This is a genomic window from Photorhabdus africana (assembly GCF_035181445.1).
GTDB lineage: Bacteria > Pseudomonadota > Gammaproteobacteria > Enterobacterales > Enterobacteriaceae > Photorhabdus > Photorhabdus laumondii.
The window spans coordinates 1-42924 of sequence record NZ_JAXBVE010000038.1 but is presented as its reverse complement, the minus strand read 5'-3'; the positions used below and the strand labels follow the sequence as shown (position 1 = coordinate 42924).

The following is a 42924-nucleotide window of genomic DNA, read 5'->3' as shown; positions in this document are numbered from 1 at the left end:
ACGATAAACTTGAACGGAATTATACCAGTATGGTGGCACTCGCATTCATCATTGTCTGGTTGCCGATGTGGGTTGATTGAATAATGACTTTAAAACATCAACAGCCCCTAGTGTGTTTTTATCCAGGCAATGGTTTTATGAAAAAATCTCTGTCGCCATTTTGTCGCCACTGACTACCAGAAACAAAAAAGCCACTCTTGTTTGAGTGGCCTAATGTACTGATTTAACAGCTAAAATCTGGTGGCCCCTACTGGACTTGAACCAGTGACCAAGCGATTATGAGTCGCCTGCTCTGACCAACTGAGCTAAGGGGCCGTTGAATGTGAGGGATTATACGTACAGTTTTGCTCGCGGTCTAGCTTTGTAAATTCGTATGATCATTTTATGTTCAAAATTGTGTTTTTAGTAAGTAGTGAAAATAGGGAGTGATATAGATTAGTTGTTTTTATGGTCTATTTAACGTTTTTATCCGTTACTGGATTAATTTTTCAGAAACGATTTTGCACCATCTGGTCATATGTTATTCCGATAAAAATCTATTTTATACCCGTCATCTTTCAAGTTGCCTCTTTGTTGGCTGCACTCACTCACCCCGGTCACATAGTTTGCTATGCTCCCGGGGATTCGCTCCCTTGCCGTCGCGATGCATCTTGAAATCCATAGGGTATATACATGATTATTTGAATGATAATCATATTTCTTTCATTCTTCTTTAATCACCAGATGGAAAACGACTTTTTTATCTATCGGCTAAAGAGAATGTTAATTGAGTTATATCAGAGGAACCTGTGATGATATTTCTGCATAAATACCATATTGTCAGAGGATTTAGAGTATCGCCGATATAAAAAACAAAAGCGTCTGCCGGAGCAGACGCTTTTTAGTCAGAATGAATAAAATTGATTATTCATCAAGGAAGCTACGCAGAACCTCAGAACGGCTTGGATGACGTAGTTTACGTAGTGCTTTCGCCTCGATCTGGCGGATACGTTCACGGGTAACGTCAAACTGTTTACCGACTTCTTCCAATGTATGGTCAGTATTCATGTCAATACCGAAACGCATACGCAGTACTTTTGCTTCACGGGCGGTCAAACCTGCCAAGACATCGTGGGTTGCTGAGCGCAGGCTTTCTGAGGTTGCAGAATCCAGCGGCAGTTCCAGCGTTGTATCTTCAATGAAATCACCTAAATGTGAATCTTCATCATCACCGATTGGCGTTTCCATTGAGATAGGTTCTTTGGCAATTTTTAGTACCTTACGGATCTTGTCTTCCGGCATCAACATACGTTCTGCCAGCTCTTCCGGCGTTGGTTCACGCCCCATTTCCTGCAACATTTGGCGGGAAATACGATTGAGTTTGTTGATTGTCTCAATCATATGAACGGGTATACGAATGGTACGAGCTTGGTCGGCAATTGATCGTGTAATTGCCTGACGGATCCACCATGTGGCGTAAGTTGAGAACTTGTAACCACGACGATATTCAAATTTATCAACCGCTTTCATCAGGCCAATGTTGCCTTCTTGGATCAGATCCAAGAATTGCAGGCCACGGTTGGTATATTTTTTTGCAATTGAAATAACCAAACGTAAGTTGGCTTCAACCATCTCTTTTTTCGCTCGGCGGGCTTTTGCTTCACCGATGGACATACGACGGTTGATATCTTTCACCTGTTCAATGGTTAAACCGGTTTCTTCCTCAATTTGACGAAGTTTTTGCAGGCTACGCTGTACTTCTTCTTCCACCTCAAGGAGTTTTTCAGACCACGGTTTGTTCATTGCTTTTGCAGCAGTAAACCAAATGTCACTGGTTTCATTACCGGAGAACAAAGTGATGAAGTTCTTCTTCGGCATTTTGCACTGCTCAACACACATTTTCATGATCCGGCGTTCTTGAAGGCGAACGCGATCCATCATAGAACGCATGTTGTTGACCAGATAGTCAAACTGCTTTGGCACCAGACGGAACTGTTTGAAAACTTCTGAAAGTTTTAAGATTTCGGCCGCAGTATTTGGATGATTGCGACCGTTTTCCTTAATTTCCTGACGGGTGATGTCATACTGTTGTCGCAGTTCTTGGAATTTCTGGCGCGCTAATTCTGGATCGATGCTGTTGTCATCATCACTATCGTCATCACTGTCTTCATCATCGTCGTCTTCATCATCATCGAGCTCTTCCTGTGGAAGTTCAGAACCAACGTGGGTGGCAGTAGGTGCAAGTTCTTCTTCTGCGTTCGGGTCAACGAAACCAGTGATGAGATCTGACAGGCGAGCCTCACCGGCTTCCACACGGTCATATTGTTCCAGTAAGTAGGTGATTGCTTCAGGGTATTCAGCAACAGAGCACTGAACCTGATTGATGCCATCTTCAATGCGTTTAGCAATGTCAATTTCACCTTCCCGGGTCAATAACTCAACGGTACCCATTTCACGCATGTACATACGTACCGGGTCGGTGGTGCGACCGATTTCAGATTCAACACTAGACAGTACTTGTGCAGCAGCTTCCACAGCGTCTTCATCTGTGTCGTTAGCGGTTTCTGCTAGCATCAGATCATCGGCATCAGGTGCTTCTTCCATTACCTGAATGCCCATGTCATTGATCATCTGGATGATATCTTCGATCTGATCGGAATCGACGATATCTTCCGGCAGATGGTCATTGACCTCAGCATAGGTCAGATAGCCTTGCTCCTTACCACGGGTGACAAGTAGCTTTAGCTGTGACTGCGGGTTTTGCTCCATAAGACGGTATCCACACTTCAGAGTATTTGGGTTGGTGTCGGTCGGCGAAACTAATCTGCCAACAATAACTTTTAAGGGCGTTTTCGTTATATTGCCGCTGCCCACTTATAGCGGCAAAATGTAGGGTTATTTCCCTACCTAATGCGGCAGTTAAGCCGTGAATTCAGTGTTTATTTTCTGGCACGGGATTCATTAATCAAGCGAACTTCTTCGCGCTCTTCCGGTGTCAGGCCTTCAGTTCTTGCCCTGGCGATAAGAATGTCTAAACGTTCTTCTAACGCTGAATCAACAAGATGATCCAATGCATCACGAAATGTATTTTCTGCTATTTCTTCTACTTGTATATCGTTCCATGTAGCTAATTTTTCAAGTTGTTTACTAAATTTATTATCACGATATTGTTCTAGCAGTTGTCCAGTTGTCAGCCCTGGCTGAGTAAGACAAACCTCCACAAGCTCCATAAATAATGGTAAGCCTGCAATTTTGGCCTGCATAATTCCCTGTAGGGGGGGAACTAAAGCGGCTAAGTGTGGGTTTTGTACCAATAGTCCTATAAGTATACGCATAGTTGTCGGTTTTAGCTGCGGCATCTGATAATTATTCCCACTTTCCAGATGCTGCGGCAATAAACGTTCCAACTGCACTGCATCAGGGATGCCCATCATATTGCCAAGTTCTTGTCTCATATAGAGACGCAGAACTTCCCCCGGAATCTGGTTGATCAATGGTACGGAAAGTGAACTGAGTTTTGTTTTCCCTTCAGGATTACTCAAATCAACTCGTGGCAATAATGATTCGAACAGAAATTCAGACAATGTATGAGATTGTTCCATTCTTTGTTCAAATGCTTTCCGGCCTTCCTTACGGATTAGTGAATCAGGATCTTCACCATCAGGCAAAAACATAAAACGTAACTGCCTACCATCATTCAGATAAGGGAGCGCTGTTTCCAATGCCCGCCATGCTGCATCACGCCCGGCTCTGTCACCATCGTAACAACAGATGACGTTATCAGTAGCGCGGAAAAGTAATTGAATATGTTCCGATGTAGTCGAAGTACCTAGTGAGGCAACTGCATAATCGATACCAAACTGCGCCAGTGCTACCACATCCATATAACCTTCAACTACTAATAATCGTGAAAGGTCACTGTGATTTTGTTGTGCTTCATAGAGGCCATATAGCTGGCGGCCTTTATGGAAAATTTCAGTCTCTGGTGAGTTGAGATATTTTGGGAGTGCATCTCCCAGAACACGTCCACCAAATGCAATTACGCGCCCTCTACGGTCACGGATTGGAAACATTATTCGTTCGCGGAAGCGGTCATAGGTACGGCCATTATCATTTGCGACCAGCATTCCAGCGTCGTTTAACTGTCGACGATCTTCCGCATTATGAGCAAACCGCTTCAAGGTGTTGTCCCAACCAGCGGGAGCGAAACCAATCGAGAAACGGTGGATAATTTCTTCACTAAGCCCCCGCTGAGCCAGATATTGCCGGGCTTGTTGTGCAGCGGGAGTGTTTAATACATTTTGATAGAAGCTGTTAAGCTTATCCATCAGTTGATAAAGGTTTTGTCTTTGGTGACGTTCTATCTGACTGCTACTGGAACCTGCTTCATAAGGGACTTCCAGACCATGCATAGCAGCTAATTCTTCGATGGATTCGACAAACTCAAGTCTATCGTAATTCATCAGAAAATCGATGGCGTTGCCGTGAGCTCCGCAACCAAAGCAATGATAAAACTGTTTATCGCCATTAACAGTAAACGAAGGTGTCTTTTCGTTATGAAATGGACAGCACGCGTGGTGATTTTTACCCTGTTTTTTAAGTGGCACACGAACATCGATTAGATCGATGATATCGGTACGAGCTAATAAATCATTGATAAATGCGCGCGGAATTCGTCCAGCCATAAGCCCTTTTTACGCCTGTTGATGAACGACAATAAGCCGCGCTCCCTTTCGGAAAGCACGGCCTTTATCTGCAACTACTATTGTCTGCAAATTCAATCACTATGCGGATCAACCGCAAGGATTAGTACAGACGAGTGCGGCGTGCGTTTTCACGAGCCAGCTTCTTAGCGTGACGTTTTACAGCAGAAGCTTTAGCGCGTTTACGTTCAGTCGTTGGTTTTTCATAGAATTCACGACGGCGAACTTCTGCTAATACACCTGCTTTTTCGCAGGAACGCTTAAAGCGACGCAATGCTACGTCGAATGGCTCGTTTTCACGTACTTTAATTACCGGCATGTGCCTCTCACCTCAATAGAAATCGGTCTTGCTGGCGTGGGATGCCAGCCATCTTAAAATGGTGCGGAATTTTACTTCAATGAACACGGCTTTGTAAAGCGCCGCAGCAAATTGAAACAACAACACTACGACGGTGATCTGCAAATCAGTTCCGTAGTATTGATGATAACCACACAGGGATTTTATGTAGAGGGGTGATTATAGACTAAGCAGCAAAAATAGTCAGCATGTAAGCCGCGCAAATTAGCTTATTAATGATAAACTGGTTCTCTTCTGTGGAATATAGGTAGTGTAATGCGAGTTTTAGGTATAGAAACGTCCTGCGATGAAACCGGAATCGCAATTTATGACGACGAAGCTGGTTTATTGGCAAATCAATTATACAGTCAGATTAAACTGCATGCTGATTACGGTGGTGTCGTGCCTGAATTGGCTTCACGTGACCATATCCGCAAAACAGTGCCCTTAATTCAAGCTGCTTTGCAAGAGGCAGGATTAACTTGTAAAGACATTGATGCGGTGGCTTATACAGCAGGTCCTGGTCTGGTTGGTGCGTTGTTGGTGGGGGCGACGATTGGCCGTTCCCTAGCGTTTGCTTGGGATGTTCCTGCGATTCCTGTTCATCATATGGAAGGGCATTTACTCGCTCCAATGCTGGAAGATAACAGTCCTGAATTCCCGTTTGTGGCTTTGCTGGTGTCTGGTGGTCATACACAGCTTATTAGTGTGACGGGCATCGGTAAATATGAGCTGCTTGGTGAATCAATAGATGATGCCGCTGGTGAAGCATTTGATAAAACAGCTAAGTTACTGGGATTGGATTATCCAGGGGGTCCGGTACTCTCTAGAATGGCTCAGAAGGGAGAAGCTGGGCGTTTTGTATTTCCTCGCCCGATGACAGATCGTCCTGGGCTGGATTTCAGTTTTTCAGGATTGAAAACTTTTGCGTCTAATACTATTCATAGCAACAGCGATGATGAGCAGACCAGAGCGGATATTGCCCGCGCTTTTGAAGACGCGGTAGTTGATACATTAGCGATTAAATGTAAAAGAGCGCTTGAGCAGACCGGATTCAAGCGACTAGTGATGGCTGGTGGTGTCAGCGCCAACCGAACATTGCGTATTAAAATGGAAGAAGTCATGGCAAAATTGGGTGGCGAAGTATTTTATGCGCGTCCTGAATTCTGTACAGATAACGGCGCCATGATTGCGCTTGCTGGCATGATCCGCCTAAAAGGAGAGGTGAATGATTCACTTGGCGTGACAGTCAAAGCCCGCTGGCCATTGTCGGAATTACCTCCATTATAAATTTTCTTGATATAATGAAAATAAAAGACCAGTAACTCAATGAGTTGCGGGTCTTTATCCAGCCTTGTTGTTAATCTTCTTTTCTTTGCTCTTTTTCTGTTCGGTTTTTTTCTTTTTCGGGCATCTCTTTTTTCTTTTTTAGCTTGTTCCAGAGACGATTTTCTTGGCCGCGCCACAGGCGCTGGATATTATCATGGTGACGTAGTAACACCAGACAGCAGAGCATGGCTACGGGAAAAGTAAATTCGGGTTTAAACCACCAGACATAAAATGGTGCTATCAAGGCACTGACAATGGCTCCTAAAGAAGAATAGCCACTCAGTAATATGGTCAGCAGCCAGGTGCCCATCATCAAACCTGTCAGATCCCAACCAATTGCCGCAATAGCACCAAAAGCAGTTGCGACACCTTTACCGCCTTTAAATTGGAAAAAGATCGGGTAAATATGGCCGAGACAAGCAGCGATTGCTGTAATTCCTAAATAGAAAGGGGGAACATAGAGTTGATAAGCCAACCAGACGGGGATCATCCCTTTTAGGACATCACAAATTAGTACTATTGCCGCAGTACTGCGGCCACCAATTCGCAATACATTTGTCGCGCCTGGGTTGCCTGAGCCATGTTGACGAGGATCAGGTAGCCCAGCCAGACGACAAATAAGTATTGCGCTGGAAATTGAACCGCAAAGATACGCGAAGATGATCATACCAAGCGCGATAGCACTCATAATGTCTCCCCATAATAATGGTCGTTTTCTTAGTCTAGTCATGGATAATACGCATATTTAGTCGGAAGTGGTATCCGACAAGTTGAAAAACAGGAAAATGACGTGATAGATATCGTATTTATTGAGGAGTTAGTCGTTGTTACCACAATTGGTGTTTACGACTGGGAACAGACCATTAAACAGAAGTTAGTGTTCGATATCGAAATGGGATGGGATAATAAACGCGCATCCTCCAGTGATAATGTCGAATATTGTCTGGATTATGCTAAAGTTAGCGAAGCGATTATCAGTCATGTAGAAAATCAGAATTTTGCTCTGGTTGAAAGAGTGGCGGAAGAGGTAGCGGATCTGCTGTTAAAACGCTTTAATTCGCCGTGGGTACGGATAAAAGTGAGTAAACCGGGTGCTGTCGCGCAGGCTCGCCAAGTGGGTGTTATTATTGAAAGAAAAAAATAATCTGATCAGTAGTGAATTCAGCTGCCATATTATTGTCATTGTTCTTACATAGACTGGTGTGCAGTAGTGCCAGGCTTGATAATCATGTTAATTGATTAATGACAATGGGAATAATGGTAGCTGGGGTTATTCCATGCTACTTGTTTCGGGTATTTATTAATGGGCGACCTCTCTATATGACTGACCTTTCTACCTTGTTTCATGCAGCGGTTCTTGGTGTTGTTGAAGGGCTAACTGAATTTCTTCCTGTTTCCTCTACCGGCCATATGATCATTGTTGGCCATATGTTGGGATTTACTGGCGATAAAGCTGAAACATTTGAAGTTATTATCCAGCTTGGGTCTATCCTTGCTGTGGTAGTGGTGTTTTGGCGTCGCTTGTTTGGGCTCATTGGCATCCACTTTGGTGAAGTTCCTCATGAAGGTAAAACCAATGGCAAACTGAAACTGAGTCATATTATTTTGGCAATGCTACCTGCGGTGACACTTGGGTTGATGTTCCACGATGTCATCAAATCACTGTTTAACCCACAAAGCGTGATGTACGCCTTGGTTATTGGTGGTGTGTTGCTAATTACAGCAGAAATCTTGAAACCTAAAACACCAAAAGCAGAAGGGCTGGATGATATTACTTATCGTCAAGCTTTTATGATTGGCTGTTTTCAGTGTTTGGCTTTATGGCCGGGATTTTCCCGTTCAGGCGCGACAATTTCTGGTGGAATGCTGATGGGGGTTAATCGTTATACTGCATCAGAATTCTCGTTTATTTTGGCTGTACCGATGATGATGGGAGCAAGTGGATTAGATTTATATAAGAGCCTGCATTTTTTGAGCGCTTCTGATATCCCAATGTTTGCTGTTGGTTTTGTTACTGCATTTGTTGTCGCGTTAGTCGCTATTAAAACTTTTCTGGCATTGATTAAGCGTATATCTTTTATCCCATTTGCTATCTACCGCTTTATTGTGGCAGCCGCTGTTTACTGGGTATTTATGTAGTGAATGGTTCCCCCTGATATCAATTTAACTCAAATATTGCCTAGTGTTTGATATCAGGGGATGCTTCAGGTAACAGTATTGTCTTGAGCTGTATCGTCTTGTTGTTTCCATTGCGCCAATGCGTGCTGACGCTGACGTCGTAACTCATAACCAATGTCAGCACCACGTAATCCACTGTCTACAATATTTTTTACCTGAACTTGTCTGGCGACTTTGAATGCCTGTCGCAGATAATCACCTTGTGGATAGGGTGTATCTTCAAAACCGGTACGACCCCGCGCATCGGCTTCACTGATGATAATTAATTGCTCTATTCGCTGAGGCTTACGCCATGCATCAACAGCATCAAACAATTTAAGTAATGTTTTTGGCCGCAATTGAGTGACGGTATGCACTAAATCATGATATTGAGCAGCCAGTTTTGCCAAATCACGAGCAGAATTAGGAACACGCAGACGTTGGCATAATTGGTCAACTAACTTAACGCCTGCTGGCCCATGTCCATAATGGTGAGGCCACTGTTCTGGTGGCGTCAGCCCTTTACCAAGATCATGGCATAGAGCAGCAAAACGACTATCGACTTCATCTGTTAATTCAGTCGCTACTTTCAGCACCATTAACGTATGAATACCGGTATCAATCTCAGGATGCCACTTCTCTGGTGCGGGAACACCAAACAAATTATCAATTTCAGGAAACAACACTGCCAATGCACCACAATCACGTAAAACCTGAAAAAAGACCTGAGGGGAAGGGCTAGCAAGGGCTTTCTCGGTCTCTTTCCAGACACGTTCTGGTGTGAGTACTGATAACTCGCCGTTGGTTGCCATATTTGACATTAATGCTTGTGTTTCGGGCGCGATGGTAAACCCTAAATGGGCGAAACGAGCGGCAAAACGAGCGACTCGTAATATCCTTAGCGGATCTTCAGAGAAAGCGTCAGAAACATGGCGTAGAATACGATTGTTCAAATCATCAACACCATGATAAGGATCGACCAGTTTACCCGCGGGTGTTTGAGCGATCGCATTAACTGTCAGATCACGACGCTGCAAATCGTCTTCCAGTGTGACATCCGGCGCTGCATAACAAGTAAAACCCATATATCCCAGGCCGGATTTTCTCTCAGTGCGTGCTAAGGCATACTCTTCATGGGTTTGGGGATGCAGGAACACCGGAAAATCTTTGCCAACTTGCTGATATCCTAGAGATAACAGTGCTTCTGATGTTCCACCCACAACGACCCAATCCCGCTCTTTTACAGGAAAATTTAGCAGTCGGTCACGTATTGCGCCGCCAACCAGATAGACTCTCACCTAACATGTTCCTTATTAACTCATCCAACGGTCATTACGCTTACGGCGAGGGATCATATGTGGCAGTAATAGCCCAAAGATTAAACCAGCGCCTGCAACACCACCGCCGTACATAAACCATTGCAGAATGATATTACGTTGTTTGTCATCAAGTTGCAGATTTGCAGCATCAAGCTTTTTCTCTGCTACTGTCAGTTTGTTTTTTAACCTTTCATTCTCTTTTTTCAGTTCTGCAACAATGCTACTACTATTGGCAGCCTTCAGTTGCATGTCGGCAGTGCGCTGATTCCAGTTATTGTCTATATTGGCTAGTTTCTCTGTCAATGTTTTCACTTCCTGTTCCAACTCTGGGAGGCGGATGCGTAGGCTTGGTTTATTACTGAGTTGGTTAACGGGTAGCCAGACAAGGCGGCCTTTATCATCTTTAACTTGAGCGTAATTACTATCCCGATTGATGTTTACCAATGTGACTTCATCACCGGCATTCAGTGTACCGGCAATACGATACTGGTTACCTGGCCCGGCGTGTGTGTAGGTAGATAACTCATCAGATACATAGCGCTTTCCTTCCGCGTGGGTAGTGAGCGAAAAGCTGAGGCTCATTAACGCCGTGAGAAGTAAATGTAGTTTTCGCATTGTAATTTCAACCGTTTTTTATCTATGGTGAGTTTAGAATTTGATAGTAAAGAGTTAAGTTTGCTAGAGCAATCAGTAAACCAAAATGACATTCTGCTAATTGGTTGAATACGGGGCTTGTTATCTGTTGAACGAAGCATTTCCTGTTAATGACTATCATAACTTGCAGAAAAGAAAAATTTTAATTTTTTTCTTACTCATCGTGGCAAAAAGCGAAATCAAGGTAAGATGAGAGCAAAGATTGCCATCAACGGTGTAGATATGAGTGTAGAAATTGAATTAAAACTTATCGCCAAACTACAAGTTATTCCTACAATTCGCCAGCAATTATTGTTATTTCCTCATGACTATTTTTCTCCCCAAAAATTGACCAATATCTATTTTGAAACGCTGGATAATCAACTGCGTGGTCTTGATATGGGGTTGCGGATCCGTGGTTTTGATGATCAATATGAGATGACGGTTAAAACAGCTGGTAAGGTGGTTGGCGGTTTGCATCAGCGACCGGAATATAATGTGCCATTGGCAAAGCCGGAACTGGCATTGACTCTGTTTCCACCGCACATCTGGCCTGACAACTGTGATGTGGAAGCATTGCAATCCCGTTTGAATGCGTTATTCAGTACTGACTTTATGCGTGAGAAGTGGGTGGTGACTTATGGACAAAGTGAGATTGAAGTGGTGCTTGATCAGGGAGAAATTATTGCAGCGAATCGCAAGGAGCCAATCTGTGAGTTTGAACTGGAGTTAAAGCAAGGGATCGTAGCCGATGTATTAGCATTGGCGGTTGAGTTGGCAAAATCAAATGGCTTGCGGCAAGGAAATAGAAGCAAAGCGGCCCGTGGTTATCAATTAGCTCAGGGAAAACCAAAAGCAGTTTGGCCTTCAACCCAGGTGGAAATTGATATGCAGCAGCCATTGCCTTCGGTACTTACGTCGATATTAGCCCATTGGCAGGAGCAAGAGGAATGTTGGCTGGCCGGCTTATCAGACGGTCGAGATGGCTTAAAGCAAGTACTGACTTTGATTCAGCAGACGATCGAATATTCTAGTGAGCCGGAACAGTTGGATAACCAATTAGTGGCTATCAACCAGAAATTATGGGATACGGACACAGAAGCTGAAACGCTATGTTATAGCTCGCTCTATTTGCAATGTAAGTTGGCACTGACTATGTGGTTAATAAATCTCTCCGCTTAAATAACAGGAATTCTCTATGTTGCCACTTTCAACTCCGCTTCTGGCCCAGTTACAGCGTGTGACTGAACATTTTCATCAACTGACTTTGAACGTTGAACCTGTTGCTGCTCATGAGCAGGCCATATTATCCCTGAGCAATTTTGTTGTTGAAAACCTGCAAACTCATCCTGAATGGTTAGCTGAGATCCGCCAACATCCACCTAAAGCGCAGGAGTGGCGTCAATATGCTGAATGGCTGCAACAATTACTCTCATCAGTAGAGGATGAAAATACCCTCATGCGGGTTTTACGCCAGTTCCGTAACAAGATTCTGGTTAGAATAGCCTGGTCGCAGGCGTTACATAGCATTACGACTCAGGAGACACTGCAACAGCTTAGTATGTTGGCTGAAACGTTAATTATTGCGGCTCGTGATTGGTTGTATCAGCGTTGTTGTCAGGATTGGGGAACGCCTTGTAATGAGCGGGGAGAACCACAACCGCTGTTGATTCTCGGGATGGGAAAACTGGGCGGTGGTGAGTTGAACTTCTCTTCTGATATTGATCTGATTTTTGTCTATCCTGAAAACGGCATTACCCAAGGTGGCCGACGTGAAATGGATAACACCCAGTTTTTTACCCGCTTAGGGCAGCGTCTTATCAAAGTGCTCGATCAGCAAACTGTGGATGGTTTTGTATATCGGGTAGATATGCGCTTGCGCCCGTTCGGTGATAGTGGCCCATTGGTGTTTAGTTTTGTTGCACTGGAAGATTACTATCAAGAGCAAGGGCGTGATTGGGAACGTTATGCGATGGTGAAAGCACGGATTATGGGTTCGGGCAACCAAGCGTATGGTGAAGAGTTACGCCGGATGTTGAGACCATTTATCTTTCGTCGTTACATTGATTTCAGTGTGATTCAATCCCTGAGAAATATGAAAGGCATGATTGAACGGGAAGTGCGTCGCCGTGGCTTGAAAGACAATATCAAACTGGGTGCTGGTGGTATTCGTGAAATTGAATTTATCACCCAAGTGTTCCAACTGATTCGTGGTGGACGTGAACTGTGTTTGCAATCTCAGGCGTTGTTACCAACTCTTCAAATAATAGCGCAGTTGGCGCTTTTGCAATCATTGCAGGTGAAACAACTTGCTGACGGTTACCTTTTTTTGCGGCGGTTAGAAAATCTTTTACAGTCAATTAATGATCAACAAACTCAGACTCTGCCAGAAGATGAGCTGAATCGTTCACGACTGACGTGGGGCATGGGATTTGAAAGTTGGGACGCTCTAATAATTGAATTGAACAGCAAGATGGGTGCTGTTCGGGCTATTTTTACGCAATTAATTGGTGATGACAGTGATAATAGTGAAGAGGAACCTGGCCATGTACCATTTAAAAGTCTGTGGCTGGAAGATCTCGAAAAAAAAGAGTTAATCATACTCGCTCCGCACTTGGATGAAGAAATTGCACAGCAGATATTGCATATTATTTCTGTGTTCCGCCATGATGTGGGTAAAAGAACCATCGGACCTCGTGGGCGTGATGTGCTCGACCATCTGATGCCACGTTTATTGGCAAAAGTCTGTTTGCGGCAAGATGTCAATCAAGATGTTAACGTAGTGTTAGAGCGGGTTATCCCTCTGTTGTTAAGTATTGTCAGCCGTACAACTTACCTGGAACTGATACTTGAATCGGAAGCTGTACTGACACATGTTATCCGGCTGTGTGCTGCTTCACCGATGATTGCGGCTCAGCTTGCAGCTCATCCATTGTTGCTGGATGAGCTGCTTGATCCACAATTTCTGTATGAGCCTTTGCCACTGAATGCCTACAAGGATGAATTGCGGCAATATTTGTTGCGGATACCTGAAGATGATGAAGAGCAGCAATTAGAGGCGCTCCGCCAGTTTAAGCAGGCGCAATTACTGAGGATTGCGGCGGAGGATATTACTGGCGTGTTGCCGGTGATGAAAGTCAGTGATCATCTCACTTATCTGGCGGAAGCAATTATTGAAGCGGTGGTTTTACAGGCGTGGGGGCAAATGGCAAAACGTTATGGTGTTCCATCACATCTGAGTCAGCGGCAAGGATTAGGATTTGCTGTGATTGGTTATGGCAAATTGGGCGGCTGGGAGTTGGGTTATAGTTCTGATCTTGATTTGGTTTTCTTGCTTGACTGCCCGATGGATGTGATGACCGATGGCGATCGATCGATTGATGCCTGGCAATTTTACTTGCGTCTTGCCCAACGAATTATGCACTTGTTCAGTGCTCGAACCTCCTCTGGTGTGTTGTATGACGTGGATGTCCGTCTGCGTCCTTCCGGTGAATCAGGTATGTTAGTCAGTACCATCGGTGCGTTTGCTGATTATCAGCAGAATCAAGCATGGACTTGGGAACATCAGGCGTTGGTACGAGCTCGTATGGTATTTGGTGATGAAAACTTACATCGGGATTTTGAGCGGATACGCCATCAGACGTTATGTACGCAACGAGAACCTGCTTTGTTGCGTCAGCAGGTAAGGGAAATGCGGGAAAAGATGCATCAACATTTAGGCAGTCACCATTCAGATCAATTTGATATTAAAGCTGATCCGGGGGGGATCACCGATATCGAATTTATCGCTCAATATTTGGTGCTTCGTTACGCGGCTGAAAATGAGCGTTTGGTGCGTTGGTCGGATAATGTGCGAATTTTTCAATTAATGGCGGCTTATGAAATTATGGATGAAGGTGAGGCAGTCGCATTAACACAGGCTTACGTTTCTATGCGTGATGAACTACATCATCTGACGTTACAGACGCATTCCAGTCGAGTATCAACCCACTGTTTCAGTGAGCAGCAAGAACGGGTACGTCGTAGTTGGCAACAGTGGTTGGGTGAACAATAACGGGTTTATCGGTTTGGTGTAGGGATTTTACGGTCGTATGATAATATTTGGCACCAATTTGATATCTAATATTTGGAGCAAGGGATGAAAATGACACTCCCGGATTTTCACTGTGCAGAGGTTTTAGTCGTCGGTGATGTTATGTTAGATCGCTACTGGTACGGGCCGACCAGCCGGATTTCGCCGGAAGCGCCGGTGCCTGTAGTAAAAGTCAATACCATTGAAGAGCGTCCGGGAGGCGCTGCCAACGTTGCTATGAATATTGCTGCTCTTGGGGCAAATTCACATTTAATCGGTTTGACTGGGATTGATGACGCAGCACATGCGCTGTGTGAGAAACTGAGCAGCGTTAAGGTGCGCTGTGACTTTGTTTCTGTCCCAACCCATCCGACAGTGACTAAACTGAGGGTACTTTCCCGTAATCAGCAGTTAATTCGCTTAGATTTTGAAGAGGGTTTTGATAACGTCGATGCGCAGCCAATGTTTGAGCGCATTGAACAGGCGTTACCTCATATTGGAGCATTGGTTCTATCTGACTATGCCAAAGGTGCACTGAGTCAGGTTCAGGAAATGATCAAACTGGCAAATGCGGCCAAAGTCCCGGTATTAATTGATCCGAAAGGTAATGATTTTGAGCGTTATCGTGGTGCAACTTTGTTAACACCAAATCTGTCTGAATTTGAAGCGGTCGTGGGCCACTGCAAAGATGACAATGAGTTGGTTGAGAAGGGGACTCGGTTAGTTAAGGATTTGGATCTTCAGGCATTACTGATCACCCGTTCTGAACAGGGAATGAGTTTGCTGAGTGTTGATCAGCCACCACTGCATTTGCCTACGCAGGCGCAAGAAGTGTTTGATGTTACGGGTGCTGGCGATACAGTTATTGGCGTGTTAGCAACGGCGATTGCGGCTGGAAAGCCACTGAATGAAGCTTGTTTCTTGGCGAATGCGGCTGCGGGGGTTGTCGTTGGCAAACTGGGAACGTCGACCGTTTCGCCGATTGAACTGGAGAATGCTATCCGTGGCCGTGCTGAAACAGGTTTTGGTGTGATGACCGAATTTCAGCTTAAACAGGCTATTGTTGATGCTCGTCAACGTGGTGAAAGGGTCGTGATGACTAATGGCTGCTTTGATATTCTGCATGCAGGTCATGTCTCTTATCTGGAGAATGCCCGTAGACTGGGTGATCGGTTAATTGTTGCTGTTAACAGTGATGCATCAACTAAACGGTTGAAAGGTGAGAGCCGTCCTGTTAATCCACTAGAGCAACGAATGATTGTGTTATCTGCTCTGGGCGCTGTGGATTGGGTTGTGCCGTTTGAAGAGGATACGCCACAGCGATTGATTGCGGATGTTTTGCCGGATGTATTGGTAAAAGGGGGCGATTATAAACCGGAAGAAATTGCTGGTAGTGAAGAAGTTTGGGCTGCGGGCGGAGAAGTTAAAGTGTTGAACTTTGAAGATGGTATTTCAACAACCAATATCATCAAGGCGATTAAAAATCAGTAAATAATGCTTTAGCTTATCATTGAAAATAGCCAGAAAATATTACTGCATTGATCACTGTAAATTATTTATTTGATCATATTATTAGCATGAAAGTCGGGCAAGATATGAAATCTTCCCGGCTATTTTTTATTTAATTTGTGCATAATTGAGTGATATTTAATCATGAATAATATAGATATTTGTAATATCGGGTGCGAATAATTTAATTAACGACATGATTACAATTAAAATATTATGATTGTAATTTAAGTTAATATAATTTTATTCTCTAATGGGTGGGGAATTAATCAGAAGAAGTGTGATGTAACAGATAGTTTTCTATCTTTGAGGCATAAAATGCTGGTCACGTAACGTCGGCTTATTCATAATGATTTCTGATGTAAACGATTTTTAAATGGAATATGTTATCTATAACTTTTACATCTTAAAGTTAGTAGATAAACGGATAAATTTTTTACGCAGGAATAAGTTCTTATGCAAGGTAAGTTGATTTTATCTTCAATTTGTTTAGCTTCGGCAATATTAGCAGGGTGTACAACTGAATCTTCTAATACCGTCCAGGTACAAAAAGTTAATTCTTATAATACGGTATATCAAGGTGTTCGTAGTCCAATTGCGATCGGTAAGTTTGAAAACCGTTCCAGCTATCAAAATGGCATTTTCTCCGACGGAGTTGATCGCCTTGGTAATCAATCTAAAACGATTTTAGTCTCGCACTTACAGCAAACTGGCCGCTTTACGGTGCTGGAACGTACTAATATGGCGGAACTGAAAGCAGAAGCGGGTTTACAAGGTAAATCGCAGAAGTTGAAAGGTGCTGCTTACGTTATTACCGGTGATGTGACTGAATTTGGCCGCAAAGAAGTGGGTGATCATCAGTTATGGGGGCTGTTAGGGCGCGGTAAATCACAGGTGGCTTATTCTAAAGTCATGTTGAATGTGGTGAATGTAGAAACTTCCGAAGTGGTTTTCTCTGTGGCTGGTGCAGGAGAATATAAATTATCCAACCGTGAAATTATCGGCTTTGGTGGTACCGCCAGCTATGATTCCACACTGAATGGTAAAGTATTGGATCTGGCTATTCGTGAAGCAGTAAACCGTCTGGTTGAAAGTGTTGAAACCGGTGCATGGAAGCCATCTAATTAAGAAATATAGGGATATATATTCATGATATTAATGAAAAAAGCGGGCTTATTGCTGGCAGCTATGGCCTTAGCGGGTTGCGTCACGCAGCCAAAAACAATTTATGAGTGGGATAAATACCAACCTACAATTTATCAATATTATCAGCAGGATAAGATGGGGTTTGAAGAGCAGTTACAGGCTTTGCAGCAGGTGATTGAAAGAGCGAAAGCGAAAGATAAGTCTGTACCGCCTGGGTTGCATGCTCAGATTGGTCTGCTTTATAGCAAAACAGGTCGTGTTTCAGAAGCATTCCATCAGTTTGAAATAGAGAAAAAATTATTTCCTGAGTCAGCGCCATTTATGGATTTTCTATTAAGTAAAAATAAAGGAACTATGCAATGAACCGTATTCTCGTCGCATTAAGTCTATTGGCGGCATTTGTGCTGACAGGATGTAGTAAATCTGTCCCTTATGATTACACTGCATTTAGAGAAAGCAAACCTAAATCTATTCTGGTTCTGCCGGCGGTAAACAAATCTCTGGAAGTTAAAGCAGGGCATAGCCTGATTTCTCATGTGACATATCCATTGGCGGAATCTGGCTATTACGTTTTTCCGGTTGCTGTTGTGGAAGAGACATTTCAGCAAAATGGCGTGACAGCGGCACAGGATGTTCAGAAGATCAGTTACAAAAAATTGCATGATATTTTTGGGGCAGATTCCGCGCTCTATTTGGATATTGAAGAATATGGTACGCAATATCAGATTATTAACAGCGATACTCGTGTAACGGCTTCAGCGAGGTTGGTGGATTTGCGTAGTGGTAAGCAATTGTGGCATGGTTGGACTACTGCTTCATCAACTGAAAATCAAAATAGTTCGAATAATCTTATTGGCATGTTGGTATCTGCCGTAGTTTCACAGATAGCTAATACCATTATGGATAGAGGTCATGAAATTGCCGGTATTACAAGTAGCCGCTTACTGACAGCCGGTGGTAGCCATAGTTTGCTTTATGGTCCACGTTCTGAGCATTACGGTAAAGAAAAGCATTTAATCTCTAATTAAGTGTGGATGTGGTAATGAGCAGAATACGATATCTGCTCATTATTGCGGTTATTTTTATGTAAAGTAATTATTCTTCTTCTTTTGCCGTGTTATCAGCAGATGGAACATACTTATTTTCAAACTTCGCTTCCAATTCACTTAAACGCTGTTCCATCGCGGTCAATTTTTCACGAGTACGTAACAGAACCTGAGTTTGAATATCAAATTCTTCACGATTCACTAAGTCAAGCTTGCCAAGTTGGGATTGCAAAATCATCCGTAATTTTTTCTCTACATCACCACCAAACTCTTTAACCCCCTTTGGTAAAGAATCTTGGATCTGGCGGGCAATTTGTTCAATTTTTTTGGGATCGAGCATGATGCATCCTTTTTATGACATAAATAATTTCTGAATAGTGTAATACCAGATAGTAAAACCACAAGCCATTGTGAGCTAGGTTTCACATTTGATTTTGTTGATTGCCGCCGGCAAATATTAGCGTTATAGTTCACTGGCTTATCTCAGGGCGGGGTGAAAGTCCCCACCGGCGGTAAAACATCAGTCCATCTTTCTGGTGGCATGGTGAAGCCCGCGAGCGCTCCGTTTGTGGTTATCTTTATGATAAAACGGAGGTCAGCAGATCCAGTGTAATTCTGGAGCCGACGGTGATAGTCCGGATGGGAGAGAATAACGGCATCTGTCGGGCTCTGTGCTCGTCTGTTGTTCCGGCTATGGTATTTAATATTGTGTAATAAATATTATGTTATGAAATATTTATTACGAAATATTGTGTTACGAAATATTGTGCCATAGCGAGAACTCCTCAAGACCGCCCTGATTCTGGTAATCCATAAATTTTAATGAGGTTTCTTTACCATGAATCAGACGCTACTTTCTGAATATGGCACATCATCAGAACGTGTTGAACACGCCATTAATGCTTTGCGTGATGGAAAGGGGGTGATGGTGCTGGATAATGAAGATCGTGAAAATGAAGGTGATATTATCTTTGCGGCCGAAACTATGACTGTAGAGCAAATGGCACTGACTATCCGTCATGGCAGTGGTATTGTCTGCTTATGTCTGACAGAAGAACGCCGCCAGCAATTACAATTGCCCATGATGGTAGAAAATAACACTAGCCCATTTCAGACTGCATTCACTGTAACCATTGAGGCTGCACAAGGGGTGACGACGGGGGTTTCTGCGGCTGACCGTATCACAACCATTCGTGCAGCGATTGCTGATAATGCAAAACCAAGTGACTTGAATCGACCGGGACATGTTTTTCCACTGCGTGCTCAACCTGGTGGCGTGTTGGTTCGTCAAGGGCATACTGAGGCAACAATTGATTTAGTCTGTTTGGCCGGTTTTAAACCCGCAGGTGTATTGTGCGAATTAACCAATGATGACGGTTCAATGGCGCGTACCCCGGAGGTAGTGCAATTTGCGAAACTGCATAATATGCCGGTAGTCACTATTGAGGATCTGGTGATTTATCGCCAAGCAATAGAGCAAAAAGCAAGCTGAAACCTAATTGTTTGATAACCGGATGAAATATCAGTTATAACGCATGCATTTTTTAAAGTCACAGTTTGCATAAACTGTGGCTTTTCAGTTTTTTTGAAAAACTCCATCACCTTTAGCCCACTATTTTGCTTACCCTGGGAGGCGTAACCTCGCTGCAAGTATTAAAATTACCTATATTTGGTGTGAGAGGTTGTTATGAATATTTCCAGAATGCCGGCACTGTTTATTGGTCATGGCAGCCCAATGAATGTACTGGAAGAAAATCGCTATACCAATGTGTGGCGTGAACTTGGTGAAAGACTGCCTGTACCCAGAGTGATTCTGGCGATTTCTGCTCATTGGTATACCAATGGCACATTGGTAACAGCCATGACACAGCCGAAGACTATTCATGATTTTCGTGGTTTTCCACAGGAATTGTATGAAACTCGGTATCCGGCGAAGGGTTCACCTGAACTGGCGGCTTTAGTGCAGGAGATGTTGGAACCTGTGGAGGTTTATGCCGATCATCATCAGTGGGGATTGGATCACGGGACTTGGGGTATTCTGGTTAAAATGTATCCTCAGGCCAATATTCCCGTGATTCAACTGAGTATAGATGACGTCAAGCCAGCGACGTACCACTATGAATTAGGGAAAAAGCTGGCTGCATTACGAGATGAAGGTGTTTTGATTCTAGGGAGTGGTAATGTGGTACACAATCTTCGTACCATGAAACGGCAGGAACCTAATGCGGAACCATACCCGTGGGCGGAATCATTTAACCATTATGTGCGTGATAACCTTACCAGTTATGAGCAACCTTATCCTTTGATTCATGCACTGGACAGAGAAGATGGCCTATTATCGAACCCATCTCCTGAACACTTTTTACCGTTGCTGTATATCATGGGAACGTGGGATAGAAAAGAAGTGGTTTCTATTCCTGTAGATGGTATTGAGTCTGGTTCGCTGAGTATGTTGTCTGTGCAGGTTGGTTGAATTGAACGTTCTTGTCGTTATTATCCGCATTTGACATAAGAGGAATTCATTCAACAGCACAGTCGGTTGAGTGATGCTCAGGGGGTAATTGCCCGTGAATTGGGGCTTTCAAGTTGGGTTAAGCTGAAAGCCCATATCGATGTACAGAGATATTTAAAAATGACGAATAAGGTTGACATTGATAGAGGTAGATTAATCTATAGGGTATATAAGTTTATAAGAATACAACGTTTTTATCGGATTGTTGAAGGAGGAATCTTTGGCGTTGTGGCAACCTGCTTTAATTCCTCCTTGGTGAGTAATTAATCCAAAATAATATGTGGATAGAAGCGAGATAAATCCTGAGTTATGAGTTCACTGTCTTCCCGCAAACCAATACCGCAAGGCTGATCATTTACCAGCCAACTACCAATTAGCGTATAATTGTCACCGAATTTTGGCAGTGTATGAAATTGCTGAACGATCATACCTTCTTTTCCGTAAGGGCCATCAACACTGGCAATTTCCTTGCCCTTTTCAATAATACGGATATTAGCCCCTTCCCGTGAGAACAGCGGCTTAATAACATAGCTATCCATTGCCGGATAATTATCATCGGCAAAATAAGCGGGTAGCAGGTTTGGATGATTTGGAAACATCTTCCACAACATCGGTAACAATGCTTTGTTGGAAATAATACTTTTCCAGGCGGGCTCTAACCAACGAACGCCAGCATCTTCTAATTTGGTAGCGAAAATCTCACGGAACATCAATTCCCAAGGGTAGAGTTTGAACAGATTGCTGATCACCTGGTCTTTTAGATCAGTAAACTGCCCTTTTTCCCCCAGACCGATATCTTCAATAAATAAGAACTCGGTTGGAACACCGGCTTCCAGCGCACAATCTTGCAAGTATTGAACGGTACCGCGATCTTCTTCCGTATCTTGACAGCAAACCATGTGCAGTAAGCCAAAGCCATGTTCATCACGCAATTGAGCAAAGCGTTCAATCAATTGCTCTTGCATGCTGTTGAATTGATCGGCATGTGTTGGCAATAACCCGGCATTCATCTGATCTTCTAACCAGATCCATTGGAAAAAAGCGGACTCATACAGCGAAGTGGGTGTATCAGCATTATTTTCCAACAATTTTGCCGGGCTTTTGCCATCGTAAACTAAATCCAAACGGGAATAGAGTGACGGCTGGCTGGTAATCCAGGAACTACGGACAAAATCCCAACAATGTTTTGGGATCTGAAATTTAGTCAGCAATTCTTCACTATCGACGACTTTCTCGACTACCTGCAAACACATTTGATGTAGTTCAGCGGTGGTAGCTTCGATTTCTTCAATTTGGGCAAGAGAAAACTGGTAATAAGCCTCTTCACACCAGTATGGTTCACCATGCATGGTGTGAAAATTAAAGCCATATTCTGTTGCTTTCTCGTGCCAGTCTGGGCGTTCAGTAATCGCAATGCGTTTCATCCGCGATTAGCCCCCCATTGAACGTGAAGTGGAACCAGAAGAGGAACTACGTTGCATGGTTGACTGTTTTGCAACAGAGTCACCGAAGCCGCCACGGGTGATGGTTGTTGTCGTGGCGGGTTTTGGTGCCATAGCGGTTTTAGGTACTGTCATGGAACGGCCACCGGCAGTAGCAGGGCCATAGCTTTTACCTGTCGCATCAACAAATTTACCGTTTGCCGGGCTGGTGGCAGATTTGGAGCTAAACAGCGGTTGTGATGGCGCTGCGCCACCGCCCATCAGACGCCCCATCATAAAACCGGCCATCAGAGGCATCCAGAAACTGCCACTTTGCTGCGGTTGGGCTTGTGCATTGCTATTCGCAGCTGTGCTGGAGCCATCCGTGGTAGATATGCTGCCAAGGCCCGCCTGTGCCGGAGCTTGAGTACATTGTGCTTCACCAAACTCAGCGATACAGTCTTCTTTGGTCGCATATTTAGGCGCTGTTTTTTCCGCTTCTTTCAAAGCGTTGTTGTAAGTCAGCTTACATTGTTCACTTTGTGATGGGTTTGTCTGAGAACAGTCATCTGCATTCATGTAAAGAGAGACGGTTTCATCACTCTGTTCACAGGCAGATAACATGAAAACCGCACTGACAGCGATTGCCACAGGAGCAAGGCGATAGTTGCGCCAAGCCTTACGGAATGTGTCGTGATTAATATTTTTGGTCCGCTTTATTGTCATCGTCGTATACCCAGATTTTAGATGTCTATGATTCTTTATGAAATAGCTTTAAGGATAGGGGAAATATGAACAAAATTAAAGCATAAACCTTCGAATTGTTAGCCTGATTTCTTTGTCTGACAAAGAGGTTGCTGGATATTGATTATCTGGTATTCCGTTTAATCTGGTTTTGATGCTGAAAAACCGCTATTTTTTAGAAAAACAGTGTTGTAATTGATATTTTATGGTATTAATCCGAACACCATGAATTCCGGTGATTGAATATGTAACATGATAATGTAAGTGAATCTACTAATTATATTGTCTATTTTACATCTCCAGCAAATAATCTTAGGAATATAATCTTAAATTAATAACTTATATTATTGGTGTTGTATTTTCTATTTTAATTAAGGAATTAAGTAGCATGGATAAAATTCAATATCCAGAAAAGTGGCAGACGCGTTTTGCATTCTTTGAAAAAAATGGTGCTCCTAAAACGCCTGAGCATAAAGCTGCCATGAAAGCAGAACCCTCTATCCGTCGTATGTTGTTGAACATGAACTTTATTGCCTTCTTTTTTGGTTTCATTTACTTCTTTGTTCTAGGATTATGGCGGAAAAATCTGATTTTATTCGGTATTGCTGTTGTCATGATTATGCTATTGGGGGTTATTGAAAGCATTCTGAATATTGAGATTCCTCCCGCTGCTGGCATAGGGATTAACAGTGCTTTTGCGGTAATATGGGGTACTACTGCTAACTATGCTTATTATTTGAAAGAAAATATGAATAGCCAGAGTTGGAATCCATTTGAAGGGTTTTTCTGAGTTATATATTTTCTACATTAAGATAAATATTGGGTTTTCTTTCGGAGTAAATTGTTGTTGGTTGGAAATAAAACAGCCCGCTTTATGGCGGGCCGTTAATTAGTGAAAGTGAATAACTGAATCAGTTACGAGCAGATGTTACCGGGGTTCCTGTTTCCTGAACAATGCTGTTAGCGGAAGTCGAGAGCTGTTTACCTAGCGAATTATTCAGAGCAACTAAATCCTTCTCATTGAGCGTACCCAGTGCATGCTGAATATTCAGTTGATTAATCAGATAATCATAGCGAGCATTGGATAGCTTCTGTTTGGCCTCGTACAACTTGGTCGTGGCATTCAGTACATCAACAATGGTACGTGTGCCAACTTGATAACCCGCTTCCATTGCGTCGAGTGAGCTTTGCGCCGAAACAACAAGCTGTTTATAGGCGTCGATACTGCTGATGGAAGCAGATATGTTGTTAAAGGAAGAACGGACAGTCTGTACAACATTGCGGTAGGTGCTCTCTAATTGTTCGCTGGCGCTGACAAAACCATATTGTGCCTGTTCAACGCGGGAACTGGTGGCGCCGCCGCTATAAATTGGCAGACGAAGTGTCAGGCCGACGCTGTTTTCACCGCTATAGTTGTTTGATCTGCCTGGTGCATGATTCTGGCTGTTTGAAACATTGGTAGATGCGCCTAAATCAATAGTTGGCATATGACCGGTTTGGGCTGCTTTGATTTGCTCACGAGCTAAGTCCTGACTTAAACGGGCAGATAATAGACTTAAATTACGTTTCTCTGCCTCTTTCAGCAGAATATCCACCACTTCTGGCTTCTGTGTTTTGAAATGATCAATATTTAGTGAGGCTAACCGAGGGTAATAAATACCCGTGACCTGACGCAGGGCTTCCAATGCATTGTCCAGCTCATTACGGCTGGCAACTTCCTGAGCGAGTACATCATCGTAATTAGCTCGGGCGTTCTGGACATCAGTAATTGCAACCAGACCGACATTAAAACGTTGAGTCGTTTGATCCAACTGGCGGTAAATGGCCGCTTTCTGAGCTTCAATGTAGGAGAGTGTATCAATGGTACGCAGTACTTTGAAATAAGCTGTTGCACTATCCAAGATCAGTTTTTGTTCACTGCTTTGATAGGTAACATCAGCAATACCTGCCGTTTTTTCTTCTAAGTTCAATAGGCGCCATTTAGACATATCAAAAATGGTTTGAGTCAAACCAAGCTTTGCATTCAATGTATTGCTTTCTGTGTCACGTTGATCGCGGTAACCACTGTTATAGGAGTATCCGGTATTTAATTCCAACTGAGGTAATAATGGGCTACGGGATTCATTAATTTTTTCAAAAGCTTTATTACGTTCAGCCATTGATTTACGTAGTTCAGGGTTACTCTCTTTTGCTTGCTTATAAACTTGCAAAAGATCTTCAGCTTGACTCATCGAACTCAATCCAGTCAGGCTCATAGCGATAAAAATGGAGAGCAGTTTCTTCATTGTAATTCCTTGATTGCACAGCTATTTTGCTCGTTGTCTATCCCATTAGGCTATTTCATTTGCCATGCTTATGATAAAGAGTGAATTCTCCGGGTGCTGCGTGCTGCCCGTGTTCACTTTTCATTTACGAGAACGGCCTGCACCCATTACGCCTATTGGGATAGACTCTTACGTTGCCTTGGTGAAAAACGAAATGTTACTGATTCTAGCAGAGTATGCTATCAGTGAAAGGTAGCCGTTTGTGCCATATTGCCTTAATTTAGCTTAACTTTACACCATCAAAGAGTGAATTTTTTAACTCTGCTTGATTAATATCATCTTAGTGGCTAGCAAGTAAGGAACTATTTAGGAGAATTTTATGAATAAGACACCGTTAACACCAGTCATATTGGATAAGCAAGATGTAGAAATCATTGCGAAAAAAAGTTTATACAATGGATTCTTTAAACTGACAAATTACCGTTTCCGTCACCGCCTGTTTGCCGGTGGTTGGAGTGAAGAGATTAGCCGTGAAGTTTTCGAACGGGGCCATGCCGGTGCATTGTTGCCTTATGATCCACGTCGTGATGAGGTTGTATTGATAGAGCAGATACGTATTCCGGCAATAGAGACGAAAGCAACGCCGTGGTTACTGGAAATTGTTGCCGGTATGATTGAAGAGGGCGAAGAGGTGGAACAGGTGGTGCGCCGCGAAACAATGGAAGAGGCAGGAATCGAAGTTAAACGTTGCAAACCGGTGTTGAGTTATCTCTCCAGCCCCGGAGGAACAACAGAACGTATCTCTGTGATGGTGGGGGAAGTGGATGCCACGACAGCAACTGGTATTCATGGATTATCTGGTGAACATGAGGATATTCGGGTGCATGTGGTAAGTCGTGAACAAGCTTATCATTGGATGGAAGCGGGAATTATTGATAATGCTGCTTCAGTTATTGCGATACAATGGCTGGCATTACACCATGAAAAGTTAAAAAAAGAATGGAATCCAGATAATTCCTAATTTTTAACCGAGAAAAGGGAAGTGTGTGCCAGTCAGCAGATCTCTTGCGTTAAAACGAGTTATGATGCTCGCCAATGACTTATAGGACAAGGAAACCATTTGGAAAGCCAGTTTGAACTGCCTGTGGTAAAGGGAGCCACAGCCAAAATATTGCAAATAACAGATACGCATCTTTTTGCCAGTAAAGAAGATACTTTATTGGGTATCAGTACTTATCGCAGTTACCAAGCGGTGCTGGATGCCATCCTCACACAAAATGCTGATATTGATTTAATCGTAGCGACAGGTGATTTGGTGCAGGATCAGTCGTTGGAAGCTTATCGACATTTTGCTGATGGTATTGCCCGTTTAGCGGCACCTTGTGTCTGGTTGCCCGGCAATCATGATTATCAGCCTGCGATGGTGGATGCCTTGGCGGCGGCTGGTGTTTCTCCGTCGAAACAGATTTTAGTCGGTAAGCACTGGCAACTTTTGATGCTTGATAGTCAGGTGCAGGGCGTTCCCTACGGGGAGTTGTCGGAATATCAGCTTGAATGGATGAAAAAGTGCCTGGATAGGTACCCTGAACGTTATGCGGTGATCCTGCTGCATCATCATCCATTACCATCAGGTTGTACCTGGCTGGATCAGCATAGTTTGCGCAATTCACATATTCTGGCCCAGTATCTGCAAAGTTATTCACGGGTTAAGGCGATGCTTTGTGGGCATATACATCAGGAGATGGATCTGGATTGGAATGGCATCCGTATGATGGCGACACCATCAACATGTGTGCAATTCAAACCACATTGTACCAATTTTATGCTTGATACTGTTGCTCCGGGATGGCGTTATCTCGAATTGTCTGTTGCCGATAATGGCGAATTTGGTTTGACAACTCAGGTCTACAGACTGGACAGTAATGAGTTCTGCCCTGATTTAGATTCGGATGGATATTAGGTTGTGTTTGTCTCCTTGTGTTGGTGTGTTACTCTCTGTTTATTGGATTTGCCAAGCCTCACCGTCTGTGGCGTGTCGCACAGGAGCATAGTGGCCGGTGGTATTTATGCACAATTGAGGGGCACGGCCTGATGTCAACGTTACTCTATTTGCACGGTTTTAATAGTTCCCCGCAGTCTGCAAAAGCCAATGCCTTAAAAGTGTGGCTGCATCAGCATCATCCTGAAATTGACATGCTGGTGCCTCAGTTACCCCCTTATCCTGAAGAAGCGGCTGAGCTACTAGAAAATCTGGTGATGGAGCATGCCGGGGATGATTTGGGTATCGTTGGCTCTTCTCTGGGTGGTTATTTGGCGATATGGCTTTCACAATGTTTCAGCTTGCCCGCTGTGGTTGTCAATCCAGCCGTGCGTCCGTTTGAATTACTGCGGGATTATCTTGGGGAAAATATTAACCCCTATACTAACCAACGATATACGTTGGAACCGCGCCATATTCATGATCTCAAAAGCATGCGGATTGAACCATTGGAGTCACCGGATCTTATCTGGTTATTGCAACAAACCGGGGATGAGGTGCTGGATTACCGCCAAGCGGTTGCTTATCTGGTATTATGTAAGCAAACTATTGAATCTGGTGGTAATCATGCCTTTATCGGATTTGAACACTATTTCCCACAAATCATCAACTTTCTTGGGCTTTCTAGTGATGGCGAGAAAAAACTTGCCAAAAATGTTTGAACGACTGTTATTATCAACAGTATACAAAACTGATTAGCCCTTTAATCAAGAAGCAACCAACAGAATTACAACATGACTCAATCTAGTTACAACGCAGATGCCATTGAAGTTCTCAGTGGTCTGGAACCGGTTCGCCGTCGTCCGGGAATGTACACTGATACAACGCGTCCGAACCATTTGGCACAGGAAGTGATCGATAACAGCGTGGATGAAGCTTTGGCAGGTCACGCTAAACATATTGAAGTGATCCTTCATAGCGATCAGTCACTGGAGGTCATTGATGATGGCCGCGGCATGCCGGTTGATATTCATCCAGAAGAAGGCGTTTCAGCGGTTGAGTTGATCCTGAGCCGCTTACATGCCGGTGGTAAATTTTCGAATAAAAACTATCAGTTTTCTGGTGGTCTCCACGGTGTGGGGATCTCGGTGGTTAACGCTTTGTCCAAGCGGATTGAGGTCACCGTTCGCCGTGACAGTCAGATTTATCAGATTGCTTTTGAGAATGGCGATAAAGTGCAGGAGCTGACAGTAATAGGAAGTTGTGGTAAACGCAACACCGGTACTGGTGTTCACTTCTGGCCTGACGAAAGTTTCTTTGATAGCCCTCGTTTCTCTGTTTCCCGCTTGACCCATTTGCTGAAAGCGAAAGCCGTTTTATGTCCGGGAGTGGAAATTGTTTTTAAAGACAAGATCAACGGTACCGAACAGAAATGGTGTTATGCCGATGGTCTGACCGACTATTTGATGGCTGCGGTTAATGGCCTGACAACATTGCCGGCAGCGCCTTTTGTCGGTACTTTCAGTGGTGCAACCGAAGCGGTTGACTGGGCGTTACTCTGGTTGCCGGAAGGGGGAGAGCTACTGGCTGAAAGTTATGTCAACCTCATCCCGACGATGCAGGGGGGAACACATGTAAACGGGCTACGTCAGGGATTGCTGGATGCGATGCGTGAATTTTGCGAATTCCGCAATATTCTGCCGCGTGGTGTGAAACTTTCTGCTGATGATATCTGGGATCGCTGTGCTTATGTTCTGTCGGTAAAAATGCAGGACCCGCAATTTGCTGGTCAGACGAAAGAACGCCTCTCTTCGCGCCAATCTGCCGCTTTTGTTTCTGGTGTTGTCAAAGATGCTTTCAGCTTATGGTTAAACCAGAACGTTCAGGAAGCGGAGCAGTTGGCTGAACTGGCGATCGCTAGTGCACAACGTAGAATGCGTGCAGCGAAAAAGGTTGTGCGTAAAAAACTGACCAGTGGCCCGGCATTACCGGGAAAACTGGCTGACTGCACATCACAGGATCTCAATTTTACCGAACTGTTTCTGGTGGAAGGCGATTCTGCGGGGGGATCGGCAAAACAGGCGCGTGACCGTGAATATCAAGCCATTATGCCGCTGAAAGGGAAGATTCTGAATACTTGGGAAGTTTCTTCAGATGAAGTGTTGGCATCACAGGAAGTCCATGATATCTCTGTCGCGATTGGTATTGACCCGGATAGCCACGATCTCAGTCAGTTACGTTATGGCAAAATCTGTATTCTGGCGGATGCAGACTCAGATGGCTTGCATATTGCGACGCTATTGTGTGCCCTGTTTGTCCGTCATTTCCCAACATTGGTTAAGAACGGCCATGTTTATATGGCAATGCCGCCTCTATATCGTATTGATCTAGGTAAAGAAGTGTATTACGCACTGGATGAAGAGGAAAAAAGTGCGGTGTTGGATCGTCTCAGCCGCAAACGGGGTAAGCCTAACGTACAGCGCTTTAAAGGATTGGGTGAGATGAATCCCATGCAACTGCGTGAAACAACATTAGACCCGAATACCCGTCGTCTGGTGCAGTTGACTATCGATGATGAAAACTACCAGGAAACCTTCTCTATGATGGACATGCTTCTAGCGAAGAAGCGTTCGGAAGATCGCCGTAACTGGCTGCAAGATAAGGGCGATACGGTAGAAATTGAAGTGTAACACCCACAGGGATAGTCAAAAAAGATTCTGAGGAAATTAGCGAATGAGTGAGATAACTCACGATGGTGTGGAGCGTTTGCCGCTCCACTCATTTACTGAAACCGCCTACCTGAACTACTCCATGTACGTCATCATGGATAGGGCGTTGCCTTTTATCGGTGACGGTTTAAAACCGGTTCAGCGCCGTATTGTTTATGCCATGTCAGAACTGGGGTTGAACAATACCGCCAAATTTAAGAAATCCGCCCGTACCGTGGGTGATGTACTGGGTAAATACCATCCGCATGGTGATGGCGCCTGTTATGAAGCTATGGTGTTAATGGCGCAGCCATTTTCTTACCGCTATCCTTTAGTGGATGGGCAAGGAAACTGGGGAGCGCCGGATGATCCCAAATCTTTCGCCGCGATGCGTTATACCGAGTCTCGCCTGTCCAAATATGCCGAGTTGCTGTTGGCTGAGTTAGGGCACGGCACCGTTGATTGGGTGCCAAACTTTGACGGTACGTTGCAGGAACCGAAAATGCTGCCGGCGCGTTTGCCAAATATTTTGCTGAATGGCACCACCGGTATTGCGGTGGGGATGGCGACAGATATTCCGCCCCATAATGCGCGTGAAGTGGTAAATGCACTGATTACGCTGCTGGATAAGCCACAGAGTTCCCTTGATGATCTGATGGAACACGTTAAAGGTCCTGATTATCCGACTGAAGCGGAGATCATCACTTCTCACGAAGATATCCGTAAGATTTATAAAAATGGCCGTGGTTCGGTACGGATGCGAGCTGTTTGGTCAAAAGAAGATGGCAATGTCGTGATCACTGCGCTGCCGCATCAGGTTTCTGGTGCCAAAGTGTTGGAACAGATCGCTAACCAAATGCGGGCTAAAAAGCTGCCTATGGTTGATGACTTACGAGATGAATCTGATCATGAAAATCCAACTCGTCTGGTTATTGTCCCTCGTACAAACCGGGTTGATTTAGAGCAGGTGATGAATCATCTGTTTGCTACGACAGATTTGGAAAAGAGTTATCGCGTCAACCTGAATATGATCGGATTGGATAATCGTCCGACCGTGAAAGGGCTGGTTGAGATCCTCTCCGAATGGTTGGTATTCCGCCGGGAAACAGTTCGTAAGCGTCTGAACCATCGTTTGGAAAAAGTCCTTAAGCGCTTGCATGTGCTGGAAGGCTTACTGATCGCATTTCTCAATATTGATGAAGTCATTCACATTATCCGTAGTGAAGATGAGCCAAAACCGGTATTAATGTCACGTTTTGGTTTAAGTGAGACGCAAACGGAAGCCATTCTTGAGCTGAAATTACGCCACTTAGCTAAACTGGAAGAGGTAAAAATCCGTGGCGAACAGAATGAGTTGGCAAAAGAACGCGATAAGTTACAGGCGATTCTGGGGTCTGAGCGCAAACTGAATACGCTGTTGAAGAAAGAGATCATGGCTGATGCGGCCACTTATGGTGATGAGCGTCGTTCTCCAATGAGAGAACGTGATGAGGCCAAAGCGATGAGTGAGCATGACATCACACCTTCTGAGCCGGTGACAATCGTATTGTCCGAGATGGGTTGGGTTCGTAGTGCGAAAGGCCACGATATCGATCCAGCCGGGCTGAATTACAAAGCAGGTGATAGCTTCCGTGGAGCGGCTCGTGGTAAGAGCAATCAGCCGGTTGTTTTTATTGATACAACAGGTCGCAGTTACTCGCTTGATCCGCGGGATTTACCTTCTGCCAGAGGGCAGGGGGAACCACTAACAGGTAAATTGACTTTACCCGCAGGGGCAATGGTAGAACATGTACTGATGGCGCCGGATGAACAGAAGTTTCTGATGGTCTCTGATGCTGGTTATGGCTTTATCTGTACTTTTAGTGATTTGGTTGCTAAAAACCGAGCAGGTAAGGCACTGATTACATTGCCGGAAAAGGCTCGCGTCATGACGCCGCTGGAAATAAATAACCCGCAGGATGATATGTTGTTGGCAATTACCCGCGCAGGCCGGATGTTAATGTTCCCGGTTGCGGATTTGCCGCAACTTTCTAAAGGGAAAGGGAATAAGATAATTTCTGTTCAGTCAGCCGCAGAAAATGACCTGTTGAGTTGGTTATTGATACTACCGCCACAATCGTCTATTACACTTTATTTTGGAAAGCGTAAATTGACGTTGCGTCCTGAAGATCTTCAGAAATTCCGTGCAGAACGTGGTCGTAAGGGGACGCCTCTGCCTCGTGGGTTGCAGCGTATTGAACGGGTACAGGTTGAGACTCCACCTTCTGCTACTAACGTAACTAAATAGTGGGATTAAATAAGAGGCGGCTATGTTAGCAATTATTCGCGGCATTATTGTTGTTCTGTTTTCGATTGTAGTGTGTGTCTCTGGTGCTATTTACTGTTTATTCAGGCCACGTCACCCTGACCATGTTATGGTGTTTGGGAATATGTTTGGTCGGTTGTCGAAAATATTTGGCGTCAAAATTATTCAACGTATTCCTGCTGAAGCCAGGCAATATGGTCCGAGTATCTACATTGGCAACCACCAAAACAACTATGACATGATAACTATGTCCAATGCAGTTCAGCCGGGCACAGTGACGGTAGGTAAAAAAACGTTGGTGCTGATCCCATTTTTTGGTCAGCTTTATTGGTTGGCTGGCAATATTCTGATTGATCGTGTTAACCGTGCCAAAGCACATGGCACGATTACCCAGGTTGTGGAGCAGATTAAAAATCGTCATCTTTCTGTTTGGATGTTTCCGGAAGGGACACGCAGTCGTGGTCGTGGTTTGTTGCCGTTTAAAACTGGCGCTTTCCATGCTGCGATCTCTGCGGGAGTGCCGATTGTCCCGGTCTGCGTTTCTTCCATCACTAATGGACGTATTAAGCTGAGTCGCTGGAATAATGGTTCCGTCATTGTTGAAATGTTGCCTCCCATTGATACTTCTGGATATACCAAAGAGCAGGTGCGTGAGCTGGCAGAATATTGTCATAAAGTGATGAAAGCTAAAATAGATGCATTGGATGAAGAGTTGGCTGCAATGGAGAAATAGGGTATAGGTTATTTGTAGCCACTCTTTTATAATAAAATGCGGGTCTGACAAAGGCGATAGCTTTTAAGCGTACTTTAATCCTCACATATTTAGTATATGTGAGGATTTTTGTTCGTTGTCCATGACCACAATTTATTATTAGTCGGAAATGACATGCATTTATCGCTGACCGGAAGAGATTCGTGTAATGCATTCAGATAGTTTAATTCCCTTCATATTCGCGTTATGATGAGTGCTTGATAAATAATGTTTTTGTTAAGCGCAATCAAAAGGATAATAAGCTTTAATAACTTCAATAATGAGTTATTCGCTTCCGGGGTGAATGATTGCAGTGTCTCAACTATTTTTGAGGCATATAAACCCGGAATTTAATTAGGTTTGTCGCGGAGAAAATATGTCATTTAGTCGGCGCCAATTTATTCAGGTATCAGGTTTGGCGATGTGTATCGGAGCCGCTCCTCTATTGGTTCGAGCCAGCAAAAATCAGCAGACTGCTTTGCCGGTTCCCCCTTTATTGGAATCCCGTAGTGGGCAGCCGTTATTTCTGACTTTACAAAAAGCGCATTGGACTTTTGATGGACAATATAAAACCAGTGTATGGGGAATTAATGGCCAATACCTTGGTCCGACTGTACGGGTTCATAAAAACGATGATGTCAAACTGATATACAGTAATCGGTTAGCGGAGCCGGTTTCGATGACGGTCAGCGGATTACAATTACCGGGTACATTGACCGGTGGAGTTGCCCGTCAGATTTCTCCGGGGTCTGACTGGTCGCCAGTGTTGCCTATTCGTCAGCAGGCGGCAACTTGCTGGTATCATGCCAATACACCTAATCGGATGGCACCACATGTTTATAAAGGTTTGGCTGGTATGTGGTTGGTAGAAGATGAAACCAGCCGCCATTTGCCGTTGCCGAAACACTATGGTGTTAATGATTTCCCGGTTATTCTGCAAGATAAACGGTTGGATAACTTTGGGGTTCCTGAGTATCAACCAGCCTCTGATAGTGGATTTATCGGTAATACTCTGTTAGTTAATGGCGTACAAAATCCTTTTATTGAGGTATCTCGTGGCTGGATCCGTTTACGTTTACTCAATGCATCCAATGCCCGCCGATATCAGTTACAGATTGGTGATGGCCGTCCTTTCTATATGATAGGCACTGATTTGGGTCTGTTACCTGCGCCGATAGCCGTTCAGCAACTCTCCCTTGCGCCAGGAGAACGGCGTGAGGTATTAATTGATATGTCCAAAGGGGATGAAGTTGTTGTTACCGCGGGTGAATCAGCCGGGGTACTTGACAAGTTACGTGGGTTGTTTGAACCCTCTACGGTGTTGATTTCCAGCACCGTTCTGACCATTAAAGCAACCGGTTTATTATCTCTGGTGACAGATAATCTCCCATCTCGTCTGGTTGATGATGTTACGCCAGTTTCCAGTGCAATCCGTAACCGGGAAATTTATCTTGATGATAATACGCCTGGAATAAACGGTGCGTTATGGGATATGAATCGGGTGGATATTACTAGCCAGCAAGGAACGTGGGAGCGTTGGATCGTAAATGCCTCTGCCCCACAACCATTCCATATTGAAGGTGTGCAGTTTAAGGTGATTAACCACAACGGAGAGGCCCCTCAGCCGCAAGATTATGGTTGGAAGGATACTGTTTGGGTTGATGGGCGGGTGGAATTGCTGGTTTATATGAACCAGCCCTCTTATGAACACTTCCCATTCCTCTATTACAGCCAGATTCTGGAAATGGCCGATCGCGGCTCTGTTGGGCAGTTAGTGACTATACCGGTCAATCAATAATGGAAAAAACCAGATGAGTGATAATCGGCAGAACCATAAAAATAGCTCAGCAAAATTGGGGCGCGGCGTTGATGCCGCGCACGTTTTAATTCTGCTTTGCCCGCTATCACTCTATCAATTTTATCAGCCGTTTTTCAGCACTGATTATTAGCGTTATTTTGCTCAAGAAGCTGAATGAACTCACTGAAGTCAACGAATATTTCAGGGGTTGGTCCCAGACGTTTACCGATATCCAGCGTAGTCATCGCGGTCAAATCTTCTTTTTCTAGTTTGAAGTCGAATACATCAAAGTTCTCTTTAATTCTCGATAACGTGGTTGATTTTGGGATCACAATCATGCCGTTATCAATGTGCCAGCGGATAACAACCTGCGCGGGTGTTTTGCCATACTTTTGTGCCAGATGTTGAACCAATTGATTATCAAATACATTTTCACCACCTTGTGCCAGTGGGCTCCAGGATTCGGTAACGATATTATGTGTGGCATTCCAGGCATGAAGCTGACGTTGTTGTAACAGCGGGTGCAACTCAATCTGATTAATGACGGGATGAACGCCGGTTTCATTGATCAGTCGCTGGATATGTTCAGATTGGAAGTTAGAAACACCGATACTGCGAATAAGCCCCTCTTTCTGCAATTCAATCAATTGTTGCCAGGCACCGACGTATTGATCTTGCGGTGGTGCAGGCCAGTGAATGAGATAAAGGTCAACATAATCCAGTTGCAACTTTTCCAGACTTTCTGCCAAGGCAGCACGGGCATCAAGGTGTCTGTCATTCCACAATTTAGTTGTAACAAAGATATCTTCACGGGGGATATCTGTTTCTTGTAACGCGTTGCCTACGCCTTTCTCATTGTTGTAGATAGCGGCGGTATCAATTGCCCGATAACCGATATCCAGTGCAGCATGGATTGTTTCTGCTATCTTCTGGTCATCTGCGGCCCATGATCCAAGCCCCAATTGTGGCATGTGATTCCCATCAGCAAGTCTGATAATAGGTTGATTATCCATTACTAACTCCTATAAAAAGAGAGACTTAAAATATCAATTAAAATTATGGCGATTGATATTAAGTTGATATTAAGCGTAATTGAAGGAAGTAATACAATTGGCGTGATCTAAGCCATGTATTGTGATCAATACATGGTCGAACACATGAATTAACCGGTTTGGTGGCGCATCGATACCAACAATATCACTTAGTGCTGAGCTTTAGCCTATATAATATTGGTACATTAAGTTAAGGATAAAAACCTTGCTGCTGCTTGTAAACCATGATGACTTTTATTTACGTTTTGTCGCCGAGATTTTCTTGTGGCGCCAGTACATCAACAGAGAGGCGCTTAAACCACTTAGCAACAGCACTATGGGTAAAATTATCAAAATGTTCATCACCAAATCTTGGTGAATTTTAATAAACGGGATCTGATTCAGGAGATAACCAAAACCGACCACGATGACAACCCATAGCAGGCCACTCAACCAGTTAAAAACTTGAAAGCGTTTACTATTAAGGCCGGATATACCCGCCAATGTTGGTAACAGAGTGCGAACAAAAGCCAAAAAACGGCCAATCAGTAACGCGGCCAAACCATGTTTGAAAAACAGCTCGTTAGCTCGTTGGCGATACTGAATAGGAAGTTGTGCCAGCCAATCTTTAACCCGTTTGGTATCACCAAGCCATAACCCTTGAAGATAGCCGAGCCAGCAACCGATACTTGCCGCCGCTGTTAATATAAAAACGGTTGGGATAAAACTCATGACTCCCTTGGCAACTAATGCACCGGCAAGGATTAACAGAGTATCACCGGGCAGAAAAGCGGCGGGTAATAAGCCATTTTCCAGAACCAGTGTCACGAATAGAATGCCATAGATAATCCAGAGAACATCGGGGTTGGCAAGTTTAGAAAAGTCATGCTGCCATAATGCCTGCATGATCCCGTTTAGTACTTCCATTGCTTATCCCGCCACTGTTATAAAATAAATTTATTGCATCTGTATATATAAAGTCAGTTTACAGTAAAAGCTTAAGCATGGCTTGATTTTATCCCGGATAAGGAGAAACTATGACTAATGTTCATTAATAAGTTTAGTTAAGTGTGGTGAATCAATGGATTCTTTTAAAAGAGAGTTCCAGTCGTCTGGTGGGTGTCCTGCATTAAGCATTTCACCAAATACTTTGTAAGCATCGTGCTTATCACCATATGCCCTTTTTGTTCTCTCATCATTTACCCAGCCAAAGATAATAATTTTACTTTCAGCGTGAAAACGGAAAAAAAGGCGATATTGTTGGAAAAATTTTGCTCTGAACCAGTGTTTTCTTTTGCCACCTAATGTGTCACCTAAACGAAAGGCTATATTAGTTGGGTCATTGGGAATAATTTCAGTAATGAGTTTTATGATTGCAGCCAAGCGTTTTGTATCATTTTTTTTCAAGTAGTCATTTGGATATTTTTGTTGAAGTTGTTCTACCTTATCTATTGATTGTTTTAATTGTTCTACAAAGCACGGATGAGCAAAAAGAGCCCATCCGTTTATTACACATACTCGATCATACATAGTCTTTACTCATCGTCAGCAGATAATGGGTTGCTCAGATCTATGTCTATTCCAGCGATAAGTGACTTCGCCTGGTTAATGAGTTGTTCATCTAATTGTTGTACTTGTTCCGGATGTCTCCGAATGTCTTTTGCCAGAAAGTCCAGAAATGATTCCATGACAAGATCTTTTTCTTCTTCACTATTTTTACGGCTGATAAGTACATCACCAGAAGATAAAATCTTATATGCGATACTGTCATGACCTGGTTTTAACTTAAGCGCTTTACGGACAGATGTTGGGATGGTTGTCTGGCTGCGACTGGTAAGCTTGGATTCTGCACCAACCTCGAACTCAACATTTGGTAATGCGTGCATATTTCTACCTCGTTATGCTGATTTGAGAATCTGTTCAACAAAGTGTAATGCAAATGCATTGTACTGGCAATATATCTATATTATCGCTTCATTATGATTTCAAATGTTAAGTTTTTCAGTTTATTACATTGAATAACAATAAGATTACTCAAGTCGAAATTCGACCAAATCCCTCTGCGAGGTCATCAATCAAATCTTGAACATTTTCCAGCCCGACATGCAGGCGGAACAGAGTGCCCGTCCTGTGTGAAATATCGTATTGACGTATCATTTTTATCTCTTCTGGTTGATAACCTAGGATCAGAGATTCAAAACCGCCCCACGAGAATGCCATTTTAAAATGGTGAAAATTATCCAGATAATCCGTAAATTGTTGGGGAGTTAACTTCTTTTTCAATTGAAAAGAGAACAGGCCGCTACTGCCACTGAAATCACGGATAAAATTATTGTGACCGGGGCAGGAAGGCAGAGCGGGGTGATAGACAGCGGCAACTTCGGTTCGTTGTTGCAGCCAGCGCGCGACTTCAATACTGCTTTTTTCATGTTGTTTCAAGCGAATGGCTAAAGTACGCAATCCGCGACTGGCCATATAGACCGTATCGGCATCGGCTATCTGCCCCATCAAATAGGAGTTCTCTCGCAGTTGCGCCCAACAACGTTCATTAGCCACGGCAATCCCTAACATCGCGTCTGAATGACCAATAATATATTTGGTGCCTGATTGAATCGAAATATCGATGCCGAATTCTAGCGCTTTAAACAGCACACCTGCCGCCCAAGTATTATCGATTATGATGACAATATCTGGATTGACTTGGCGCACTGCACGGACAATCGCGGGGATATCTTGCACTTCCATTGTGATGGAGCCAGGAGATTCAAGAAACACCACTTTGGTATTGGGCTTAATCAGATCAGCAATCTCTTCGCCAATCATGGGATCGAAATAATCGGTGGTAATATTCATCCGTGACAATATTTTGTCACAGAAACTTTGCGTCGGGTCATAAGCTGAACCGGTTAATAGAATATGATCGCCTGCGGCGGCAAAAGCGAGAATGGTATGACTAATCGCGGCAGCGCCAGAAGGGTAAAGCATACAGCCTGCGCCACTTTCCAGTTCAGCCATTGCTGCTTGAAAAGAGAAATGAGTTTGTGTACCACGGCGGCCATAAAACAGTTCGCTCTTGCCCCGGTTTTGCGTAGCATGTTTTTTGTCGGCGACAGAATCGAAGATTACCGATGAAGTTCGCTGAATGATGGGATTGACTGCGCCTTGCGTAAATTTTTGGCTTCTACCTGCATTGACCAGTAAAGTTTCCAGTTTTTTTTCTGCCATGATCCATTGCCACCTTTAACACTTCAATTTTTGAAATGGTGTAAAAAATAGAGTTAACACGTTAAAAGATTTAGACCTTTTTGTACAAAAGGATTAAGACAACTTGACGAAAATTCATCTCATTACCTGTGAGTAGGGGGGGTTTAACTTTATTTTGTGAAGGGGTAATACTTTTTTATTAAACAATAATGATAATTACTATCAAATCACTTAATGTTTGATATTATCAGCCTGCATTTTCATTCAATCTGGTGAAGACTCAGTAATAGATAAGGTTAGTGAGATGACGAAAAGTAATTCACTGCTAAATAACAAGGTTTATAGCAAAGGGAGTAAAGGCCAACTGATGCGAAATTTGACTGCTTCAATAATATTAGCGTTCGGGCTGACAGGTTCAGCATTGGCTGATACAGCACCAGCATCTGCAACAGATAACAATACCACGGAAAAAACCGTGCAAATTGCAGGGTCTACTCCAGCGACTACTCAGGCAACGACGGACACAACTGCACCATCTGCAAATCAGATTGCCCCGCAAGCGGTATCTGCGACAGAATCCACCCAAGTGACGCCGGTTGCAACGGATGAGGTTGCACCTAAAATTCCTGCTGATGAAGCCAACCTTTCCAGTGGTTTTGCTACTGATCTGTCCATTTGGGGCATGTATCAGAACGCCGATATTGTGGTTAAGACCGTTATGATTGGTCTGGTGATTGCTTCTGTTATTACTTGGGCTCTGTTCTTCTCAAAAGGTACTGAACTGTTGGCATCTGGTCGTCGTTTGCGTAAAGAGCGATTAGCTCTAGCGGACGTTAACAGCCTTGATCAGGCTGCGGAAATTGCCGAAGGTTTCCACAAACACAGCATCAGCCGCTTATTGCTGAGTGAAGTACAGTCAGAACGTCAGTTATCTTCTGAGAGCACTGATCTGAATAGCACGAAAGAACGTGCCGCTTTCCGCTTGGAACGTTCCGTTGCGGCTATCAGCCGTCATATGGGGCGTGGTAATGGCTATCTGGCAACCATTGGGGCGATTTCTCCTTTCGTTGGTCTGTTTGGTACGGTGTGGGGCATCATGAATAGCTTTATCGGTATTGCCCACTCACAGACAACTAACCTTGCGGTTGTGGCGCCGGGTATTGCGGAGGCCTTGTTAGCGACAGCACTGGGTTTGGTCGCAGCGATCCCTGCCGTTGTGATATATAACATCTTCGCCCGTATGATCGTTGCTTACCGTGGTCAGGTTGGTGACATGGCGGCACAGTCAATATTACTGCTTGGCCGTGATCTGGATTTAGCAAATAGCAAGACAAGGTGATTTATGGCAATACGTCTTAATGAAGATCTGGATGATAGTGGCGAATTGCATGAAATCAACGTCACACCATTTATTGACGTGATGTTGGTGTTATTGATTATCTTCATGGTAGCAGCACCACTGGCAACCGTTGATATCAAAGTGGATTTACCTGCTTCGTCGGCAAAACCACAGCCGCGTCCAGAAAAACCGGTATTCTTGACGGTTAAAGCTGATCGCCAGCTTTATGTCGGAGATCAACAGGTCGATTATGATACTTTGGCGGCGGTATTGGATCAGACCACCCAATCCAATAAAGAGACAACCATCTTCTTTCAAGCTGATAAAACCGTGGATTATGAAACACTGATGAGTGTGATGGATTCTTTGCGTAAATCGGGCTATCTGAAAGTGGGCTTGGTAGGGATGGAAGTGGTTTCATCAGGTTAATTGTCACTGATTTTTCCATTGAATAACCGCGCTGGAAAGCGCGGTTGAGATAAAATGATAATTGGTTTGTATTAATAAGAGCCTAATTTGAACAGGATGGAGAATAATCACGCTATTCTGGATCGATATGAAAACATCGAAATGACATTTACAGAATTTGTCTGATCATTAAGCTCATAAAGTGAACTATCGTTAGCGAGTTCAAGTAGCATTGGCACTGTAATTTTCAGACGCTCAGCTAATGTTTCAATATCAATACAAACATCATTAATAAGCACTTTTATTGCTCGATGAAATAATTCAGGTTTTTCATGGGGAATAAGATAATCCTCTTTTTCCTCAATAGCTTCTCCCTTACGTTTAAGCCCCAAAAAAGCCGTTTTGTATTGCGTATCGGTTAAAAGGGAAAGCTGATGCGCCCGATAAATAATTGCTGCTTTACTTACTTTCCAAGTTAATTTGAACTCACTTAGACCTCGCCAGTTGATTCTTCCGCTTATCGGGGCAGGGAAATATTTAGCCATCGCACTTCGTGGTAAAAGTAGGGCAGAGGCAAATTGGTTGGCTTGAGATTCGGTTATTCTGTCACCGGTAGATATTCCGCCGTGTAACACAAGATGTCCAATTTCATGTGCAATATCAAACCGTTGTCGGCATGGTGATTTCTTGGCTGTATTTCTGACAATGAAAGGTCGATCTAATGGAACGGATAACGCGTCAACATCATCAGATACTGAGTCAAACGAGGTAACAAATGCACCTAGCTTTTCAGCCAGGCGAGTCACATTTTCAATTGGCCCAAACCCTAATCCCCAATCAATCCGACATTTCTCTGCTGCTCGTTCAACTTCTTCCGGGGAGTTTGCTTTTAATTCAGGAAATAACACTGACGGTAAATTTAGATTTTCTTCAAAAACGACGATTAATCGTCTGTATAATTCAGCCTTTGCAAGTGCTGCTAATTTTGTTGCTACTCTAATTGCGCTGCGTTTACGGAAATGAACAATCTCTTCGTTCACAGGAGATTGTATTTGGGTTTCAAAGAACGCAGGAGTAACCTGCAATACAGTCGCTAATTCATTAGAAAGTTCATTAGTTGGCACAGCAAAGCCGGATTCCAGCCGCTGAATATATTGGCGGGTTTTATTAACCCGCTCAGCCACTTGCTCAAGAGATAGCTCGTGATACAGACGAGCTAATCGCAAATTAGAACCATTGAACACTTGTCACCTACTACTTGTTGTTGCGCTTGTTTTCTCTGGATTTATCAGGCACCGCAGCACTGATAGGATCCAATTCGATTGTTACCGCAGATGGCGGTGTGTTGTCTGTAGAATGCAGCGTAGATATTTTGCTGTTATCGTAAGTCCATTGAGACAACATTTCTTCATGCTCGTTGTAACCAGCAAAATGAACTTGTGCACCTTCGCCTTCAAACTGGGGCTTTTCTACAATAAAGCGCCATATTGTTGGTATCGTGATTTCTGGTGCCCAGAGTTGGTCTACACTGTTACGGCGAAAGAAGCCTGATTTTTTAGGGTTTTCTGGGTCATCAGTAAAAAAACGAAGTGGGATTGTTTCTATTTCGATGGTCGTATCCATATTAGGATTAGTTAGTTTTAGCCAATCATAAGTACCTTTCATACAGAGCTGAATAAGGCATTGTCTTTGGCGGCCAAATGTACAGGTTCCCCGGGTATAATTATCATCTAATGGTGTAGAAAGCTGCTCATAGGTATGATCAAGCACATTGAGTAGTTCTTTTGCAATGATACTTAAACGTTCTTCACTTAATTGTGGATGGAATTCCCAAGGGTAGCGGATGTTTGGCATTTGTTGTTTTCTCTAAAGGTGCAAAAATTCAAGTTTGTCAACTTTGATGTTGGTGCAAATTTCTAATTTTGTCAACCTGGCATCGTCTAAATTGTTTTCAGATGTACTTTGAATCTAACAAATCACATGGTTGTTTATTACCATTTATGTTGATTTCTTTTGGTTAATTGCTATTTAAATTCCATTGAATTTATACTTATTAACTGAAAAAAATTCCTGATTACCATCGAATCTCAGCTAGCTTGAGTAAATACTCAGGTATAGGCGCTGCCCGGATACATGAATAAATAAGCTGTTCGAATGTTTTTTTAAGGTTAAAGCGCCAATTGAACTTGAAACAGAATTCGGCAAGATAACGAGGTAAATACTTTTTGCTA

Annotated in this window: 38 protein-coding genes, 1 tRNA gene, 1 pseudogene and 1 riboswitch; of the genes and pseudogenes, 21 read left to right on the top strand and 19 right to left on the bottom strand. The window is 43.7% G+C overall.

Annotated elements, in window-relative coordinates; genetic code table 11:
* Window positions 1-238: 238 nt before the first annotated feature.
* The 4 genes from SLS51_RS18245 to rpsU form a co-directional block, all read right to left on the bottom strand.
* Window positions 239-315, bottom strand: a tRNA-Ile gene (locus tag SLS51_RS18245).
* A gap of 588 nt (window positions 316-903) precedes the next feature.
* Window positions 904-2748 (bottom strand): RNA polymerase sigma factor RpoD, encoded by a 1845-nt coding sequence (rpoD, locus tag SLS51_RS18240; protein ID WP_323840053.1) that lies wholly within the window; start codon window positions 2746-2748, stop codon window positions 904-906.
* 170 nt (window positions 2749-2918) lie between these two features.
* Window positions 2919-4664, bottom strand: coding sequence for a DNA primase (gene dnaG, locus SLS51_RS18235; protein WP_323840052.1), 1746 nt, complete (start codon window positions 4662-4664; stop codon window positions 2919-2921).
* Between the two features lie 121 nt (window positions 4665-4785).
* Window positions 4786-5001, bottom strand: a complete 216-nt coding sequence (gene rpsU, locus SLS51_RS18230; RefSeq protein WP_001144069.1) for a 30S ribosomal protein S21 — start codon at window positions 4999-5001, stop codon at window positions 4786-4788.
* Between the two features lie 294 nt (window positions 5002-5295).
* On the opposite strand from rpsU, the gene tsaD reads away from it, so the two are divergent.
* On the top strand, window positions 5296-6309 hold the full coding sequence (tsaD, locus tag SLS51_RS18225) for a tRNA (adenosine(37)-N6)-threonylcarbamoyltransferase complex transferase subunit TsaD (protein ID WP_323840051.1): 1014 nt from the start codon (window positions 5296-5298) through the stop codon (window positions 6307-6309).
* Window positions 6310-6379: 70 nt separating this feature from the next.
* On the opposite strand, the gene plsY is transcribed toward tsaD, so the two are convergent.
* Window positions 6380-7036, bottom strand: a complete 657-nt coding sequence (gene plsY / locus SLS51_RS18220) for a glycerol-3-phosphate 1-O-acyltransferase PlsY (RefSeq protein WP_323840050.1) — start codon at window positions 7034-7036, stop codon at window positions 6380-6382.
* A gap of 105 nt (window positions 7037-7141) precedes the next feature.
* Here plsY and folB point away from each other — a divergent pair, with 105 nt between their 5' ends.
* Window positions 7142-7492: a bifunctional dihydroneopterin aldolase/7,8-dihydroneopterin epimerase gene (gene folB / locus SLS51_RS18215; RefSeq protein WP_323840055.1), complete on the top strand. Its 351-nt coding sequence runs from the start codon at window positions 7142-7144 to the stop codon at window positions 7490-7492.
* Window positions 7493-7668: 176 nt separating this feature from the next.
* On the top strand, window positions 7669-8487 hold the full coding sequence (gene bacA, locus SLS51_RS18210; RefSeq protein WP_323840049.1) for an undecaprenyl-diphosphate phosphatase: 819 nt from the start codon (window positions 7669-7671) through the stop codon (window positions 8485-8487).
* A 65-nt stretch (window positions 8488-8552) separates the two neighbouring features.
* On the opposite strand, the gene SLS51_RS18205 is transcribed toward bacA, so the two are convergent.
* Together SLS51_RS18205 and SLS51_RS18200 are read right to left on the bottom strand one after the other, a co-directional pair.
* Window positions 8553-9803: a multifunctional CCA addition/repair protein gene (locus tag SLS51_RS18205; protein ID WP_323840048.1), complete on the bottom strand. Its 1251-nt coding sequence runs from the start codon at window positions 9801-9803 to the stop codon at window positions 8553-8555.
* A gap of 15 nt (window positions 9804-9818) precedes the next feature.
* Window positions 9819-10439, bottom strand: a complete 621-nt coding sequence (locus SLS51_RS18200; protein WP_323840047.1) for a TIGR04211 family SH3 domain-containing protein — start codon at window positions 10437-10439, stop codon at window positions 9819-9821.
* Between the two features lie 261 nt (window positions 10440-10700).
* On the opposite strand from SLS51_RS18200, the gene SLS51_RS18195 reads away from it, so the two are divergent.
* The 6 genes from SLS51_RS18195 to SLS51_RS18170 all read left to right on the top strand — a co-directional run bounded on the left by SLS51_RS18195 (window position 10701) and on the right by SLS51_RS18170 (window position 18212).
* Window positions 10701-11639 (top strand): CYTH domain-containing protein, encoded by a 939-nt coding sequence (locus tag SLS51_RS18195; RefSeq protein ID WP_323840046.1) that lies wholly within the window; start codon window positions 10701-10703, stop codon window positions 11637-11639.
* 16 nt (window positions 11640-11655) lie between these two features.
* Window positions 11656-14511, top strand: a complete 2856-nt coding sequence (glnE, locus tag SLS51_RS18190) for a bifunctional [glutamate--ammonia ligase]-adenylyl-L-tyrosine phosphorylase/[glutamate--ammonia-ligase] adenylyltransferase (RefSeq protein WP_323840045.1) — start codon at window positions 11656-11658, stop codon at window positions 14509-14511.
* Window positions 14512-14595: 84 nt separating this feature from the next.
* Window positions 14596-16020, top strand: coding sequence for a bifunctional D-glycero-beta-D-manno-heptose-7-phosphate kinase/D-glycero-beta-D-manno-heptose 1-phosphate adenylyltransferase HldE (hldE, locus tag SLS51_RS18185; RefSeq protein ID WP_323840044.1), 1425 nt, complete (start codon window positions 14596-14598; stop codon window positions 16018-16020).
* Between the two features lie 474 nt (window positions 16021-16494).
* Window positions 16495-17166, top strand: coding sequence for a CsgG/HfaB family protein (locus SLS51_RS18180; protein ID WP_323840043.1), 672 nt, complete (start codon window positions 16495-16497; stop codon window positions 17164-17166).
* 21 nt (window positions 17167-17187) lie between these two features.
* On the top strand, window positions 17188-17547 hold the full coding sequence (locus SLS51_RS18175; RefSeq protein ID WP_323840042.1) for a DUF4810 domain-containing protein: 360 nt from the start codon (window positions 17188-17190) through the stop codon (window positions 17545-17547).
* On the top strand, window positions 17544-18212 hold the full coding sequence (locus tag SLS51_RS18170; protein ID WP_323840041.1) for a DUF799 domain-containing protein: 669 nt from the start codon (window positions 17544-17546) through the stop codon (window positions 18210-18212). Before SLS51_RS18175 ends, SLS51_RS18170 begins: the two co-directional genes overlap by 4 nt.
* A 67-nt stretch (window positions 18213-18279) precedes the next feature.
* Here SLS51_RS18170 and ubiK read toward each other — a convergent pair whose 3' ends face one another.
* A complete protein-coding gene (gene ubiK / locus SLS51_RS18165) occupies window positions 18280-18570 on the bottom strand; it encodes a ubiquinone biosynthesis accessory factor UbiK (protein WP_323840040.1) in 291 nt (96 codons plus the stop codon).
* A 136-nt stretch (window positions 18571-18706) separates the two neighbouring features.
* Window positions 18707-18885: riboswitch (FMN riboswitch) on the top strand.
* 183 nt (window positions 18886-19068) lie between these two features.
* Between ubiK and ribB the strand changes: the two genes are divergently transcribed.
* Both ribB and ygiD read left to right on the top strand, forming a co-directional pair.
* Window positions 19069-19722, top strand: coding sequence for a 3,4-dihydroxy-2-butanone-4-phosphate synthase (gene ribB / locus SLS51_RS18160; protein WP_323840039.1), 654 nt, complete (start codon window positions 19069-19071; stop codon window positions 19720-19722).
* 195 nt (window positions 19723-19917) lie between these two features.
* The gene (gene ygiD, locus SLS51_RS18155) at window positions 19918-20703 is read left to right on the top strand and encodes a 4,5-DOPA-extradiol-dioxygenase (protein WP_323840038.1); all 786 of its coding nucleotides are present in this window, start codon (window positions 19918-19920) and stop codon (window positions 20701-20703) included.
* Between the two features lie 302 nt (window positions 20704-21005).
* On the opposite strand, the gene SLS51_RS18150 is transcribed toward ygiD, so the two are convergent.
* Together SLS51_RS18150 and SLS51_RS18145 are read right to left on the bottom strand one after the other, a co-directional pair.
* Window positions 21006-22166 (bottom strand): glutathionylspermidine synthase family protein, encoded by a 1161-nt coding sequence (locus SLS51_RS18150; RefSeq protein WP_323840037.1) that lies wholly within the window; start codon window positions 22164-22166, stop codon window positions 21006-21008.
* A gap of 6 nt (window positions 22167-22172) precedes the next feature.
* On the bottom strand, window positions 22173-22889 hold the full coding sequence (locus tag SLS51_RS18145; RefSeq protein ID WP_323840036.1) for a DUF1190 family protein: 717 nt from the start codon (window positions 22887-22889) through the stop codon (window positions 22173-22175).
* Window positions 22890-23295: 406 nt separating this feature from the next.
* On the opposite strand from SLS51_RS18145, the gene SLS51_RS18140 reads away from it, so the two are divergent.
* Complete coding sequence (locus SLS51_RS18140; RefSeq protein WP_323840035.1) at window positions 23296-23697, top strand: DUF2628 domain-containing protein; 402 nt, start codon at window positions 23296-23298, stop codon at window positions 23695-23697.
* 121 nt (window positions 23698-23818) lie between these two features.
* Here SLS51_RS18140 and tolC read toward each other — a convergent pair whose 3' ends face one another.
* Complete coding sequence (gene tolC / locus SLS51_RS18135; protein WP_323840034.1) at window positions 23819-25192, bottom strand: outer membrane channel protein TolC; 1374 nt, start codon at window positions 25190-25192, stop codon at window positions 23819-23821.
* 358 nt (window positions 25193-25550) lie between these two features.
* Here tolC and nudF point away from each other — a divergent pair, with 358 nt between their 5' ends.
* From nudF to ftsP, 7 genes are all read left to right on the top strand, one after another.
* Window positions 25551-26192: an ADP-ribose diphosphatase gene (gene nudF, locus SLS51_RS18130; protein WP_323840033.1), complete on the top strand. Its 642-nt coding sequence runs from the start codon at window positions 25551-25553 to the stop codon at window positions 26190-26192.
* Window positions 26193-26291: 99 nt separating this feature from the next.
* Window positions 26292-27131: a 3',5'-cyclic-AMP phosphodiesterase gene (cpdA, locus tag SLS51_RS18125; RefSeq protein WP_323840032.1), complete on the top strand. Its 840-nt coding sequence runs from the start codon at window positions 26292-26294 to the stop codon at window positions 27129-27131.
* 131 nt (window positions 27132-27262) lie between these two features.
* On the top strand, window positions 27263-27871 hold the full coding sequence (yqiA, locus tag SLS51_RS18120) for an esterase YqiA (protein ID WP_323840031.1): 609 nt from the start codon (window positions 27263-27265) through the stop codon (window positions 27869-27871).
* A gap of 72 nt (window positions 27872-27943) precedes the next feature.
* The gene (parE, locus tag SLS51_RS18115; RefSeq protein WP_323840030.1) at window positions 27944-29839 is read left to right on the top strand and encodes a DNA topoisomerase IV subunit B; all 1896 of its coding nucleotides are present in this window, start codon (window positions 27944-27946) and stop codon (window positions 29837-29839) included.
* Window positions 29840-29882: 43 nt separating this feature from the next.
* Complete coding sequence (parC, locus tag SLS51_RS18110) at window positions 29883-32144, top strand: DNA topoisomerase IV subunit A (RefSeq protein WP_323840029.1); 2262 nt, start codon at window positions 29883-29885, stop codon at window positions 32142-32144.
* A gap of 22 nt (window positions 32145-32166) precedes the next feature.
* Window positions 32167-32895 carry a 1-acylglycerol-3-phosphate O-acyltransferase gene (locus SLS51_RS18105; RefSeq protein WP_323840028.1) on the top strand — a complete coding sequence of 243 codons (729 nt, stop codon included), beginning with the start codon at window positions 32167-32169 and terminating at the stop codon, window positions 32893-32895.
* 394 nt (window positions 32896-33289) lie between these two features.
* Window positions 33290-34711 carry a cell division protein FtsP gene (ftsP, locus tag SLS51_RS18100; protein ID WP_323840027.1) on the top strand — a complete coding sequence of 474 codons (1422 nt, stop codon included), beginning with the start codon at window positions 33290-33292 and terminating at the stop codon, window positions 34709-34711.
* Between the two features lie 134 nt (window positions 34712-34845).
* Here the strand turns inward: ftsP and dkgA are convergent, their stop codons facing one another.
* From dkgA to metC, 5 genes are all read right to left on the bottom strand, one after another.
* Entirely contained in the window at window positions 34846-35724 is an 879-nt protein-coding gene (dkgA, locus tag SLS51_RS18095) for a 2,5-didehydrogluconate reductase DkgA (protein WP_323840026.1), read from the bottom strand.
* Between the two features lie 273 nt (window positions 35725-35997).
* The gene (locus SLS51_RS18090) at window positions 35998-36669 is read right to left on the bottom strand and encodes a DedA family protein (protein ID WP_323840025.1); all 672 of its coding nucleotides are present in this window, start codon (window positions 36667-36669) and stop codon (window positions 35998-36000) included.
* A gap of 114 nt (window positions 36670-36783) precedes the next feature.
* A complete protein-coding gene (locus tag SLS51_RS18085; RefSeq protein ID WP_323840024.1) occupies window positions 36784-37272 on the bottom strand; it encodes a type II toxin-antitoxin system YhaV family toxin in 489 nt (162 codons plus the stop codon).
* 5 nt (window positions 37273-37277) lie between these two features.
* Window positions 37278-37628, bottom strand: coding sequence for a type II toxin-antitoxin system PrlF family antitoxin (locus SLS51_RS18080; RefSeq protein WP_165577230.1), 351 nt, complete (start codon window positions 37626-37628; stop codon window positions 37278-37280).
* A 148-nt stretch (window positions 37629-37776) separates the two neighbouring features.
* The gene (gene metC / locus SLS51_RS18075) at window positions 37777-38967 is read right to left on the bottom strand and encodes a cystathionine beta-lyase (RefSeq protein ID WP_323840023.1); all 1191 of its coding nucleotides are present in this window, start codon (window positions 38965-38967) and stop codon (window positions 37777-37779) included.
* A gap of 346 nt (window positions 38968-39313) precedes the next feature.
* On the opposite strand from metC, the gene exbB reads away from it, so the two are divergent.
* Both exbB and exbD read left to right on the top strand, forming a co-directional pair.
* Complete coding sequence (gene exbB, locus SLS51_RS18070) at window positions 39314-40285, top strand: tonB-system energizer ExbB (protein ID WP_323840054.1); 972 nt, start codon at window positions 39314-39316, stop codon at window positions 40283-40285.
* A gap of 3 nt (window positions 40286-40288) precedes the next feature.
* Window positions 40289-40714 (top strand): TonB system transport protein ExbD, encoded by a 426-nt coding sequence (gene exbD, locus SLS51_RS18065; RefSeq protein ID WP_323840022.1) that lies wholly within the window; start codon window positions 40289-40291, stop codon window positions 40712-40714.
* 107 nt (window positions 40715-40821) lie between these two features.
* Here exbD and SLS51_RS18060 read toward each other — a convergent pair whose 3' ends face one another.
* The 3 genes and pseudogenes from SLS51_RS18060 to SLS51_RS18050 form a co-directional block, all read right to left on the bottom strand.
* Complete coding sequence (locus SLS51_RS18060; protein WP_323840021.1) at window positions 40822-41937, bottom strand: helix-turn-helix domain-containing protein; 1116 nt, start codon at window positions 41935-41937, stop codon at window positions 40822-40824.
* 10 nt (window positions 41938-41947) lie between these two features.
* Complete coding sequence (locus SLS51_RS18055; RefSeq protein WP_323840020.1) at window positions 41948-42547, bottom strand: hypothetical protein; 600 nt, start codon at window positions 42545-42547, stop codon at window positions 41948-41950.
* A gap of 220 nt (window positions 42548-42767) precedes the next feature.
* Window positions 42768-42924 (bottom strand): annotated as a pseudogene (locus SLS51_RS18050) (IS1595 family transposase); the annotation flags it as partial.

Coding starts and splice junctions, on each gene's coding strand:
- SLS51_RS18145 (WP_323840036.1), bottom strand. CDS start 22,889: ATGACAATAAAGCGGACCAAAAATATTAATCACGACACATTCCGTAAG.
- glnE (WP_323840045.1), top strand. CDS start 11,656: ATGTTGCCACTTTCAACTCCGCTTCTGGCCCAGTTACAGCGTGTGACT.
- dkgA (WP_323840026.1), bottom strand. CDS start 35,724: ATGGATAATCAACCTATTATCAGACTTGCTGATGGGAATCACATGCCA.
- SLS51_RS18080 (WP_165577230.1), bottom strand. CDS start 37,628: ATGCACGCATTACCAAATGTTGAGTTCGAGGTTGGTGCAGAATCCAAG.
- yqiA (WP_323840031.1), top strand. CDS start 27,263: ATGTCAACGTTACTCTATTTGCACGGTTTTAATAGTTCCCCGCAGTCT.
- ygiD (WP_323840038.1), top strand. CDS start 19,918: ATGAATATTTCCAGAATGCCGGCACTGTTTATTGGTCATGGCAGCCCA.
- metC (WP_323840023.1), bottom strand. CDS start 38,967: ATGGCAGAAAAAAAACTGGAAACTTTACTGGTCAATGCAGGTAGAAGC.
- SLS51_RS18175 (WP_323840042.1), top strand. CDS start 17,188: ATGATATTAATGAAAAAAGCGGGCTTATTGCTGGCAGCTATGGCCTTA.
- SLS51_RS18105 (WP_323840028.1), top strand. CDS start 32,167: ATGTTAGCAATTATTCGCGGCATTATTGTTGTTCTGTTTTCGATTGTA.
- SLS51_RS18195 (WP_323840046.1), top strand. CDS start 10,701: ATGAGTGTAGAAATTGAATTAAAACTTATCGCCAAACTACAAGTTATT.
- SLS51_RS18200 (WP_323840047.1), bottom strand. CDS start 10,439: ATGCGAAAACTACATTTACTTCTCACGGCGTTAATGAGCCTCAGCTTT.
- ftsP (WP_323840027.1), top strand. CDS start 33,290: ATGTCATTTAGTCGGCGCCAATTTATTCAGGTATCAGGTTTGGCGATG.
- nudF (WP_323840033.1), top strand. CDS start 25,551: ATGAATAAGACACCGTTAACACCAGTCATATTGGATAAGCAAGATGTA.
- SLS51_RS18150 (WP_323840037.1), bottom strand. CDS start 22,166: ATGAAACGCATTGCGATTACTGAACGCCCAGACTGGCACGAGAAAGCA.
- SLS51_RS18180 (WP_323840043.1), top strand. CDS start 16,495: ATGCAAGGTAAGTTGATTTTATCTTCAATTTGTTTAGCTTCGGCAATA.
- SLS51_RS18055 (WP_323840020.1), bottom strand. CDS start 42,547: ATGCCAAACATCCGCTACCCTTGGGAATTCCATCCACAATTAAGTGAA.
- exbB (WP_323840054.1), top strand. CDS start 39,314: ATGCGAAATTTGACTGCTTCAATAATATTAGCGTTCGGGCTGACAGGT.
- tsaD (WP_323840051.1), top strand. CDS start 5,296: ATGCGAGTTTTAGGTATAGAAACGTCCTGCGATGAAACCGGAATCGCA.
- parE (WP_323840030.1), top strand. CDS start 27,944: ATGACTCAATCTAGTTACAACGCAGATGCCATTGAAGTTCTCAGTGGT.
- ubiK (WP_323840040.1), bottom strand. CDS start 18,570: ATGCTCGATCCCAAAAAAATTGAACAAATTGCCCGCCAGATCCAAGAT.
- plsY (WP_323840050.1), bottom strand. CDS start 7,036: ATGAGTGCTATCGCGCTTGGTATGATCATCTTCGCGTATCTTTGCGGT.
- parC (WP_323840029.1), top strand. CDS start 29,883: ATGAGTGAGATAACTCACGATGGTGTGGAGCGTTTGCCGCTCCACTCA.
- SLS51_RS18170 (WP_323840041.1), top strand. CDS start 17,544: ATGAACCGTATTCTCGTCGCATTAAGTCTATTGGCGGCATTTGTGCTG.
- rpsU (WP_001144069.1), bottom strand. CDS start 5,001: ATGCCGGTAATTAAAGTACGTGAAAACGAGCCATTCGACGTAGCATTG.
- hldE (WP_323840044.1), top strand. CDS start 14,596: ATGAAAATGACACTCCCGGATTTTCACTGTGCAGAGGTTTTAGTCGTC.
- ribB (WP_323840039.1), top strand. CDS start 19,069: ATGAATCAGACGCTACTTTCTGAATATGGCACATCATCAGAACGTGTT.
- rpoD (WP_323840053.1), bottom strand. CDS start 2,748: ATGGAGCAAAACCCGCAGTCACAGCTAAAGCTACTTGTCACCCGTGGT.
- exbD (WP_323840022.1), top strand. CDS start 40,289: ATGGCAATACGTCTTAATGAAGATCTGGATGATAGTGGCGAATTGCAT.
- SLS51_RS18090 (WP_323840025.1), bottom strand. CDS start 36,669: ATGGAAGTACTAAACGGGATCATGCAGGCATTATGGCAGCATGACTTT.
- bacA (WP_323840049.1), top strand. CDS start 7,669: ATGACTGACCTTTCTACCTTGTTTCATGCAGCGGTTCTTGGTGTTGTT.
- tolC (WP_323840034.1), bottom strand. CDS start 25,192: ATGAAGAAACTGCTCTCCATTTTTATCGCTATGAGCCTGACTGGATTG.
- SLS51_RS18140 (WP_323840035.1), top strand. CDS start 23,296: ATGGATAAAATTCAATATCCAGAAAAGTGGCAGACGCGTTTTGCATTC.
- dnaG (WP_323840052.1), bottom strand. CDS start 4,664: ATGGCTGGACGAATTCCGCGCGCATTTATCAATGATTTATTAGCTCGT.
- SLS51_RS18085 (WP_323840024.1), bottom strand. CDS start 37,272: ATGTATGATCGAGTATGTGTAATAAACGGATGGGCTCTTTTTGCTCAT.